At 35.9% G+C, this 52,789-nt stretch carries 42 protein-coding genes and 2 pseudogenes; 22 read left to right on the forward strand and 22 right to left on the reverse strand.

All coding sequences use genetic code 11. The annotated features are described in order from the left end of the window. The 9 genes and pseudogenes from BUA16_RS14400 to BUA16_RS14440 all read left to right on the forward strand — a co-directional run. A partial coding sequence (locus BUA16_RS14400; protein ID WP_143150524.1) for a transposase occupies nucleotides 1–267 on the forward strand: 267 nt, incomplete at its 5' end. A gap of 515 nt (nucleotides 268–782) precedes the next feature. After that, the gene (locus tag BUA16_RS14405) at nucleotides 783–1,178 is read left to right on the forward strand and encodes a hypothetical protein (protein WP_226789943.1); all 396 of its coding nucleotides are present in this window, start codon (nucleotides 783–785) and stop codon (nucleotides 1,176–1,178) included. Between the two features lie 117 nt (nucleotides 1,179–1,295). Beyond that, a complete protein-coding gene (locus tag BUA16_RS14410; protein WP_072765460.1) occupies nucleotides 1,296–5,711 on the forward strand; it encodes a CusA/CzcA family heavy metal efflux RND transporter in 4,416 nt (1,471 codons plus the stop codon). Between the two features lie 16 nt (nucleotides 5,712–5,727). Next, complete coding sequence (locus BUA16_RS14415) at nucleotides 5,728–6,987, forward strand: efflux RND transporter periplasmic adaptor subunit (RefSeq protein WP_072765494.1); 1,260 nt, start codon at nucleotides 5,728–5,730, stop codon at nucleotides 6,985–6,987. Nucleotides 6,988–7,102: 115 nt separating this feature from the next. Further along, complete coding sequence (locus BUA16_RS14420) at nucleotides 7,103–7,441, forward strand: P-II family nitrogen regulator (RefSeq protein WP_072765461.1); 339 nt, start codon at nucleotides 7,103–7,105, stop codon at nucleotides 7,439–7,441. Nucleotides 7,442–7,445: 4 nt separating this feature from the next. Next, nucleotides 7,446–7,862: a Fur family transcriptional regulator gene (locus BUA16_RS14425; RefSeq protein WP_072765462.1), complete on the forward strand. Its 417-nt coding sequence runs from the start codon at nucleotides 7,446–7,448 to the stop codon at nucleotides 7,860–7,862. A 52-nt stretch (nucleotides 7,863–7,914) separates the two neighbouring features. After that, a pseudogene (locus tag BUA16_RS14430) lies at nucleotides 7,915–8,272 on the forward strand (DUF3703 domain-containing protein). A gap of 1 nt (nucleotide 8,273) precedes the next feature. Continuing rightward, entirely contained in the window at nucleotides 8,274–10,232 is a 1,959-nt protein-coding gene (locus BUA16_RS14435) for a heavy metal translocating P-type ATPase (protein ID WP_072765463.1), read from the forward strand. 486 nt (nucleotides 10,233–10,718) lie between these two features. Next, entirely contained in the window at nucleotides 10,719–11,144 is a 426-nt protein-coding gene (locus tag BUA16_RS14440) for a lipocalin-like domain-containing protein (protein WP_084668515.1), read from the forward strand. A gap of 479 nt (nucleotides 11,145–11,623) precedes the next feature. Here the strand turns inward: BUA16_RS14440 and BUA16_RS14445 are convergent, their stop codons facing one another. The 21 genes and pseudogenes from BUA16_RS14445 to BUA16_RS14545 all read right to left on the reverse strand — a co-directional run bounded on the left by BUA16_RS14445 (nucleotide 11,624) and on the right by BUA16_RS14545 (nucleotide 32,342). Beyond that, on the reverse strand, nucleotides 11,624–11,944 hold the full coding sequence (locus BUA16_RS14445) for a hypothetical protein (protein ID WP_143150525.1): 321 nt from the start codon (nucleotides 11,942–11,944) through the stop codon (nucleotides 11,624–11,626). Between the two features lie 128 nt (nucleotides 11,945–12,072). Continuing rightward, a pseudogene (locus tag BUA16_RS14450) lies at nucleotides 12,073–12,332 on the reverse strand (Txe/YoeB family addiction module toxin). Next, nucleotides 12,333–12,581, reverse strand: coding sequence for a type II toxin-antitoxin system Phd/YefM family antitoxin (locus BUA16_RS14455; RefSeq protein WP_072765465.1), 249 nt, complete (start codon nucleotides 12,579–12,581; stop codon nucleotides 12,333–12,335). Nucleotides 12,582–12,775: 194 nt separating this feature from the next. Then, nucleotides 12,776–13,300 carry a YozE family protein gene (locus tag BUA16_RS14460; protein ID WP_072765466.1) on the reverse strand — a complete coding sequence of 175 codons (525 nt, stop codon included), beginning with the start codon at nucleotides 13,298–13,300 and terminating at the stop codon, nucleotides 12,776–12,778. A 292-nt stretch (nucleotides 13,301–13,592) separates the two neighbouring features. Beyond that, nucleotides 13,593–14,354 (reverse strand): phospholipase D family protein, encoded by a 762-nt coding sequence (locus tag BUA16_RS14465; RefSeq protein ID WP_084668516.1) that lies wholly within the window; start codon nucleotides 14,352–14,354, stop codon nucleotides 13,593–13,595. A gap of 96 nt (nucleotides 14,355–14,450) precedes the next feature. Next, the gene (locus BUA16_RS14470) at nucleotides 14,451–16,055 is read right to left on the reverse strand and encodes a type IV secretory system conjugative DNA transfer family protein (RefSeq protein ID WP_072765467.1); all 1,605 of its coding nucleotides are present in this window, start codon (nucleotides 16,053–16,055) and stop codon (nucleotides 14,451–14,453) included. Between the two features lie 46 nt (nucleotides 16,056–16,101). Further along, on the reverse strand, nucleotides 16,102–17,127 hold the full coding sequence (mobB, locus tag BUA16_RS14475) for a MobB family relaxase (RefSeq protein ID WP_072765468.1): 1,026 nt from the start codon (nucleotides 17,125–17,127) through the stop codon (nucleotides 16,102–16,104). Nucleotides 17,128–17,131: 4 nt separating this feature from the next. Beyond that, on the reverse strand, nucleotides 17,132–17,686 hold the full coding sequence (locus BUA16_RS14480) for a BfmA/BtgA family mobilization protein (protein WP_072765469.1): 555 nt from the start codon (nucleotides 17,684–17,686) through the stop codon (nucleotides 17,132–17,134). A gap of 456 nt (nucleotides 17,687–18,142) precedes the next feature. Next, a complete protein-coding gene (locus tag BUA16_RS14490) occupies nucleotides 18,143–18,523 on the reverse strand; it encodes a DUF6876 family protein (RefSeq protein WP_072765471.1) in 381 nt (126 codons plus the stop codon). Nucleotides 18,524–18,622: 99 nt separating this feature from the next. Beyond that, nucleotides 18,623–18,961, reverse strand: a complete 339-nt coding sequence (locus tag BUA16_RS14495) for a single-stranded DNA-binding protein (RefSeq protein WP_072765497.1) — start codon at nucleotides 18,959–18,961, stop codon at nucleotides 18,623–18,625. A gap of 594 nt (nucleotides 18,962–19,555) precedes the next feature. After that, a complete protein-coding gene (locus BUA16_RS14500) occupies nucleotides 19,556–20,668 on the reverse strand; it encodes an exonuclease/endonuclease/phosphatase family protein (RefSeq protein ID WP_072765472.1) in 1,113 nt (370 codons plus the stop codon). A gap of 11 nt (nucleotides 20,669–20,679) precedes the next feature. After that, the gene (locus tag BUA16_RS14505) at nucleotides 20,680–21,342 is read right to left on the reverse strand and encodes a P-loop NTPase family protein (RefSeq protein ID WP_072765473.1); all 663 of its coding nucleotides are present in this window, start codon (nucleotides 21,340–21,342) and stop codon (nucleotides 20,680–20,682) included. 4 nt (nucleotides 21,343–21,346) lie between these two features. After that, nucleotides 21,347–22,021, reverse strand: coding sequence for a hypothetical protein (locus BUA16_RS14510; RefSeq protein WP_072765474.1), 675 nt, complete (start codon nucleotides 22,019–22,021; stop codon nucleotides 21,347–21,349). After that, a complete protein-coding gene (locus tag BUA16_RS14515; RefSeq protein WP_317045400.1) occupies nucleotides 22,018–22,380 on the reverse strand; it encodes a helix-turn-helix domain-containing protein in 363 nt (120 codons plus the stop codon). The genes BUA16_RS14510 and BUA16_RS14515 overlap by 4 nt, the downstream gene beginning before the upstream one ends. A gap of 234 nt (nucleotides 22,381–22,614) precedes the next feature. Next, entirely contained in the window at nucleotides 22,615–23,439 is an 825-nt protein-coding gene (locus BUA16_RS14520; protein ID WP_072765475.1) for an RteC domain-containing protein, read from the reverse strand. A gap of 347 nt (nucleotides 23,440–23,786) precedes the next feature. Beyond that, entirely contained in the window at nucleotides 23,787–25,961 is a 2,175-nt protein-coding gene (locus tag BUA16_RS14525) for a prolyl oligopeptidase family serine peptidase (protein WP_072765476.1), read from the reverse strand. A gap of 22 nt (nucleotides 25,962–25,983) precedes the next feature. Continuing rightward, nucleotides 25,984–26,112, reverse strand: coding sequence for a hypothetical protein (locus tag BUA16_RS19090; protein ID WP_262482964.1), 129 nt, complete (start codon nucleotides 26,110–26,112; stop codon nucleotides 25,984–25,986). Nucleotides 26,113–26,191: 79 nt separating this feature from the next. Then, nucleotides 26,192–27,880 (reverse strand): helix-turn-helix domain-containing protein, encoded by a 1,689-nt coding sequence (locus BUA16_RS14530; protein WP_178338890.1) that lies wholly within the window; start codon nucleotides 27,878–27,880, stop codon nucleotides 26,192–26,194. A 47-nt stretch (nucleotides 27,881–27,927) separates the two neighbouring features. Beyond that, complete coding sequence (locus BUA16_RS14535) at nucleotides 27,928–29,217, reverse strand: HlyD family secretion protein (protein ID WP_072765478.1); 1,290 nt, start codon at nucleotides 29,215–29,217, stop codon at nucleotides 27,928–27,930. Nucleotides 29,218–29,221: 4 nt separating this feature from the next. Beyond that, the gene (locus BUA16_RS14540) at nucleotides 29,222–31,387 is read right to left on the reverse strand and encodes a peptidase domain-containing ABC transporter (protein WP_245795575.1); all 2,166 of its coding nucleotides are present in this window, start codon (nucleotides 31,385–31,387) and stop codon (nucleotides 29,222–29,224) included. A 703-nt stretch (nucleotides 31,388–32,090) separates the two neighbouring features. After that, nucleotides 32,091–32,342, reverse strand: coding sequence for a hypothetical protein (locus BUA16_RS14545; RefSeq protein ID WP_072765480.1), 252 nt, complete (start codon nucleotides 32,340–32,342; stop codon nucleotides 32,091–32,093). Between the two features lie 515 nt (nucleotides 32,343–32,857). Here BUA16_RS14545 and BUA16_RS14550 point away from each other — a divergent pair. The 13 genes from BUA16_RS14550 to BUA16_RS14610 all read left to right on the forward strand — a co-directional run bounded on the left by BUA16_RS14550 (nucleotide 32,858) and on the right by BUA16_RS14610 (nucleotide 51,633). After that, nucleotides 32,858–33,673 (forward strand): WG repeat-containing protein, encoded by an 816-nt coding sequence (locus tag BUA16_RS14550; protein WP_072765481.1) that lies wholly within the window; start codon nucleotides 32,858–32,860, stop codon nucleotides 33,671–33,673. A 224-nt stretch (nucleotides 33,674–33,897) separates the two neighbouring features. Beyond that, nucleotides 33,898–34,434: a DUF4468 domain-containing protein gene (locus BUA16_RS14555; protein WP_072765482.1), complete on the forward strand. Its 537-nt coding sequence runs from the start codon at nucleotides 33,898–33,900 to the stop codon at nucleotides 34,432–34,434. A gap of 257 nt (nucleotides 34,435–34,691) precedes the next feature. Beyond that, nucleotides 34,692–35,651, forward strand: a complete 960-nt coding sequence (locus BUA16_RS14560) for a hypothetical protein (RefSeq protein WP_072765483.1) — start codon at nucleotides 34,692–34,694, stop codon at nucleotides 35,649–35,651. Nucleotides 35,652–36,173: 522 nt separating this feature from the next. Beyond that, nucleotides 36,174–37,175 carry a helix-turn-helix transcriptional regulator gene (locus BUA16_RS14565; RefSeq protein ID WP_072765484.1) on the forward strand — a complete coding sequence of 334 codons (1,002 nt, stop codon included), beginning with the start codon at nucleotides 36,174–36,176 and terminating at the stop codon, nucleotides 37,173–37,175. Nucleotides 37,176–37,235: 60 nt separating this feature from the next. Further along, nucleotides 37,236–39,689, forward strand: coding sequence for an N-6 DNA methylase (locus BUA16_RS14570; RefSeq protein WP_072765485.1), 2,454 nt, complete (start codon nucleotides 37,236–37,238; stop codon nucleotides 39,687–39,689). After that, nucleotides 39,682–40,839 carry a hypothetical protein gene (locus BUA16_RS14575; protein ID WP_072765486.1) on the forward strand — a complete coding sequence of 386 codons (1,158 nt, stop codon included), beginning with the start codon at nucleotides 39,682–39,684 and terminating at the stop codon, nucleotides 40,837–40,839. Before BUA16_RS14570 ends, BUA16_RS14575 begins: the two co-directional genes overlap by 8 nt. Before the next feature lie 64 nt (nucleotides 40,840–40,903). Beyond that, nucleotides 40,904–42,184 carry a DUF2130 domain-containing protein gene (locus tag BUA16_RS14580; RefSeq protein WP_072765487.1) on the forward strand — a complete coding sequence of 427 codons (1,281 nt, stop codon included), beginning with the start codon at nucleotides 40,904–40,906 and terminating at the stop codon, nucleotides 42,182–42,184. 12 nt (nucleotides 42,185–42,196) lie between these two features. Then, nucleotides 42,197–43,678: a type I restriction-modification system subunit M gene (locus BUA16_RS14585; protein ID WP_072765488.1), complete on the forward strand. Its 1,482-nt coding sequence runs from the start codon at nucleotides 42,197–42,199 to the stop codon at nucleotides 43,676–43,678. After that, nucleotides 43,675–44,823 (forward strand): restriction endonuclease subunit S, encoded by a 1,149-nt coding sequence (locus BUA16_RS14590; protein WP_072765489.1) that lies wholly within the window; start codon nucleotides 43,675–43,677, stop codon nucleotides 44,821–44,823. Before BUA16_RS14585 ends, BUA16_RS14590 begins: the two co-directional genes overlap by 4 nt. A 9-nt stretch (nucleotides 44,824–44,832) precedes the next feature. Then, the gene (locus BUA16_RS14595; protein ID WP_072765490.1) at nucleotides 44,833–45,225 is read left to right on the forward strand and encodes a hypothetical protein; all 393 of its coding nucleotides are present in this window, start codon (nucleotides 44,833–44,835) and stop codon (nucleotides 45,223–45,225) included. A 56-nt stretch (nucleotides 45,226–45,281) separates the two neighbouring features. After that, the gene (locus tag BUA16_RS14600; protein ID WP_072765491.1) at nucleotides 45,282–47,078 is read left to right on the forward strand and encodes a GmrSD restriction endonuclease domain-containing protein; all 1,797 of its coding nucleotides are present in this window, start codon (nucleotides 45,282–45,284) and stop codon (nucleotides 47,076–47,078) included. A 97-nt stretch (nucleotides 47,079–47,175) separates the two neighbouring features. Beyond that, nucleotides 47,176–50,616: a DEAD/DEAH box helicase family protein gene (locus tag BUA16_RS14605; protein ID WP_072765492.1), complete on the forward strand. Its 3,441-nt coding sequence runs from the start codon at nucleotides 47,176–47,178 to the stop codon at nucleotides 50,614–50,616. Nucleotides 50,617–50,712: 96 nt separating this feature from the next. Then, nucleotides 50,713–51,633: a hypothetical protein gene (locus tag BUA16_RS14610; RefSeq protein ID WP_072765493.1), complete on the forward strand. Its 921-nt coding sequence runs from the start codon at nucleotides 50,713–50,715 to the stop codon at nucleotides 51,631–51,633. On the opposite strand, the gene BUA16_RS14615 is transcribed toward BUA16_RS14610, so the two are convergent. Beyond that, nucleotides 51,570–52,735, reverse strand: a protein-coding gene (locus tag BUA16_RS14615; protein WP_143150514.1) for an IS3 family transposase whose coding sequence is annotated in 2 segments (ribosomal slippage) — nucleotides 51,570–52,498 and nucleotides 52,498–52,735 — 1,167 coding nt in all. Because the reading frame shifts where the segments join, the coding sequence is not laid out codon by codon here. The genes BUA16_RS14610 and BUA16_RS14615 overlap by 64 nt on opposite strands. Nucleotides 52,736–52,789 lie beyond the last annotated feature (54 nt).

The following is a 52,789-nucleotide window of genomic DNA, read 5'->3' on the forward strand; positions in this document are numbered from 1 at the left end:
GACAACTGGGAAGAGCTCACGGTATTCTTTGAGTTCCCGATAGAGATCAGGAAAATAATCTATACTACCAACCTGATCGAGAACCTGAACGGGAAGATAAGAAAGTATACCAAGAACAAACTTTCCTTCCCTACGGACGATGCGGTGATGAAATCCGTATATTTGGCCGTGAGGGAAGCGACCAAAAAATGGTCCATGCCAGTAAGGAACTGGGGAATCATCCTAAATCAGTTCCTGACGATCTATGAAAAAAGGGTCAGACTTTAGATAAAAGTCCAACCCCTGTTATTTTAAACTTACACAGTTAACGGGATAGTGTCTATAAAAGCCCCATATCTATTAATACTCCTCAAAATGACATTAATTTTCGATCAAAATAATATCATTCTCCCTCAATTCGCCAGTTCCATATACAGTTCCCTGCCCTATTTTGCTAGGCTCTTTTCCTGGTAATCTTCATTATGGAACAGGGTTTTAAAATCATTTTCTTTGGAGTGAAGATTGTATTCCTAAGTCGAGTACTTAAAGGGAAAGCCTAGATTTACATCTCGGCTGTTGTATTTCAGGTACAACAATAAATAAATATTCTTAGAGGGTATTACTTGTACTTTATGATTTGGTACAGGATACTAGATTACAGTAAACTGAGTTTAACCGACTAAATTATATCTTGTAAATATTTTTACATGAGTTCTCAACAGCCACGGTCGTTTTATGGGACTAAGATATTCCTCCTTTTGCAATACAGTTGCACTCATTAATCCGTAAATTTGTCAAACTTTATGAAAATATTCTTTTCCATATCAATGTCAATTTTATTCTTTTTTCAGGGAATTAGCATTGATATGGACTTTTGTGGCCCAATTAAAGAAATTTCAAGCATTATTACCCATTATCAAGACCATAAAGTTTATGGAGACTCTTTCCTTGAATATGTAGTTGAAGATTACATTGACAATGATGCAAAAAATGAAGGGCATCATAATAACCCAGATAAGGAGAATACACCAGTCCATTCCCATCATCAATGTTGTCACCCTTTAGTATTAATTATTGCGAACAACAATTCGGCTTTAACCAATCGACTAAAGTTTGAAGAGAAAAAACAGTTTAACTTACATAAAGTAAACTTCACTTCCAGATATCTGGAATCGCTTTTCCAACCCCCTAAAGTATAATTCAGTTTTTTTAGGATAGCTATATCCTACCGTGATGCTTTTAAAAGTAAGTATCGCATCATAAACGCATTGCATCTCTTTGCATTGCGATGTTTAAACTGAATTAATACATTTTCTATGATTAATAAAATCATTTCATTTTCCATTAATAATAAATTTATTATTGGGCTATTTATAGTGGCACTTGTAGGTACGGGCATTTGGTCTATGGCCACTATAAATTTGGGTTCTGTACCCGATATTACCAACAACCAAGTACAGGTTATAACCGTTGCCCCAAATTTGGGCACTGAAGATATTGAGCAATTTGTAACCTATCCCGTAGAGTTAGCAATGGCAAACCTTCCTGACGTTATCGAGCTGCGTTCCGTATCTCGTTTTGGGCTGTCTGTGGTTACCATTGTCTTTAAGGACGAGGCAGGTACTTATCTTCCCCGGCAATTAGTGCAGGAGAAATTAACGGAAGTTGCTGGCGAAATCCCCGAAGGCTTCGGCACACCATTTATGGCACCAATAACTACGGGTCTGGGCGAAATCTACCAATACACCCTAAAAGTAAAAGAAGGCTACGAAGATAAATACGATGCTATGGAGCTTCGTACCATACAGGATTGGATTGTAAAACGACAAATGGCATTAGTCCCAGGAGTTGTCGAGGTCAATGCTTTTGGAGGCTATGTGAAACAATATGAAGTTGCCATAAATCCTGATAAACTAAAAAGTTTTGGCATTACAATGAATCAGGTTTTTGAAGCCCTTAAAGTGAACAATGCCAATACTGGTGGTGCTTATATTGAAAAAAACCATCAGGCCAATTTTATCCGTGGCGAAGGTTTGGCGCGTAGCATTGAAGATTTGGAAAACACAGTTGTAACCACACAAAACGGAAGCCCTGTTTTAGTGCGGGATGTCGCTGAAAAAGTGGGCTATGGGAATCAGGTGCGATATGGTGCATTTACCCAAGATGGCCACGAATCTGTTGGTGGACAAATACTGATGCTGAAAGGCGAAAGTCCAAGTATCGTTATAGAAAATGTTGAAAAGCGTATAACCGAAATCCAAAAATCTTTACCTGAAGGCGTTTATATCGATACCTTTTTAAGTAGAAGTGAACTTATTGAGGCAACCACAAGTACCGTTAAAACAAATCTAATAGAAGGTGCCCTTATTGTCATATTTGTTTTGGTCTTGCTTTTAGGAAGCTTCCGTGGTGGCTTGATAGCAGCGTCGATAATCCCTTTATGCCTATTATTTGCATTTATTTTGATGAAACAATTTGGCATTTGGGCAAATTTAATGTCCTTGGGTGCGATCGATTTTGGGATTATTGTAGATGGTGCGGTGATTATCGTGGAAGGAGCGGTTTTCCACATTCATCAACGGATGAAAAAATCCACAACCGCCATTATCCAAGCTGAAATGGATGAAATCGTCTATGACTCTTCAAGTAAAATGATGAATTCTGCCTTCTTCGGTCAACTAATTGTTCTTATAGTTTTTACACCTATTCTGTTTTTGACCGGTGTGGAAGGGAAAATGTTCCGGCCAATGGCATTTACCTTCGGATTTGCAGTTTTAGGAGCGATTATACTTTGTCTTACCTATGTCCCAATGATGTCATCATTATTTTTAAAACCTGCTAAAAATCAAAATAGTTGGTTTGCCAAATTTGAAAACAAGATGGATAGGTTCAGTGATAAAATTATGGGGGTTCTGAATCGTATCTATCTGCCTATATTAAATTTTGCACTTCGCTTTCGGGCAGGTGTGGTTATAGGCGCGGTTGCCTTGCTTTTGATTGCAGGATTTGTATTTAGCAATATGGGAGCAGAATTTGTCCCTAAATTTGATGAAGGCGATATTGCATTTCAAGCATTGATAAAACCAGGGAGCAGTCTTACAGAATCCATTGAGGCTTCAAAAAAACTTCAGAATTTAATCAATGAATTTCCAGAAGTAAAAACGGTAGTTTCAAGGATTGGTGTGGCCGAAATACCTACAGACCCAATGCCTATGGATATTGCGGATAGTTACATTATTCTTGAAAAGGACAAGAGTAAATGGACATCCGCAGATAGTAAAGAAGAACTCATAGAAAAGATTCAAGAAAAAATTTCAGTAGTTCCCGGCGTAAATTTTGTGTTTACACAACCTGTAGAACTTCGTTTTAATGAATTGCTTACAGGTGTCCGTGAAGACGTGGCCATCAAATTGTACGGAGAAGATTTGGACGTTTTGGCAGACAAGATACAGGAAATCGCGGCAGTAATTAGGACCGTTCCCGGAGCGGCTGACATTAATGTGGAGGCTACAAGTGGTTTACCACAAATGACGGTGGTATATAACCGTGCGAAAATGGCACAATATGGTGTAACCGTTGACAAGCTGAATGATTATGTGAGTGCATCGTTTTCAGGAGAAGCCGCAGGTGTGATTTTTGAGGGCGAAAAACGCTTTGATGTGGTCATTCGTTTGGCGGAGGACTTTAGACAAGACATAAACAGTCTTAAAAACCTTTATATCGATTTACCAAGTGGTGCTCAAGTGCCTTTAAAGGAAGTTGCAGATATCAGTTACAAACCCGGACCGATGCAGATTTCAAGGGATAATACCTCGCGTCGCATTTCGGTAGGGGTCAATGTTCGTATGCGTGATGTAAAATCGATGGTTGAGGAAATTCAGCAAAAACTGGAAACGGAAGTAAAACTGCCACCAGGTTATTTTGTAACCTACGGAGGTTCGTTCGAAAACTTGCAACGTGCATCAGAACGATTGACGATTGTAGTGCCAATCGTTCTAATCACAATATTTGTTCTGCTTTATTTTGCTTTGAATTCATTTTCACAGGCCTTAATGATCTATATGGCGGTTCCTTTGGCAGCCATTGGCGGGGTTTTCGTTTTGTTGATTCGTGGAATGCCTTTCAGTATTTCGGCTGGAGTCGGGTTTATCGTTCTCTTTGGAGTTGCGGTATTGAACGGACTCATACTCATAAACAAATTCAATGAACTAAAAGACAGTGGAATGGCAGATTTAAAAAAGCGTATATACGAAGCTACGCACGAACGTTTACGTCCAATTTTATTAACAGCCATTACAACAATTATGGGCTTTATCCCAATGGCGATTTCTACCTCTGGTGGTGCAGAAGTACAGCGGCCTTTGGCGACAGTAGTCATTGGAGGAATGCTTACGGCAACATTTCTGACCTTGGTGGTTATTCCTATTCTTTATTATTGGCTTGAATCGAGAAAGGAACGAAACAATAACGATGGAGGTGTAAGCTATGTCAACAAATCAACGAACATTGTAACCGTATTGTTGATGGTTGGCGGTTTGATGGCTTCTGGAACCGCGGTGGCCCAAGATATCAATCAAGATGGAACAATTCCAAAAACCTTGACTGTAGATGAGGCCATTGCTATGGCAAAACAGAATTATCCATCACTTAAGGAAAGTCAGGCATTTATTGAACGGGAAAAGGCACTAAAGGGAACGAGTTTTGACCTTGGTAGCACACAAGTTTTCACGGGCAAAGAAGAATATGGCAATAATCTTCCTGGAGTGCAGACAACAGTTGGCGTGCAACAGGGCAATATTGACTTGCTTTCCGGATTTTCGAAATCCAAGTTTTACAAAGAGCGCATTGCCTTGGGAGAAAAGTTTTATGTGGCCAGTGAACAACAATTGGTGCGCAATGTGATGCAAGCCTATGACCAAATTAATTACTACAAGGCACAGTTGCGTTTTGCAGACCAATTGGACAGTATTTATGCCAATTTTAAGTCCGCTGCCCAACTTCGGTATGACACGGGAGAAACAGGCAAGTTGGAATTTATTTCAGCCTCTTCCGAGTTTCAACAGATTCAAGTGTTAAGACAACAAGCTTTTGATGATATTGAAATTGCCAAACGTGCTTTAAAACAATATTTGGGAACTGATGAAACCATCGAAACAGTTGATGGTTTTTACGAGCCATTGGATTTTATAGCAACGTTGGATTCAACTTCGGTAGCAAATAACCCAATGTTGCAATATGCCTTGCAAAATGCTGAAGTAAGTAAAGCAAATGTGGGCGTTGAAAAATCGCAATTCCTACCGAAATTCAGTTTATCGTTTGGCAGGCAGGTTGTGGATGATGTTTCAGGCTTTAATACCTATCAGGCAGGTATTAGTATTCCGTTATGGTTTTTTCCACAGAAGTCGAGAGTCAAGGCAGCCAAGGCAGATGCAATGGTAGCAGAGAATCAATATTTGGAGCAAAAAGCGGTTACCGAGAGCAAGGTTTCCCAATTGTTAAAATCATTGGAAAAAACAAAAAAAATCCTTGCATACTATGAAGAAGGCGCATTGCTTTTGGCGGAAGAACAAATAACAACCGCAGAACTGGCATCAAAAGAGGGCGAAATAGATTACGTCAATTACATCACGATTCTCAACAGTGCCATCCGCATTAAACAGACCCATTTACAATACATCAATCAGTATAACCAGCAAACCATTGATATGCAATATCAATTGGGCAATTTATAACCTTAAAAAAAGAGAAATGAAAAATATACTATTAGTAAGTACCGTATTATTTACACTTATGTTTATGAGTTGTAACGATGGCCAAAAATCTGAATTTGGGCATAACGAAGCTGAAGGCGTATCAAAAACCGAGGCTGGGGGCGAAGATACACACGGAGAAGAAGGCCACGATGAAGGAGAAGAAGAAGGTGGTCACAGCGAGGAAGAAGGCGTCGTCGAACTTACAAAGCAACAGGCTGAAACCATCGGTTTGGAAACGAAGCCTCTGGAGGAACGGAATTTAGGGAACAACATTAAGGTAACAGGTATGCTGGAACTTTTCCCACAGGATAAGGCGAACATCAGTCCGTTTGTTGGTGGAAATGTGAGTTCCATAAAAGTAATACCTGGAGATAACGTAAGCAAAGGACAGGTGTTGGCATATATAGAACACCCAGATATCATTGCAATGCAACAGGAATATCAGGAAAAAAATGATGAACTGGTCTTTTTGAAACAGGATTTTGAGCGCAAGCAGACCCTTTATGATAAAGGTGTTTCTTCTGGAAAGGAATTTCAGATGGCGCAGTCAAAATTTCGTTCCACAACATCCAGCGTCAATGGTTTGCGGTCCCAATTGAGACTGTTGGGCATCAATCCTGACAAAGTGGCTGAAGGCCAGATATATTCCGCTGTTCCCATTACCACACCCATAAGTGGCTATGTGGATGAAGTAATGATTAGCCTTGGCGATTATGTGGCACCACAATCCAGAATGTTCTCAATAAGCGATAACTCGAAGATTTATGTCAATCTGAAGGTATATGAGAAGGACATAAGGCAAATCGAAAAAGGGCAACAGATACATTTTTCAACCGCTTCCCGTCCAGATGAATTGTTTAAGGCATCCGTTCGCTCTATTGGACAGACCTTTAACACCGAGCCAAAAGCTTTAGAAGTTCTGGCAGATATCCAAAACGAGGATAAAAATCTATTGCCGGGTATGTACGTGCAAGGGCGCATAGTCCAGGGCGAAAAAAAAGGTTTTGCCATACCCGAAGCTGCCATTATAAAAGAAGGCGAGCATTCCTTTATTTTTATTCTCGATGAAGATGAAAAAATGGAAGCAAACAAAATGAGATTCAAAATGATACCCGTAACGGTTGGTATTACTGATTTAGGCTTTGTTGGAGTGAATCTTCCTTCCGAAGTTTCAAAAGATGCTAAAGTAGTTATCAAAGGAGCTTATAACCTATCTTCAGAAATGATTAAAGGGGAATTGGAACACGACCATTAATTCAATAATTAGCAAAGATTTTGATTCCAAGTTTGTTTATCGTCTTAATTAGTTAGTTAAAAATTAAAGAACAGGCTCGGTTCAAAATCGATTAACATTTTAAAGATTCATAATTATGAAAGAAATAAAAGCATTTGTAAAACCAAACAGGATACAAAAAATTATTGAGGCCCTAACAGATAATGGGTTTAAAAGTATGACCCTTTCACAAGCAGAAGGCACTGGGGCTTTTAAGGCTAAAGGAGCAAGACCATCCTTAGATTTTTATATTACCAATAGTCCAGTAATAAAAATTGAGTTGGTATGTCAAAATGAAGAAGCCCAATCGGCAATTGATATTATTGTAACAAATGGCAATACCGAAGAACCTGCTGACGGCATTATTTATTTGTCGGATATTGAAGACGCCTTTCAGATTAAAACGGGAGATTCTTTAAAACCCTTTGATTTATAACAAAATGTCTGATTTAGAGCAAATACTGGAGAATAATAACGTAAGACCCACTGCAATGCGTTTGTTGGTCCTACAATATCTCCTAAGCAAAAAAGTAACGGTCAGTTTGATCGATATTGAAGCGAACTTTCATAATTCGGATAGGACAACATTGTACCGCACCCTAAAAACCTTTGTTGAAAATGGTGTCGCCCATCAAATAGATGATGGTACCGGTAGTACCAAATATGCTATTTGTGAAGAGAATTGCAATTGTGAAGTGGATACTGATCTACACCTGCATTTTCATTGTGCAAATTGTAATGAAACAGTTTGTTTAACAGAGCATAAAATACCACATATCAATTTGCCCGAAGGTTTTAAGGCAGAGAATGTGAATTTGGTGGTAAAGGGCATTTGCGATAAATGCAATGGACGATAAATGCACTTCCATTGCACTAACTATTAAACTATTTTCTCCAAAATTAATGGATATGAAGTTTTATATAAAAACACCTAAACATCTTAAACAGGCATATAGTAAAGAATTGGGGCACTACCGCTATTATTTAAGTAAAAAGCAGTATAGCGATGCTTGGTATCATTTAGAAAGAAGCCAAATTATAGGTCAATCTTACCCAATCAAGCACACCTGTTCGCATTGGTTAATGCTAAAGTTTGGTTTAATGCAAAAAGACAACAAAGAGGTATTTGGACTAATAATAAGGTTAGTTGATGGTGGTTGGAAATCTTTTTATAAATCACGTCCCGCTTGGCAATACTGGAGGTGCAAATGTACCACCATTAAAAGCGATACCTATTCCAATTGATATTAAAAATTTATTCAAGTAAAATGAAAAAAAAGAAAGTCAATTTAAGGGATCTAAAACCAAATTCCAAAGAGCAACAGAGTCAGGATGGTGCTCAAGATCATAGTGGCAATTCAAGTCAAATCAAAGCCTATATTCCAGCAATCATAAGTTTTACAATGCTAATTATTGGTATTGGGTTAGACTATTTTGATGTTACCTTTTTCAAGGATTGGATTCGCATTACTTGGTATGGAATTGCTTATTTGCCAGTTGGTCTTCCAGTAGTAAAAGCAGGATGGGAAAGCATCAAAAAAGGAGATGTGTTTACTGAGTTTTTATTGATGTCCATTGCCACCTTAGGTGCATTCGCCATTGGCGAATATCCTGAAGGTGTGGCAGTAATGCTTTTTTATGCGGTTGGCGAGCTCTTCCAAAATGCCGCGGTCAATCGTGCCAAAGGCAATATAAAAGCATTGCTCGATGTACGACCCAATGAAGCTCGGGTATATCGGAATAACGACTATATTTCAGTAAGTCCGGAGACCGTTGCTATTGGCGAAAAAGTACAGGTACGCGTTGGCGAAAAAATCCCTTTGGACGGTATTTTACTATCTGAAAAAGGTTCATTTAATACTGCAGCATTAACAGGGGAAAGCAAACCCGATACGATTGTGAAGGGCGAAAAAGTATTTTCAGGAACCATCAACCTGGATGGCGTAATTGAAATCGAGACCACCAAAGAATTTAAGGATAGTTCGATTGCCCGAATTCTGGATATGGTCCAAAACGCCACCGCGCGTAAATCAAAAACCGAATTGTTTATCAGAAAGTTTGCAAGGATCTATACCCCCATCGTAGTATTCTTGGCAATTGCATTGACTATTTTGTCCTACTTTTTTGTATCCGATTATGTTTTTCGCGAATGGTTGTACAGAGCATTGATCTTCTTGGTCATTTCCTGTCCCTGTGCTCTAGTAATCTCAATCCCGTTGGGCTATTTTGGCGGTTTGGGGGCAGCTTCAAAAAATGGGATCCTTTTTAAAGGGGCGTCCTTTTTAGATGAAATGACAAGGGTAACCACCGTAGTGATGGACAAGACCGGCACCGTGACCAAAGGTGTTTTTAAAATTAAAAATGTCGTTATAAGCAGTGGGTCATTGAGCGAACCCGAAATGATGAAATACTTAATGGCTATGGAAGAACAATCCACCCATCCCATTGCCAGGGCCATTATGGAATATAAAGCCGATGGCGACAGTTTTCAAGCTTCCGAAGTAAGTGAAATAGCAGGAAAAGGATTGAAAGGAACAGTAAACGGCAAAACAGTTTTGGTCGGGAATAAGGCATTGATGACCTCAAACAATTTGGAAGTGCCAGTTGAGACCGACAACATCGTAGAGTCGATCGTAATGATTTCCATTGAAGGGAAATTGGCCGGATATGTAACCATTGCGGACGAGTTGAAGGACGATGCGCAACAGGCCATTAAGCAAATTAGAGAGTCGGGAATTTCAAAAATCATAATGCTTTCAGGGGACAAGGATCCCATTACCCAACAAGTTGCCAAAGAATTGGGCATGGATTGGGCGAAAGGTGGTCTGCTTCCGGAAGATAAATTGAACGAAGTCGAAAAATTGATGTCTGCAAAAAACAATAAGTTGGCCTTTATGGGTGATGGTATAAATGATGCGCCGGTGTTAGCTGTAAGTGATGTAGGTGTTGCAATGGGCGGATTGGGCAGCGATGTAGCTATTGAAACAGCAGACGTTATTATTCAAACGGACCAACCCAGTAAATTTGCAAAAGCTGTTAAAATTGGCCGTTCCACACGGCGCATCGTTTGGCAAAACATTGGTTTGGCATTTGGGGTGAAAGCAGTAGTTCTGATTTTGGGTGCTGGCGGTGTTGCAACAATGTGGGAGGCAGTTTTTGCGGATGTGGGAGTGGCTCTATTGGCAATTTTGAATGCTGTTAGGCTACAGAATATGAAGTGGAAATAAAAATGATGTCGCAAAATCGTAGAAATAGAAGAATAAACATGGAAAACTGCTGAAAATACCAACTCTAAAAAAAAGATAAAATAGTAGGTATTCTACCTATTGTAACGATCTTCATCGCTGTTCTTGCTACATTCTTTTTGAGGCTGTTTTTTTTATTTTTTTACCTTCTTTTCAAGTAATAAAACACTGTATAGTAAAGATTACGTAGACCCTGCTTTTTTTTAGACTTCATAAAATTCCAATGGTTTACTTCATGGGATTTTTAAACGTACTTGTCGATTCATTCCTTTAGTCGTCTTTTTTCTCCTTATAATTGTAATAATATTGGATCTAACATTTATATGCAGATGACCATATAGTCTTAGTAAAGTAGTTGCCCAAAATGCAGTTTGTGTTATTTGGATATAACTAGCCATCGTTCTATTAAGATCAATCAAAATAATTTAGCTGTTAAAACTATATAAACATTAACATCGTCACAAAACAATGAAAAATTTAGTAATCAAGACAAGGGCAATTCCAATCCTATTGCTAATTGGAATACACTTATTGGGTTCTTGTAGAAACGAAAGAAAAAATACCCCCGAAAGCGAAATCACCTTTGAAATACAAAACGAAGACAAACAGAGTTCTACTATAGATAAAGATCTTCTTGTCGGATCTTGGAAAGACTATTCTGAATTTGCATTACATTTCACGCTTTTTAAAGATGGCTCCGCTAGTTCTGACAATATGAAAACTTTACTCTATAAAACTTGGGAAGTACAAGGAAACCAAATCACCTTCACTGTTGAAAGTATTGGAAATGGTACATCCTTTATTGATGATGAAACCTACATTATTGATAAACTAACTAAAGATAGTTTGATTTTGAAAAATGGGGAATATCGATTTGAATACACCAAAGAATAAAAAAAGTAGCGCCAATAACTAAGGTTGGCCCTCCGACAAGCTAGGGTTGAGTTATCTGGTTGACAGATCCGGTTTTTTTCTATGGGGAATGTTTTGAATAGGTATAAGAATGCCTCTTTCTTACACAGTCCACAGAAAAATGAATTTCCCTGGAAAACGGACCGCCTGAAGAAGTTAAAAGAAAATCCGTATTTTTTCCTTCGAAAAAAGCAAACGCAAGTTTGAATCGAAAAGCGGAATTACTGTAAGGGTATTTCCGCTTTTTTATAGGATCTTTGTGTTAGGTTCGATCTTTTCCCCTTTGAAAACTATTCAAAAGTACCCCCAACTCACTTTTTTATATTCATTAATATTGAACCATATGCAGTTTGGAAATGCCCTGGTGGTAAACTGGCCCGGCAAAGGTCAAAAGTATTTTACGTTTTGATATTTCTCTGGGGTTTGTAATGGATTGTTTCCATTTCTAAATTTGCCAAGGTTTAGTCCTCTTGAGTGTCCTCCCATATCAAATATTCCCGGTACCATTCCCAGGCTCGGTCCAAAACCTCCATTTCGTTTTGACCAGAAGCAGCGGTATTGTTGGTCTGATAGAATAAGGTAAAATCCTCCCCGAAATAGGAATATTGCTTGCCCGTTTTATCGTCAAAAACTACATTGGTAAATTCATCCTGCGCTAGTACCTCGATAAGGGATGTTCCCTTATGGATAATAAACTGGCGCTGATCGTTAAAGCTGTCGTCCTTTATGGGGAACTCTCCGAAAATAAATTCTGGCAAGATAAGATCTTCTATTGTCATCATGGTTTTTTTAAAAATTCGAAAATAAGGGGTTTATTTCTGATAATACCCATACTTGACCAACTCTTTCACAGTGATGGGTACAATTTTTCCTAAAGCCTCCTGCGCTTGTTTAATAAGTGTCCTGGGGGTTATTTGCCATAATGATAACGACAAGCCGCTATCAATAATTGTTCATTTTCATATTTGTAGACCAATGATGTTCTGTGGTAATTCGCCAGGACCAATATCCTTGTAAATCTCCCTTCAAGGCTTCGGGTTTCCCTATCCCTTCAAAAGGTGTCCGCATACAACTTTTAATAAGTTCGTTGATTCGTTTTACTATTTTCTTACCGACTTTTTGCCAAATCAAATAATCTTCCCAAGAAGAACTAGACCAAGTTAATTTCATCTATTCGATCAAGTCTTTTTCCATTCCTTTACCTGTTTCCAGTTCTTTGATAGAATTTAATAAAACATCCCTGTTTTTCCCAGTCAAAAGATAGGTAGTCTCCTTTAATGAATTGTATTCATCCAATGAAATCAAAACAAGGTCCTTACCGTTTTTACGCTTGATAATGACATCGCTTACATCATTGATTACTTTATCGAACCAATACTTCAGGTTAGAACGAAAGTCTGAGTAATTTACCGTTTCCATACTATAAAGATAATTAATGTACATAAATCCATAGGTATAAAATAATCGGCAAAAAAAAGGGCTTATAAAACCCCTTGGTCCGGGAAGGAATAATATCCCTCCCTAGATATTATGATACTGTCAAAAGTCGCCATGTCCACCAAATTCGAGACTTCGCTCAACTGAATAGAAATTTACCCGTCAATTCTTAAGTATTAGTTATTATGAAAAGTCAGGGTTAAGCTATTCACAGAATCATTTTTACGCAGATAACTCAAACAGGGTTTAAGAAATTCTATTTCTTTATACTGCTGGTAGTCATTAAATATTCTCAAAACCTCAGTCAATTGTTCGGCACCAACTGTTTTTATGTGGGTTACGATTCTATTTCTTTGAGTATTCAAAGTAATATCAAATAGCTCGTGTAAAAACCCAGCTAGCGGATCATTAAAATCTCTATTAGTAATACTAACTACAGTATTGCATTCAGTGGCAATTATGCTATGAGACCAACCGGATAGATTTTTTCTTTTTTCATCCTTGATCTTTTGGTATTCCTTCCAAAACTCCAAAAAAATGTCATTGGTCCCTCCTAACAAGGTTTTAGAATCTAAATATTTCCAAATCTCATTTTCGTGTTTTTTAAATGGGAAGTCGTTGTCCCTTAAAATATCATTAGCTAAATCTCCGATATGGCTATCTTTCTTAGAACATTCTTGTATGTATTTCCTTAAAGTCATAATATAGTGTTTATTAGATTGTTTTTATAAAAAAAATATTCATTATGCTACTTCTCCTCTTTTGCGGATGATAATTCACCAACCGATTCACCTAGAGTCTTAAAAGATTTATCAAATTTTTCTATATAAAATGAAACAGAAAGCAGGATTTATTAAATCCTAGAAATATTGTTGAGCTACTCATGGGTTTCTAAAATAAAAGATCAGACAGAGTTTAATTTACAGGCCCAATTATAATATTTCTGTTTAAACGCATGTATAGGAAGCCTCTATGGGTAACCTCCCTATCCCCTCAATTCGCCGGCTCCAAATACAGTTCCCTTCCCCATTCGGTTAGGCACTTTTCCTGGTAATCTTCATTGTAGAACAGGGTTTTAAATTCAGTGACCAGTTCCTTGATTGCTTTCCCATCGGCAATCCGGATTCGGGTTTCATAATTTTTTTGGGTTCCACCTCCCGTAAAATTCAAGGATCCCAAATAGGCGATTTCATCATCTATCAGATACATTTTTCCATGGATAAAACGATGGGGATAAGAGTTACTGGTAGGCGTTGTGAATACCTTGAACGGAAATAACTGCCGATAGGTATACTGATAGATTTTGGCATTCTTTATTTTCGAAGTGTAACTCCGCACCAATGTCCATACTGGGACCAATGGCATAATCCCCAATAAAATTAATCGGTCTTGATACATAAATGCTATGGCACATGTCACAAGGATCCCTACGATTACCAAATAGAGCAACAGTCGTTTTCTTTTCCTCCACTTTAAACGCAGCTCTTCTGCCTCTTTATCTATTGTCCTGTCCTGAATAATAAGTTGGTGAATGTTCCTTTGTCTGTCACCATAAAAATCCTCTATCGTATCCATGGTAATCAACTGCACATTGATATTATTGTAGTGGAGGTTGATCAACTTTTTTACTAAAAAAGGAGATAGAAAAGGAGATACTACTTTAACGGATCGTTTAGCATTCTCGATTTCTTCCATCAGTTTTTTTCCGGCTCCGGTACCGATATACACATCACAAATTGCCTTATTATAATACATGATTTTCAGATTTATGGATAGCTAATAATTTACAAAATTCGCGGCAGAATTCAAAGCGTATTTCGCTTACAACCAATTAGTTATTAACCAATTATTTTATTTATTTTGAAGCCGAAGAAACTGCCTCACCTCCAAATGAATTCGATCAAAGTTTTCCTTTATCGCACCATCCCCATGTTGAAACTTGGGCATGGGCAGGGCTTTAGCAATGGAAGGTTTCGGGAAACGAACTTTTTTATCCTTACCGTCGGCAAAAGCAATGAACTCGCCTTCCTTCAACTTAAAAAATTCCTCTGCCCGGATTTTACTGACCTCCCTCTCCCCTTTTGTTATCCTAGTGTCAAACCCTAGCGTATTCTCTCCCGTACTAACACTTTTGGTAGGCCGTTTCACGATTTCAAAAAAACGTTCGTAATATCTAGCCGTATCCGGATCGTTCGCCTTGCCAAAGAACTGATAGGAAAGGTTACTAAGGATTGCTCTACTGGCCTTGTCTCCATACATCATATCGTTTTGGATTTTATCTTGTAACACATATATGGTGGCAATATCATAACTTCTCAAGGTTGCCGGAATCCTGTGCATATTCAGCAACCGAATAGTTGGCGCCTCTTCCATGAGCACAAAGGAGGGCCGACGTCCACGGGTACTCAATTGTTTTGTGATGGTATGTATTAGCGTTGCTATCACAGGAGAATATGCCGTCTCAAATTTTGGATTGTTAATTATAGAAACTACGGAGGGATGTTCGGGATTATTGAGATCCAATGGCACCTCGTCCGCAGAAAGGGTCATAAATATGCGTTGGGTACTAATTTTCTTAAGGGCATTGGCCAACGTACTCATTACCCCCGCCGTTTGACGTTCGGAATCCTTGCCAGAAATAAATGCATTTGCCATGGCCTTGGAGGTATAATCAGAGCTCAAAAACTCTATCAGATTATCGGTATCCAAGTATTGAAAGGTGGCTATCAAATGTGGCAGGGTACAATATTCCTCATGGCTCGTCTTAAGCTTCCAGATAAGCCCCCCAAGGAGCCCTTCCACAGCGTCGTTAAAGAACTTTGACGAACCCATGGCAATAGATTCCCGCTGCTCCAAAAGGTTCTCTAAAAGCACCCGGGAAACCTCGTTGACGCTTTCCTCGTCTTCCATATATCTAGGCGCTATGGGGTTTACCCTGCAATGGATATCATCAAAGGAAATAATATGAAATGGAATTTTGGAATCGATAAACAATGGGTAGGCCATCTCGGTGATCTCAAAATTTTTATAGTCATGGATTACACCCGAGAACTGTTGTTGACTAAAGTGTTTTAGAAAATTGTAGACCACACTTTCTGTTTTACCACTTCCTGCCGATCCTATAATGGAAGCCCCTCTCCGAATATTCTTTAGCACCAGGCTACCGTTTAATAAACTGAACTTTACACGATATGTTTTAGATGCCTTAGGAGCTTTCAGATCATAATTGAAGTATATAAAAAGCCCCAAATTTATTACTTGGAAGGGCAATAACCAGACTAACATCATCGAGGCAAAAACCTGCCAACCATGCATCGATTGCAAAACAATCCCTAGCAGTGATATAATCAGCAGATTAACAGCAAACGGCTGCTCATAGCATTTGAAAGACAGGTATTCCAAAGCTATGGCAAAGCCATAGATACTTACAGGTATTAAAATTGAAATTGTCATCATCCTATCTTAGATTTATTTTATTGAAAACACAGGCTTCATGTATTCGCTAGATACCGATGGAGCTCGAGGATTTGGCTATATCTACAGCCTTTTTAAACTGCTTGATTACCTTAAGTGCGGCCTCAACTTTGTTGGTGGGAATGTTTATTTTGGGAACCGGTAAGCCAGCCGATCCCATCATTTTAAAAGCGGCACTCCGTTCGTTGGTCGGTAGCCCAAGAAGATGAGCGAAATAGAATTTTGGATCTTGAATAAAGGCCTTATAGGCCGCATAGCTTTCCACATAATTACGATTGTAATTAAAGGTGGCGTCGAACTTTTTCTCGGCCCGTTCAATGAAGTAATCACGTTTAAATCCGCGCTTCACCACTTGCCCATTAAGCACCGCTTCTGACTCCTTATATTTGCTGCCCGGAGAAAGACTGTATTTGTTGGTGACATCCTTTCTACTGACGATGATATGGATATGGGTCTGTAGCCCTGGCTTTTTCATCCCCTGGGTAATTACTTTTCCATTCAAGCGATGGGGAATTTGTGCCGAAAGCTTTTTAATCTGCTTTTTCAAAGTTTTGACATTTCCTTTAAGCTCCCCTTTTAATACCATGCGGATATCATTTTCCAATTTGACGATCTTAGCCTTGTACACCTGATTCTCCTTTATCTGTTTATCATACCCTTTAAAGGTGCGTTCATATTCCAACTTTGCATAATATTTAATACTGTCTACGGATACTAGTTTTTCCCGATAAAACGACGCAGCATAATCCTTCATCACCTCTCGGACATATTGTTTCAACAACTTGGGATCATTGTTGATATGCCTTAATTCTCGCCTGCTTGGATTGATGGTAAGGGAATAAAACTTAGGTTCCCTTTTTTTCAATTTGGCAGTATTTTTATCTATTTCCTTGACCACTTGTTCCGGAGCAATCCGATCGTTGTTCTGATCAAAGAAATGCTCCTGAAGTTCTGGTTCTTTTCCTTCATTTTCCTTTTCCAGGTAGGCCACATAATCCGCGGAACTCTGGGAAAATGTTTCCGTTAAATGTTGTTTGGTTATGCTGATATACATATCGTTATTGCTTTTTGGTGCGCTGTTTCAATTGTTCAAAATCTTCAGGGGTCATATCCAATTGTAGTCTTGGTTTTCCAAAGCCACTTTTTACCAATTGTACTTTGTCGAGCAGTGCAACAAACTCCGTTTTCTGTTGGTTTAAGGCTCGCTTCAGATTGGTATGTTCTCTTTCCAGAACGATCGCTTCTTCTATCTTTTGAAAAAAGGCATCCCCTTCCGGATCGTTCTTTGGAGTATCGATTTGTAAGGGGGCCTGCCGAGATTTCTTTTGTGGCGAGTGTTCAAAAAGAAGCTCGAGCATTGCCGTTGTGGGTCGAGTCTGACTCTTCTCAATATCACGGATAATGGAGATCAGGGCTTCCGTCCGTTTTCTGTTCTTGAAAATTTCCTTGCCCACACTTTTTTCAAATTTTTCCGACGGCAAAAAACCATGCCATTCAAAAAAATTTAAAATCATCTCCATGGAATCTGAATAGGTACTGCTAATTTTCTTTGAAAACTGTTTGAACCGCTGGGCGGTATTTCGTCTAAACCGTATCGTAAAAAAATTATCCATGCTGAAATTTTACTATTGGGTCAAATATTATCAATGTTTTAGGGGGCTGACAAGGGATTTGACCCATTTGACCGAATCTACCCAAACACCAAAACCTCTCCGACCCCCTATAAACAAAGGCTTTGCGCAGCAAAATAGAATCGTAACACCGCAACGCGTGTTACCCTCTTGCTATCCCTTTTTTTTCGCCCTCAGCGAAAAATTTTCATCCAATACCTGAAAATAGCCCCAACGCCCAGGGATCTATCATTGAAAGAAAAAATTAAGATTTCCAAAGGGTCATTTTTAGTGAATTCACAACGAATTCTAAAAAGCAATGCGAATACTGAAATTTGGTTTGGGATAATTCTTAGAGCTAAAAACTATAAATTTTACTACGATCCCAGGAGAACCATCCGGGAAGATCTAAAGGTTTTTCCCGGTCAATTCTCCATCCTGGTTCGCCCTCTCTATCGCTTAATATTCCCCGGGCAACATCAAGGTATTTTCAACAAAGAACAGTCGGAGTCGGTCTAATGGAAAATCGGTTGAGTGGTAACTATGGGTTTCAAAAATAATCCCATTGCCATCGCTGTAATCAATGGTAGCTTCGTACCCCAATGCTTCCTTCTCCTCCCCTGAATATTTTCTAAAATCGATGGTAATAAATCGGCTTCTGTTCATCAGGCTATTAGCGATTACGGAAACATCCGTCACCAGCCAATAACATTCTCCGGCCTTGGCAAGGTATTTTATGCCCTCCGTAAATTTTGTTTTTAAAAGTGGGATTTGATACAACATTTCAGAACCCGAAAATTGTGCTAAACCCTCCTTTAATCCTTTCATATCTGTGTCCATTTTTGATAAATTTTAAGTAGTTAATGATAAAATATAGAGGGTGCTACATTTTGGGCAACGCCCTCTTTTTCTTTTCTGGTACCATTGGTTGCTGTTCTTTTAGGGCTTGCTTCCAAGCAGAAGGATCTCCTCTGCAATCACTTCAGTTATATAGCGGGCATTGCCATCGGCAGCCTCATAACTTCGAGTCTTTAACTTCCCTACTACTCCAACCTCCCTGCCCTTTCTAGCATAATTTTCTACGACCTCGGCGGTTTTACCCCAAGCAATAACAGTGTGCCAATCAGTGTTCTTGACCTTCTCGCCGTTCGAGTTTTTGTAATAGTCATTAGTGGCTAAATGAAAACGGGCTACTTTTTTACCGCTTTCAAGGTTCGTAATCGAGGGAACATCCCCGATGTTCCCGATCAACTGTACATGATTTCTTAATCTGCTCATAATTGAAAAATTTATATCCGCATCCATGCAGACGGTTCATACTGTATTGAAAATGATTTACTTATTATATCTCGAGCGTTTTCCCTTTTTTGATTTTTTTGTGGCGTTTTATTCTTAGGATTTGGATACGCTTTCATGATTTCTTGTTTTTGATTTACTTCCTATAGCGCTTTCGCTGTTACCTTTTTTGATGCACTAGCCTTTACAATATTCGAGCTTGGAAAGACGTATAAATAAGAGCGGGGCTTAGCCTGGTTTATGCCGTCGCTCTAGGTCGAATATTGTTATTTCGACATCGAAAAAAGGTCATAGCGGATATCCAGCAGTAGCACTAAAACAATCTATGAAAGGATCCCAACACCGATGGAACGGCACAAAATGCACCAATGGAAATCCTTTAAAGTTTTACTGTTGAATTTTTATTAAGATTAATTTAGGAGTACGAAAGGCAAAGCGGACTTGAGCAGTGGGTTTAAGGGCACCCGGTACGGTGCTCTTACACCCATTGTTCGTGTCCAAGACTTTGTTCCGAGGCTTATTGCCCGAAATGGAATGTAGTGGCAATATGCCGCAGGGAACACACCTTAGGTGGTATTACTCCATATCCAGTTTCGCCCAGATCAAGGGATGGGAACTGGCCGCATGCCCTCTAGTTTTCACTGTTGGATATACTTCCCATTTCATGTTACGCTCTGGCCACATCGCTTTACGGTTGAGTCCACAAGAGATGACTCTCCGGTTCATTTCATAGGAAAGCAGCATATAATCCTTCTGTTTGATATTTACCCCCATCCGATAGCCTCCCAAACTAAAATATCCGGCTCCTCTGCCCTTGTCCTTGTCGATCTTACATTTTACATGTTTGGAGACATCTTCAAGATCGGTTTCCCGAAGTATTGGGTAAAGGCAGTTGCTATAGGATAGATCGTTTAAAGTGCCACAGATCAAGATCAATTCTTTTCCTTCGATCAACATTTTATCATAAATAGCAGCAACTTTCCTAGCCTGTAGCCTTCTCTTAGATTCGTCCTCTGGGGAAAAATGGTTGCAAAGGATATAGACCCTTTCGCCTTTTGGGGTTACAACAACATATTCCTGACAGTCGATATCAAATAGATAATCAGGCAGGGCGGTATTGTTTATGGCATGGCTTTTTACGGTATCCAAGCGGAATCCGTTTTTCGTCATTACCCCCATACTCAGGCCACGGCCATCGTTCCCTTCCATGACCATGACCTGGTCAAAAGGAGTTATCTTAAACTCTTGAAACAATTCCCGATTAAACTCCATTAACGAAGCCTTGTCCTCTACCTCTTGCAGAATTAATATATCCGGATCTATTTCCGAAATAAGGCGTGCTTTATTCAATGTGGATTTATGGTCTATGGCTATAGTATGAAGGGCTATCCAGCCGTTCCAATCCGTAAGTTTAGAGGCTTTCATTTCCTGGGCAAAGCCCCGTTGTTTTAGAAACAATTCCCCTTGTCTTTTTCTAAGCACCCCGTACGGATGGATGTTGATTTTCTCAAAACCCAACAAAAAAGTAAGTTCTCGGATTCTGCTAATTTCATTTTCGCTTTTTTGCATTCTTGGCAATAGGCTGTCCAATTCCACGATCCAATCGGATACGCATTTGCTCAATGTAGCCCTAATCAGGCCCTTGTCCCTGTGATAGAGGTTTTCAATGTTCCATGTTGCTATTTTCATCTTTTTGTTTTTTAAGTTCGTTTATCCCTGGTGCTTTTATCAAAGCCTATGAGGTTGAATATTTGACGCATCCGGCTACGGACTCTTTTTCCGTAACGTTCCTCCAATTCCTCTGCGTTCAGATTGGTAGTGCCATGGGTGATTATTTTGGTTTGCTGGTACAGTTCGTGTCTTGAAATCAACACCTCTCCCATGACATTGCAGTCCATTCCAAAGTGCCTTCCCAGGGGTTCTACCCCTAGATCATCAAAGCAATAGAAGCGTCCATTGCCGTACTCTTCGATGATCTTGTAGCCGATATGGTTAAAGGCAAAAGTGATGTTCCGCGCCGGTATGATTTCATAGGGTCTTTGGTGTGGGACGATGTGGCGTATCAACCGCATCAGACTGGTTTTTCCGCAGCCGACAGGACCTGATAGCAATATCCCCTTATCGGGGTCGATATCGAACTTTTTGCAGTTGTCGAAATCCCGAACCATGTAATTGCACAGCTTCAGTAAAATCTCCTTGTCCTCGTCATAGATTTGAAAATTTCTACCAAAAAGCAACTTGCCTTTGGCTTCGAGATAGACGAGTACCTTTGAAAAATCATAAGCGATATGCTTGCCGTCAAAATCCCCCAAGGAATATTCCGTGGCTCCTTCAATGATGATATGTGGGCGTGATTTTTCCATTAGTTCAAAGGGGTTCCCCGTAGTTTTTTTTAGTGGTGGTCTGGAGGTAATCTACCTTGCCTTTTTTTCGGGGTTTTCTAGCAGGTTCTTTGTTCGCATTTATTTCATTTGCCTTGAGCATCCATTTCTTTGCAAAAGCCCTCCAATCTTCTATTGAGCTTTTCCCACCAACCTTCCATCCTATCCCCTGGTAATGGTTATAAAACCTTGTTGCTTCCACTGCTGCCCAATGGTTCTTTTTAAAAAAATTTAAAACAACTTGTTCATTTTTGGGTATGCTCTTTCTAGAGAGTTTAATATTTGTTTTAATTTGTTTATTAATGTTTATATATGATACCACCGCTAGTCCACCGCTAGTTTCATGCTTGTCCACCACTGGTCCAGGACTTATCTCAAAAATGGGCATCTTGATTCTGCTCCCCTTAAAGCGGTTTCGGGAGGGTTCATAAACGATATATCCCCATTGGTGCAGATTGGAAATACAGCGATGATAAGTTGTTCTCGAACCTATCTTGGAAAGTATCATTGTTGCTTCCCTATCCACTAAAAAACTGTTAGAAAAACGATTCTTGTTCCACATTTGAAAGAGGGCAATATACAGACTGATATGGGTAGGATTTAGCCTCTCATCCGACGCAAAAACTTCAAATATTGCATTGAGGTGTTTTATATAGTTCATCTCCTTTTTTTTGAAGTTTTCACAGTATTCTCAATAAGGACTTTCTCTATCTCTTCTGCGTCATAAAAAATAAGCCCTCCTATTTTAACAAAGGGTATGGTTCCATTCATCCGTAGGCTTAACAGGGTAGTTGGACTAATCTGAAGCATTTCCAAGACCTGGGTGCTTTTCAACCATTCCTTTTTTGATTGCTCTGGCCGTTTTTGTTTCAATAAATCTTTGATCTCCAGGATAACATCCATTTTAAGCTCTCGCAGATCGTCCGTAGTAATAATTGTTTCCGACAATTCTTTGATCTCCTGGAGAAGTTCCATCTTGAACTCTCCAAGATCCTCCGTTGTAATAATTTTTACTGCCATAACTTTGTATTTTTTATAAGACCAATACAATTGATTAGTCTTTGTTCTTTACAAAGTTGAAGAGGTCTTATGGAATAATTCGTCAATTGACACCCTACTGACAAAACGATTTATCAAGTGGTTTTATAAGAAATAACTAGGAAAACACCCCTAAACAAGGGTGTTTTAAGGAAGAGTATTCTTAGTTTTTACTGAAATTCAAAAACAGTCAATTGACAGTGACCTGACATTTTATCAATCATCCATTTCAACCGTCCAGTTCTGTAAAGTTTTTCTAAGTTTATCCATGAATTTTGTGGGATTGGAGCGATTTCTTATTCGGATGGAAGTATGGTGGTAATCGCCAAGATCCATACCGGTTACCCTTTCCAAGAACTCCATAACTGATTTTAAGCTAGTGTTCCCATGATCAATGGCACCGCTATAAAATAGGGCGAACCCTAATTCTGTAAGCGCGATTTTCGCCTCGGTCCATTTAATTTTAGCTATCGGTGTTTTTAATTCTGACGCTAAAGTATTAGGAGTACAGAGTTTATTGTGAAGAAATTCCAAGTAGCCTTTTAAGCCTTTTATGTGGGCAAGTAGGCCGTCATGGGAAGAACTGAACTCAGGGTCAAAACTCACCCCTATGGGACTGGGCCAAGCATATAACTGCCTGTTTTTACGCAAAAAATACTGTGCATCCATTCTTTGGTTTTCCAGTTCCACATACAATATCATGTCCTTGTGGTTGGATAGGAAAGTGTTTACTTCCAGCATTTTTGCTTTAATAATATCTTTTTGCAAATCACCCGAAATATTGGCAAATTCAAGCTCAAAAGATAGCAGGTGTCTACATCGAAAAAGGTGGCCTAAAAGAAAAGGTTTGTGATTCTTAAAAAACCGGATTTCCGACGCTTCATCCGGGAAACCCTGAGAGATTACCGCGACACGGTATCCCTCTAAAATAGTTTGGCAATAAGTAATGGATTTGTCATACGACACTAGGGTATTGCTATTCGATTGCCTTATTTGCTGTAATTCAGCTTCAATTTCTTTTTGAGAGCGTATCCATTCCATATTCCTTTCCTTTTGTAGTCCTTAAGTTTTTAATTTCCTAGTGGTCATTGAAGTATTTTCAAACAAGGTCTATTATTGTTGAACACTTAAATTTCATTATAAAACCAAGAAATAAAAAGTCGGATTAAAGGCGGTTTATAAAGGGAAGGGAGGCATTTATAAATCAAGAGAAATTTTGGTGGAAAAATTCAATTCTAGGCTAGATGAGATACCCTAATGTTAAAGCAAATAACCTTATTTGAAAATCAAAGAAGGTATGTTAAGAACAGCTTAGATTATCCATTCCTCAATCTAGAGACAAGATAGTATTGAAAATGAAAAAAAGGTAGAAATTTAAGAGGATAACTCTAATGATTCATATGCGTTTTGGCAAAGCTAAAAATACGCGCATAGAGTTCTATATAGGCGTCTTGCCCCCCTGTATTCTCATGTCCTGAAGTATAATCGATATCCATTAATACAGGAGCCTTAGAGGAGTTATATTTTTGAAGTTGAGCAATATATTTACCACTATCCCATAAGGGAATGCGGTCATCATTACTACTTGGCATGAGTAAGGTTGCTGGATAATTCGTTTCTGGTTTAAGATTTAAATAGGGATCCATTTTAATAAGTCCTAGAAATTCCAGGCTATCTTTTACAGTCCCATATTCTAAATAACTAGTACTACTGGTCGTAGTTGCAGATTCGAGCCCGAAGGGATGCATTCTAGGCACTTCCGCTATAAAGGATGAAAATAAGTCGGGAGAATCATTGACAGCCATACCTGCTGTAATTCCTCCAGCACTACTAGTGTACAAAGAAACTAATCCTTTTCGTGAATATCCGTTATCGAACAAAAATTCTGTACATGCAATTAAATCTTTCCATGAATTCGATTTTAGGTTTTTCATGCCTTGAATGTGCCATTCTTTGCCTTTTTCGCCACCTCCTCGAACATGGGGAAAAGCTAATATTCCTCCTTGCCTTGCCCAATCGAGATAAATAGGAGAGAAAAAAGGACTCATACTCTCACCATTTGCTCCATAAACGTATACAAACACTTCATTGTTGTTGTCTTGTTTCATATCTTTTCGATAAACGAGAGAGAAAGGAACTTCTACTCCATCGTGAGAAACGACCATAACTTGTTTGGTAACAAGGTCTTTAAATTCTGGAAATAAAGTACTTTCTACTAATCCTTCGTCAGTAAATTCCCCCTCTCGATCAATACGGTATCTGACGTAGTTAGACGTCCAACCATCCATTCCTATTCCAATGTTATTATGAACAACAGATTCGCCAAAAAAGGAGACGTAACCTGGAACAAAGGGTGTCGCAATTTGAATCTCATTACCTTGACCATCTATTTTAAATAATGAAACTTCGACCCCAAATTTTTCTCGGATAAAATAAATGTGATCCTTCGTAACCTCAAACTTAGTAATAGGATTTTCTTGGCTTCCTCTCGCAAGGATTAAAGGATCATCAAAACTTGGATTCTCAATTATTACCTGACAAATTTCATTCCCATTAGAAGTTGCTCTTCGATAGATAAAATACTGTCCTCTTATTTCTCCTTGATTATAATATATCCCATCCCCCGTTTTAAAGAAAGGTTTCCATTTTGGAGTTCCAGTAATTACATCCTTTGTGTTAGCGATAAAACTGTCATAGTAATCTCCTGATTTTGCAGCATAGGCAACTATATATGAATCCTTACTAGAACCTATTTTCACTTTGGGATAATAATCTGAAGGTATTTTTAAAGACTTTTCTTTTCCAAAGATTGGGGTTCTTTTCCCTGGATCTTCCCCTAGAAAATGGATTACGGAATAAGACTCTTTTTTATATTTCTTTTTAGATAATTCCACCTCTGGAAAATAGAGATAAATAAACCCCGAACTATCGGGTAACCACTCAATACCTCCGAAGTCAGGATTGATTTGCGTAATTTTTTCTTTTAGGATTCTTTTGTTTACCAGATCATAAATAATCACAGTAGACGAAAAATCTTCCATGGGATCAAAACCTATAGCAACTTTGGTCCCGTCATGAGAAGGCTTTAGGTAATTTATGTTAGTGTTTTTATTGTTATAAGCACTAGCATTAAAAACTTCCGTTTCAAAATCTGACAATTTTTCTCGGTAATACAGGTTTTCAATATCATTTTGGTAATCATAACGCGAATACAGGTAACTTCCTTTTTCAGTGATGCTTATTTTCCCTATATCTCCCAAAGATTTATTTTCTAAAGTGTGAAATCTATCTTTTAATTCACCTAAAAATCTATTAGTAGAAAAATAGTTTTCCGCTAAGGAGTCCTGACTTTTAAACCAGTTTTGGGTGCTAGTATCCTGTAAATTAGACAGACCATGATAGTTATCCAATACCTTTGTTCTAAAAAACTGTTCAGTTTTAGGACTGGGTTTAAGTTCTGGATAATCCAAAACAATACCAATCTTATCTCCATTACATGAATAAAAAGCAATGAAAAACAATAAAAGATATTTCACAGTTCTTTTAAAATAAATCTTAACCATATTAGGTGTGTTTAAGAATCAATTATAGTTTAGTCCCATTTCTTGGTTTTCTAATTTTATCCCTATCAATCGGTCCGTCTTCTCCTCCTCCTTTTATTTTTGTGAGGTTTCTCAATGCTCTCTTTTTGTAATCTTCCAATTTTTTCTTCATGATTTAAAGTTGTTATAAATTAATTAATAGAACAATTTAGTTTGATTCCTTAAAATCTCCTAGATACACCAACCGTCATTTATAAACGACGATCAATCCCCCTGACTTTTAGTTCCTTCAAGAACTTGGAAGGGTATACTCCAGTTTTTTTATAAAATGCTTTTGAAAAGGACTCCCCTGTTTTAAACCCGAAGGTTTCCGCCAATCCTTGATAGTTATATTTTAATAGTTCCGGTTTTGTTGTAAGCTCCTCTATAGCAGTCGAAATTTTAAGCCCATTTATATATCTCGGGAAACTCATTTGTTTGTAATGATTGATGATTATTGACAAATAAGAGGTGTTTGTGTCCATTTCTTGAGCCAATTGGGCCATATCAAGATCTTTTCTCAAATAAAGGTCGGACTCTTCAAAAGCTTCCAATTTCTCCAAAAGTCCATTCCTTATTTCTTCTGGTACAGATGTCGGATGTTCCCCTACTTTCCGAGGAGGAGATTTTAACTGCTTTGAGCCTTCCATCAACATTAGTACCTTTTGTTTTGTCCTTCGTGCTCTGATATAATAGTAAGGCCCTACCAGCATACCAAGTACGGCCATAGATCCTAAAATTAGGATCCAATTACTTTTTACCTTTAGTAGTTCCTCCGCTTTCCTTTTCTGTATTTTCAAATATGGTATATCATAAGCCATAGTAGCCTGCTGAATAACCCCTTTTTGTTCAATAGCCATCAAACTATCGTGAAAAATCAATTTTTCGAGAGACTCAATTTCCCGTTCCTGGTCATCTTGTAAACTATAATGTATTGCCAATTGCTGATATACTTCCTTGACTTTCTCAAAAGGCTCCTTGGTTTCTTCAATTATGGAATCAATTTGTTTATAATAGGAAATAGCCAATAAATCATCACCTGACTTTTGGGCAATCTTTCCAAGGTAATACAACTTCATAGCCTTGCCTGTCCCTTCCAATTGATTGCTATATTTTATAAGTGTGTCCTTGGCCTTTTCATAATTATGTTCATAATAATCTAATTGTGCCCCCACTAAAACCAAATCGCGATGTTCCATGGTGTCATTAACTAAAATTGCCCTTTGGATACCTTCGTTTAAATAAAGTCGGGAAGAGTCTAATTGGGACAACTTTAGATGTGCTAGGGATAGGTTGTACATCAATATCATATAATCCTCATAATACCTATTTTTATAATCTTCCTCTCTCTTTAGTTCATGCAAGGTCCTAGTGTATATGTCAGCTGCGGCGTGTGATTGTCCGTTTAGATTTCTTATAGCAGCTATGGCCATGGAACTTAATAGTTGGTGGTCAAGGTTGTTTTTTTCTAAAGCAAGATCGTAAGCTAATATGTAATTATGTAAGGCTAATCGATAATCGCCTTTTTCATACCAAATCATAGCCTTAAGAATATAACCCAAAGTAGGGTATTCCGGATTCTTGCTGTCTGCAGTCACTAAAACAATTGAGTCAGCGTAACTTATCGCTAATTTCGGTTCTTCTATCATCGAGCGATAATAATACGCAAAGGCCATTTCCAAAGCATTGGACTCACTTTTAGCTTTTTGCACATGGATATCTGTCAATTTCCGAAGACGATTTAGTTCGTTTTTCTCATATGCCTCATCCTCTAGTTCCATGAATTGCTCATAGGTCAGATGAATTAAAGAGTCGGTACTTAGATCAACAGTTACCATAGGTGACGCCTTATCTTGAGAAATGCCACCTATCCCAAAAAAACAAGAAAACACTAATCCCATTAGAAGATTTAAGTCACGCCTACGATATGTAATAATTTTCATCATTACTAATTTGACCAAAGATTTCTGAATTGATAAAAAACACGTTGTAGCAGGGTAACTTCCGCCAAAATAATTTCGGCGGCACCTGTCATTTCTTGCTTAAATTCCAAGGTTTTACCATAGGATGTATTAAGATTGTTGAGCTCAACATAAACTACATACTCCTGATTACCGCCTGTTTTGGGAACTTCAGAAATTGTTTTTATTTTTCCATCAAGGGTTCCCCATTCTCGATAGGGATAATTTTCAAGTTTGATAATGACCCGTTGTCCCTTCTTAATTTTTCCCGAATTACGAATGGGTACTTGGCATCTGGCAACCAGTTCTTGTTTACCAATGGGAACGATAGTAAAAACAACTTGCCCCTCCTGTATATTTTGATATTTCCCCCAAACATCAAAAAACGATAGTCTTCCAGAAATAGGGCTTCTTAATAGATTCTTATCTTCCCAATCAATGAGCGCAGCTAAAAGCTCTTGCTTCGAAAACTCTAGATTTGAAACATAAACATCTCTATTTTTGATCAATGAATTTTTAAACAGCATTTTGCTGATTTTAATCCGAGATTGCTCTAATTGCAAATGATTTAATTCTTGTTTTAGATTATTATATTGACGTTTTACCTTTAAATAGCCTCTTTCATTTTTCTCAAATTCTTGCAACGATATCACCCCCTTTTCGAATAATATCCGATAACGTTCATAGTTAATTTTCGAAATTTCCAAATCGCGTCCCAACACAAGTATTTCTTCTCCCTTATTCCGGATAGTCCCATTGTTTGTAATAGCTTGCTGTTCTAATTCTATGGTTTTCAATTCCTCGTTATTGAGATTTTGATACAACAATAAGTTTCGATACGCATCAAGAAAGCTGTTATAAAAAGGACGAATTTGATGACCAAGCTTTAACTCGCTAGAAAATTGATTAGCTAAGTTTCCTAAATCTGAATTCAAAAGATTCTTAGAAGAAAGTTGTTCCTTAAGCTCGGTAATTTCATTTACATTTCCTGGGCTTTCCAATACACCTAAAATATCTCCTTTGGAAACAATATCATTAGGACTTTTATAAATCTCAACTATTCTGCCGGTGTGTTTAGCTATTATATGAGCTGGAGGTTCAAGGGAGGTTAACACTAATGATGCATTAATTTGCTCATTAAAGGAAAAAACGGATGCAAACGCAATAACTATAACAAAAAAAACAAATATCAAAACTATACCCCAACGAATCATCCAAATAGGCTTCCTTTTTATATAGGAGGATTCATCATAAAAATGAATGTTTTGCTCTTCCATAGCCCTACAGTTGATTTTGGATTAGATTATAATACTTCCCTTTACCTTCAATTAATTCCTGATGGTTTCCTTGTTCTACGATCTTCCCTTTATCCATCACTAAAATCTGATCGGCATTACGGATCGTAGACAACCGATGGGCAACAATAATTACTGTTTTCCCTTTATAAAACGATTTTAAATTCTCTGTAATAACCGACTCATTTTTAGCATCCAACGCACTTGTTGCCTCATCAAATAAAAGGACGTCCGGGTTTTTATAGATAATTCTTGCAATTAATAATCGTTGTTTTTCACCACCACTTAGGATACTGCCATTCTCACCTATTTTTGTATCTAAACCTAAAGGAAGGTTCTCGATTAGATCGTTGAGATTGGCCTTACTCACGGCTTCTTGCAACCGCCTTCTGTTTGTTGGCTCATTAGCTTTTGATTCTGTAATATTTCTCTCTAAGGTATCATTGAATAACATACTATCTTGAAGAACCGCACCACAATTCTCCCGCCACCTTTTCGTGTTTATGTATTTTAAATTCTCCTTACCTATAGTTACTTTTCCATTTTTAGGCTCGTAAAGTTTTAGAAGAATTTTAAAAAGAGTAGTTTTCCCAGAACCGCTGGCACCAACAATTGCAGTTACCTTATCTATTGGAATAGTTGCGTTGATATTATCTAACACCCTATGGGTGTCTTTTTCTCCATATCCAAAAGCTAAGCCTGTAAAAACAATATCCCCTCTTACTAGAACATTCTCTTTATTTATTGGAATGCTCCCCAATTCCTGAGAATGAATCTCAGATAGGCGTTTCAATGAAAGAGTTGCTCTTTGTAATCCGATTATAAAATCCAAGGTATTTGATATGGGTATTGAAAGACTCCCTACGATGAATTGAATAGCTAACATGGTCCCTAATGTAATTTCCCCAAACACCACTGCCTTTGCCGACCAAAAAATTATAAATATACTGGTCATTTCATTAAGGAATAAACCTCCTTTTAACTGTACTTGATCTACTTTTAAAAAATTGGTTTTTAATCTATATAACCTTATTTGCACATTTTTCCATTCCAATTTCCGGCGTCTTTCAGATCCATTGAGCTTTATTTCTCGTACAGCTGTTATCAATTGAATCAATAAGGATTGTTCCTTCATGTTCAAGTTAAATAGCTTATGATCCAATAGAGCTTTATGTTTTAAAAAAAGAAAGGTCCACCCCATAAAGAGTAAGTTTCCCATCAGGAAAATTATCAATATTTCCATATTGAAATAACCCAATACCATAGCAAAAACAAGGATACTAAATAAATCGAAAGCAATGGACAGAGAACGTCCGCCCAAAAACTCCTCTATTCGATGATGGTCATTGATTCGCTGCATAAAATCCCCAGTAGATTTGGAGTCAAAATATGCTATAGGCATTAGCATCAATTTATCCAAAAAATCCGAAATCATCGATATGTTAATCTGGGTTGACATATGATGTAAAAGCCAGTCTCTTATGACCTCAGATATTAGCCGGGTTATAAAAAGAAATACTTGAGCGATAACAATCAATTGTATAAAGCTGATGTTTTCAAAGTCAATACCATAATCTACAAGACTCTGCGTTAATAAAGGAAGTGACAATTGAATTATTGCGGCTAGGAAAAGACCAAGACATAGTTGTCCGATGTAATCTTTAAAAGGCAATAAATACTGGTACAAGAAGCTTAGACTATTATCGGACTTAGCTTCATCTTGAAAATGGTTAAACTTAAGCTTAGGTTCCGCTAATAAAAGGATGCCCTTTCCATTTTTCTTGGCCGCCCACCTTTCCGAAAATTCAGAATGACTATACTTGGAAAGACCAATAGCTGGATCCGAAACATAAATGGTCTTTTTTGTTGTCTTATAAACCACTAAAAAGTGATTATTCTCCCAGTGTGCAACAGCAGGTAATGGAATGTCATTCACTAACTCTTTAATATCCGATCGTATCCCTATGGCTTCCATACCGATCATATCTAAGGCTTCAGATAGCCCTGCCATGGACACTCCCCCATTTTGTAAGCTAGATATTCTTCTGAGATAATCTAGGTTAAAATCTTTACCGTAATGTTTGGCTATGATTTTTAAGCATGTAGGACCGCAATCCATTTGATCGAGTTGACGATAATTGGGAAATATCACGGTTCCAAGCATTTTTGTATTTCAGTTATACTATCCTAAAGTAATTTAAATACTCCTTTTAAATTACTGATTATCATGATGGTTTATAAATGAAGGCCAATTGATAGTGAACAAAATATATTCTCAAATCCCTTGCGAGAGAATATTAGCTCTAAACCGCTAAATTTTGTTTTTGGCTACTTTAAACTTTAAAGAAAATGTAGAAAAAGCTTTGATAAACCCTTGAAAAGCACATGCTAATTTGACAAAGTCTCATTAAAAATGTAAGACGAAATTAAAAGCTGTAAACTTTAATTAAAATCCTGACAGTTAATTTAAAATAATTTTAACCATATTTTTCTTTGTAAAAAGATATAGTATTATAAATAACTTATTCTGATAAATAAGTTAGTCTGCACAAAATACTCGTTGTAAATCAAATTGTTTTATAAAACAATTTGAAAAATTGTAATCTTCTTAGTAGATAAAAGATTGTAGGGTGGGTTTATTTAATTCCTAGCAATACGAGACTGATACCTTACATGGGAATGCTTATGTATGTGTTTTCTTAGGAGACGACACCCGTCCCCTTTTCCCAGCGGTAATTGTTTTGAATGTTCCCACCTTCCCCGGGTAATAGCCCTATTATAACCTAATTTTTTTGAAGTAAAAAAGTATTAATGAAGAGCACATTATGGATACAATCCCTTGTAAAAATCAGTTTTTAAAATAATTCTAAGGTTTCTATCCAATGTTTTCCTTCAGGAGTAATGATCAGTTGTGGGGGTGATATAAAGGATATATGTCCGTTGCCTCCCATAAACCTACGTTGTTTATAATCTATCAGGCCTTCCTCCTTCATTTTCTTGGCAATACGGGTGGCTTCATTTGGGTCTAAGCAAATATGGGTTATTCGTACAAAGCCTCTTTCCTGGTTTTTGTAAAGAAATTCTAGTATGGAACGATATAGATTCATAACTGAATAATTTTATAATCCTGTAGGTAATACCTATTTAGCAAAGAAAGCAATTTAACCTACAAAAGGACTAAAATATTAGTTAAAATTCCTACATCATCAAATAGCAAGCTCTTACTTCTTAATATTTTTAGGTATCCATAGATTGCTATTCATATCATTTCTGAATATTTCTGACCAAAACTACAAGGAAGGCAGTGTATTAAGTAGTACCCCAGAAGAACACGGCTAATTCTTAAGTCATAATCATATATACTTATAAGTTTTTAAGTCTTAATTAATCAATATTTACTTACATATTTAAAAATTCACGATATTAGCGAATTCATTTATAGAATATAAAAACCTTTATTGGAATTTCCCTCTTATAATGAAAAGTATAATTGAATAACGGTCTTGTTCTATAACTGTTATTCAATTTAATAAAAAGCTCAAATATTCCATTTTTGACATAAAAATGGGTGGTTGTGTTTAAGTGTGGTAAAAAAACATAACTGAATATTAAATATTAAATAATGATAACTCTTGCTGTAATACTTAACTTGATAGTTTCACTTTGGATAATACCTGAATATTTAGGTAGAAAAAGAAAAATTGGTTTTAATTGGTCATTGGTCGCCTGTTTATTTCTTTCGCCAATTATAGGTATAATAATAACTCTAAACAGCCCTCTTCTTGACGAGTTCAAGGAGAAAATCATAATCAATTCTGACAATGACAAAAAAAGCAGTTTGAGTGAAAACAATCCCAAAAGTGTATTAGAAAAACTTCTCAAAAATGACCTGCTTACTAAAGAAGAGTATGACAATAAAATAAATATTTTAGGAGAAATAAAATTTTATAATCTGATACAGAACAGCGAGGAGTTTGCTAATCTCAAGGAACTTTTAGATAAAGACCTTTTAACTAAGGAAGAGTATTTTAATAAGGTTGAATTATTAAAAACAAAAATGAAAAGTAAGGTGAATTCAAAGAACCTTCTTGAAGACGGATTTCGTATAAGTTCTGAATTCATAGACGGTTTGGCCGTTGTTGTTGATGATGATTTAAACTATGGCTTCGTAAATGAAGAAGGTGAAATCATAATTGATACAAAATATGAATTTGCAGACGTGTTTAATGAAGATTTAGCTTTAGTAAGAAGTGATAGGCTTTTCGGATATATTGATAGAAACGGAGATAATATTATTGCTTTTCAATATAATTTAGCAGAGCCTTTTAACAACGGGATAGCTAAGGTCGCTATTGATAATGAGTTTTTCAATATAGACAAAAAAGGAAATAAGGTATCGGAATACACAAACAACAGTAACCATTCCATCCCCCTATAATATTGAAAATGGCTTTAAAAACCATTTTATTTTTCAAATGACACTATCATATAAACTGTGTATATTTAAAATAACAGGGGTTAGCCTTTTTATCATAAATCGTCAGGAACTGATTTAGTGTGATTCTTTATGTACTGATTTATGGCCTATACAAGAAGGGGTTATTTATAGGCTTATTACACCCTTTATTTTATAGTAAAAATGAATTTTTAAATTAAATTGTTATGAAAAGAAAGTTTTTAGTTCTCCTTGTAGGGATGTTCACTTGTATAATAAACAGCCAAGAGGTCCTTACTTTTAGTGATGTCGTTGAAGTAGAAAATGTATTGTCCACTAATTTATATAATCGAGCTAAATTATGGTTTGCATCAGCTTATAAAAGTTCTAATGATGTTCTGCAAGTAGAAAATAAAGAAGAGGGAATGCTAATAGGCAAAGGATCTATTAGCTATGAACAACCATTCTTATCAGGAATGAATACAACAGTAGGAAATGTAAATTACTTGATAAAAATATTTGTAAAAGATGGACGGTACAAATATGAGATTACAAATTTTATCCATCATGGAGCTTCAGAAAGTTTCGGTTTAATAACGACGGATGATAATTACCCTAGAAACACCAAAAAATCGGCATTAAAGTGGGAAAATAGAGTTTGGAATGATATTAAAAATCAAGTGGATTTAGAAGTGCGTTCATTGATTCCAAGTATTAAAGAAGGAATGAGAGAATCCATTGCTTCTGAAAATGAAAATTGGTAATTATTCATTTTGGAACAACAACATAAACCCTAAAGAGGAGTTCTCGGAAATAGAGGGCTCAGCTAGTTTACGGCTCGGTTAGCCCTCTATTTCTTAGCTTGTAGCCACAAGCTGTTTAAAAAAAACAGCTTGTTTTATTACCTGTAAATATCATTGCGGTAACCAGAAAGAAACTTACTAGCCTTATACGAGAATGTTATGTGCAAGCTAGAGCAACATCAGTAATAGAGATAAAAGCTATTCTTTGAAGTAAATAAATGGAAAAACTTGAACTACATTATTACTTATCCGACAAAAGCCATTCAATGGATGCTTTTGTTAAGAATAAAGCTGAAGCAGAACTATTAAAGGTTTTTAAAGAAATTTCAGATATTTTGGAACTCGATTTGAGTTTCGAAATTGAAGCCTTAAAAGAAGGTGGAATCAAGGAATTTATCAAATTTCTTAAAAAGAAAAAGAATAGAAAACAAATAGTCAAAATACTAGCTTTTATTGGAGTTATCTTTTCTGGAGTTTTAACGAACAAAATTTCCGACAACTTTAACAAAAATTCAGAACTTGAAAAATCACAATTAGAGGAATCTCAACTTAACATTAAAAAATTAAAAAGAGATTTAGAAAAAGAAGACATTAGCGAAAAAGAGAGCACCTTTATTATTGAGAATTTAACAATGATAATATCAAATACAGATAAAATTAAATTTCATCGTTCCAACTTTTATTCTCACTTACTCAAAGAAAATAAAATAGAACAAATTTCAACAACTGAACTAGATGAAAATAATAAACCTATATCGAAAGAGAAGAAAGTTTTGAGAGAGGATTTTAATAAATTTATCGTACATAAAATCAAAATTGATTCGGAATTTATTGAAGACGCAAATATCGAAATCATCTCGCCAGTTCTGAGAAGCGGAAAAATGAAATGGAGAGGGTATTATGATAGTAAACCAATTAGTTTTAATTTATTGGATTTAGGCTTTAAAAATTCAGTTTTAAATCGAGAAGTAAGTTTTCAAAATGGGACTTCAATAAAATGTCTTTTGGAATTTGAAAAGGAAATGGACGATGAAGGCAATATAAAGACAACCGAAATAAACGTATTTGACGTTACTAATATTTTTGAAGGAGAAACAACAATACTGACAAAAAGAGGAAAAGAAATCAAAGCAGAAAAAAAGCAGATAAAACTAGATTTTGGAACAAATGAAGAGTAAAAGCCTTCGCATAACAAAGAACTGAGGTAAAAAAACAACACTTTTCTTCATTATTTGAATAAAATAAGAAAATCAGGGGTACCGAAAACCCCCAACTTTCTTCTTCTGATCCCGATAGCCTGTAGGTTTGCCTAAAAAGGGGAAGCTTACACCACCCCTGATCAAACATGAAATTTAAAAATTTTGACTAGAGATTCTCATTGAACACATTGGTAAACGCTGTTTTCAATACTTCTAAATACTCTGTAACGGTCTCCTTGATATCCTTATAATTATTTGATTTTTATCCCCTTCACAATCTCTATAAATATTGTATTTTAACATATAATTAAGGATTTAATTCACTTATAATTGGCATTTTTATGGATTGAACTTCTCCCCCACTAAATCGCTTAAAAACTGCACAATATGATTTTTTAAGATTACCAAATAACCCAGTATTTAAGGATTGGTGTCGAAAACCATTATGAATAAAGGTGGGGATACCTTTAAATTATAACCCCTTTTTGAACACAATAATCAATGGCAAACAGCAAACACGCACATTTAAGATATAATATTCTAGACTATTGCTTTCGTTATAGATCACTCAGTTTTGAAGAATTATTAGAGGTTGTTAATGAAGGTATTGCCGAACTTTATCCAGGAGAAGGAATATCTGAGCGATCTCTGAGAAAAGATTTAAGAGTTTTCCGAGATGATAAAAAAGGTTTTAATGCGCCATTACCAGAAAAAATAAGAATTTTAAAATATTCAGATCCAAAATTTTCTATTGCTCAGCGCCCTTTATTAGAATATGAACAGTATTTAATTGATGCCGCGCAGCAGTTATTAAGTCGTTTTGAAAATCATCCGAAGTATGATAGACTCGCGGAAGCTTTGATCAAGTTTCAGGATGAAGAAGATCCAGAAACTGACATCTCCAAAATTCTATATTACGACCTAAACGAAGAATATAAAGGTATTCAACATCTGAAACCCCTTTATTTAGCTATTAAGAAAAAGGAGGTTCTTCAGATAACATATAAAGGGTTCAAAGATCAGGAATCGAGAGTTTTTATATTTCATCCACATTTACTAAAACAATATAACAGAAGGTGGTTTGTATTTGGGCTAAATAGTTCGAAAGGGATTAAAGAATGGAGTATTCCTTTAGATGAAAGACTTATTGGTTTTAAAGTTATTGAAGATATGGAATATCTCGAGTCAGATACGGACTGGGATAATTTTTTTAGAACGATGGTAGGCGTTGTAAGACTAGTTGATGCAGAGGTTGAGAAAGTTGTCTTACGTTTCCATAATGGCAGAGAAAACTATTTTAAAACAAAACCATTTCAACCGGATTACGAGGAGTTTTTTGAGGAAGATAAACAAAATCAAGTTTGGTTTGAAACAATTATAAATAATGAATTGATACAGCAAATATTATCTTATGGTCAAGATGTTGAGGTTTTGCTACCAGAACATTTAAAAACGAAAATGAGCGAACATGTAAAGACTATGCAGGAGTTTTACAACACGTAACTGTGCAATTACTTTGCGCAATTAAATTGTTTATTTGTAGAGTTGAATTTATAGAAGTTTATGCGAGAAGAAAATTATATAGAAAATGAAGAGGTAAAAAGGATCACCGAATCCCTTTGGCAATTAATAAGTAGTCTGCGTGGGGTTTTACCAGTTGAACAACATCACGTGGTTCTTTTTCTAATGTCAGCGTATTATGATGGTATAATTGGTGAAGAACTTATAAAGGGAGAGGTTGATTATGAAGATTTTTTCTATGCTTTAGAAGATGATTATAGATACTGTGACTTGTTAAAAGTTTATAAGCCTATAATAAATGCCATACCGGAATGGCCTTTGGAAGTTATAATTAGACGGCTTTCGATAATAGATAGTGACCTTTCTGAATCTGTATTTAATCGAATTTTCGATAATCTTTTGTTCAAAATAGCAAGTAATCAGGGTAAACATTCAGGAGAATTTCTACTTCCTACTGAGGTCAGTAAATTAGTTATGGAATTAGTAAATATTCCAACTAGAGCTAAGGTCTTTAATCCGTTTGCTGGACTAGCTTCTTTTGCCACATATCTTGATTATGCAGAAAGTTATTACGGACAAGAAATTAGTGATTCTACTTGGGCATTAGGTAAATTGAGACTACTTAGGTTAGAAAAATCCAGAACTTTTAATATCGATTACAGGATTGAGGATTCTATAAATAACTGGCCGGAATTCAAGGCTTTTGACTTAATAGTATCTAATCCGCCATTTAATTATAAAATTGATTCTTTTATCGCAGATCAATTTGGCTGGAAGAGAATGAATGTTGAAACCTATGTAATTAAAAAAGGATTAGAGTCTATAAATTTTGATGGGAAAGTCGCTTGTGTGATTTCTCAAGGACTACTTTTCAGAGGTGGTGAAGAGCAAAAATTTAGAAAATATTTAGTTGAGGAAGGATTGATAGAAACCATTGTTTCATTACCTGGTGGAATTTTAAAGCATACGGGAGTCCCTGTATGTATACTGATCTTAACTCGAAAGAGAAATTCTAATCGATTAATTAAAATGATTGAAACTTCCTCTTTTATAAATAATGAAAATAACCGAGAGAAACATCTTGACGTAGTCAGATTACTTGATTATTCAAATGAATTTAATCGTTCTAAAGCAGTTATAGAGGTATCAATCGATCAAGTAAGGCAACACCACTATAATTTAAATATTAAAAGATATTTTGTAGAAGATTTTAATGGTATTCCACTTATCGAACTAGTAAAGACAATAAGAGGACAAAGAGTAGGTAATGAAAGTAGAACTACGGGAAAATTTGTTCGTACTAGTAACCTTAAAGATAATGATGTTTCCTATCAATTAGAGCTAGATGAAATAAAGGAAATAGAGCTTCCTTCCTATTCTAGTAGGATAGAAAGTGATTGTATTCTTGTTTCTACGAGATGGAAATCTCTTAAACCTACCTTATTTGAATATAAAGGTGCGCCAATCTACATTGGAATGGACTTGCTTGCTATTAAAGTAGATTCGAATAATTTTGAAGTTGACCCTCATTATTTAATAAGCGAATTAAGATCGACAAAAGTTCTTAAGCAAGTAGCAGCATTCCAAAACCCTGGCGCTATAACGTTCTTAAATAGGAACGATTTTTTTGAAATTAAGATTGATTTACCAACTATTGAGGAGCAAAGAGCTAAGGTCAAGGGTATATTAGATCTTTCTGAAAAATTTAAAGCACTTCAAATGGAGAGAAATGCGCTAGCCCACGGACAGCAAGTTGCAAATTTCGACGAATTTGCTTCTTTAAAACACTCTTTAGGAGCCCCTAGACAAAACATTTTGTCTAATGCTAAAAGTTTAATCCGTTTTTTTGAGAATAATCATTCTGATGCATTTAAGGAAGTTTCGGAATTATACAATAAGCGTTACAACACTAATTTAGTCGATGATTTGATTCAAATAAAAGATGATGTTAATCACATCTCTACAATTCTTGAAAAGGGTGAGAATGGATTGACTTTAGACAATTTTGATCTAAAGTCAATATCAATACAAGAAATTGATAAGGCACTAAAAGCAACAAGAAAAGTTAGAGAGAAATATAAACCTCAATATAAAGAACCCCTTATTTCTGAAATTTCGGGAAAGGCTATAAAAGCAAATATCACTTTGTTCAAGATATTAATTAATAATATTTTATCAAACGCTGATAAGTATGCATTCAATTCAAAAGATAACGCAAATCAGTTAATTATTGAATTAAAAGCTACAGAGGATGTTTTAGAATTAGAAATTAGAAACAATGGCACACCATTTCCAAACAACTTTAGTAAAGATAAATTTATATCAAAATTTACTACCATCAGCCTAGATAACGGTTCAGGTCTAGGTGGATATGACATTAATAGAATTGCCAAATATTTTGAAAACCCAGATTGGGAATTAGTATTAAATAATAACGATGTTTTTCCTGTTGTGTTTAGATTCACGTTCCCTATAATCCCAATGATAAATGAGTAAAAAATATAATGTGCTGTGGATTGATGACCAGCATAAAGATCTATCTGCCGTTCATAAAACAGCTACGGATTTTGATATTCAACTATGGCCATTCAAATCAATGAATGGCGGTTGTGGAGAACTTGAAGCTAATCTTTCAAAGTATGACGCTATTTTGTTAGATGCAAAATTTTTTGAAAATGAAGATGATAAACCAGGTTCTGAAGATACCCAATGGATATATGATACAAAGGACAGAATACGCGATCTTGATAAATCTCTACAATACTTTGTTTTAACTGGTCAAGCCAAAACATATGCTTCAGAAGAATTTAATAAAGCGTTTAAAAATGTATTTGAAAAAGGAAAAGACGAAGACGAAGATACGTTGTTTAAAATGCTTGTACAAGCTTGTCAAAATAGGGAATTAACAAGACTAAAGCATAAATACAAGAAACAGTTTGAAATTTGTACCGATGCATATATTGGGTCAAAACATTTTGATAGAGTTATAGACATTATAAAAGATGTAGAGAATCCAGAAAAAATTAAGGTAGCCCAAGATATGCTAAATCCTATGAGGAAAATTCTTGAAGCTCTTTTTGATAAGCTAAACGAAATAGGATTAATACCTGACGAGATTAGAAAAAAACAAGGGAGCTTAAATGGATCAAGTTATTTTCTTTCTGGAAATAATCATAATTATGAGTACCATAGCGAATTGATTCATCCCATGGTTGCCGAGAATATTTATCGACTGTTAAATATAACTCAGGACGGTTCTCATGATAACGGAAAAAAACTAAGAGCGGATGAGTATCTATCTTTAAGCAAAAATCATAAGCTTTATAAGAGCACTATTTATCTGCTACTGGATATTCTCGAATACATGAAAGATTTCTTAGATGAGAATACAGATAAGAATCTTAATCAAGAGAAATGGGAAGTAAGAAAGTTTACTGCGACAATAGATTCTATTTCCGGGAAAGTGATAGAAATTCAAGATAGTGGCTGGGGTGTTTTTGAATCAGATGATAAAACTAAGACAATTAAAATTCCTGATTATATGATGGAAAAACACAAATTAAAGCTTGATCAAATTATAAAAGCAACAACGAAACCAAGTCCGGACGGAACAAGAACATACATTGACGAAATTTTCATCGAATAAACTCTGCAATCACCCTGCACACTTCAATCTTACATTTGCTTCATAATCATAAATAATAAAAGCTATGAGTAAGAATACAAATGTAAAATGCCCTAATTGTAAAGAGGTTTTTAAAGTAGATGATAGTGTCTACACAGACATCGTTAGGCAGGTAAGAGACCAGCAATTTCAAGAAGAGTTGAACAATCGATTAGAGTCTGTTAATATAGAAAAGCAGACTGCATTACAATTAAAAGAGTCTGAATTAAAAATTGCTTTCCAGCAACAGTTGGCAGAAAAACAGCGTGAAATAGAAGCATTGAAACACAAAAGTAGATCAGAGCTAGTTGATGAGGTTTCAAAAAAAGAAAATACTATTAAAGATTTAGAGTCCAAATTACAGCAGGCTGAAAATGAAAAAAAACTAGCATTACAAACAGCGGTAAATGAACTTGAAAAAGAGAAGAATCAATTACAAAATGACTTAAAACTCAAGGAGTCTGAAAAAGAAAATTTAGAAAAGTCCTTACAACAAAATTTTAGAAGAGAGTTAGATCATAAAGCAAAGGAATTACAATTAAAAGACGAAGAAATAGAACGTCTAAAGGACTATAAGCAAAAGCTTTCAACTAAAATGCTAGGAGAGACTTTGGAGCAACATTGTGAAACCGAGTTTAACAAACTAAGAGCCACGGCATTTCAAAAAGCATATTTCGAAAAAGACAACGATGCTTCTCAGGGCACTAAAGGTGATTATATCTTCAGAGAGAAAGATGAAAATGATAATGAAATCGTTTCAATTATGTTTGAAATGAAGAATGAAAACGACCTAACAGCTTCCAAAAAGAAAAATGAAGATTTTTTCGCCAAGTTAGATAAAGATCGTAGAGATAAAGGCTGTGAATATGCCGTATTGGTTTCTTTATTAGAAACAGATAATGAATTGTATAACACCGGAATTGTAGATGTATCCTACAAGTATGAGAAAATGTATGTGGTGCGTCCTCAGTTTTTTATTCCTATTATTACACTTTTAAGAAATGCTGGGATGAAGTCTTTACAGTACAAGGCCGAACTAAAACTAGTTAGAAACCAGAATGTTGACATTACTAATTTTGAGGAAAAAATCAACGAATTTAAAACTGGCTTTGCAAGAAACTACGATTTAGCTAGTCGACAATTTAAAACCGCTATAGATGAGATTGACAAAACCATGAATCATCTACAAAAAACCAAGGATGCTTTATTATCATCTGTAAATAATCTACGTTTGGCGAACAACAAAGCAGATGATTTAACCATTAAGAAGTTAACCCATGGTAATCCAACCATGAAACTAAAATTTAACAATTTAAACAGCAATTAGTAAGCAAACAATATGATCACTGGAGAAACAAAAAGTAAAATAGATAAAATTTGGAATGACTTCTGGACAGGAGGAATATCCAACCCATTAACTGTAGTGGAGCAGTTTACCTATCTAATCTTTATAAAGCAATTAGATGATAAGCAGATTCTAATGGAAAAGCAGGCCAACCTTTTAGGGGTGCCTATCGATAAACCAATCTATACTAAAGAACAAAGCCCGTTGCGCTGGAGCAACTTTAAAAATAAGGATCCAGAAACAATGTTCGACTTGTTTACAAAGCAACAGCGCGAGCTTAACGATATAACGGCTTTCGACTTCATGAAAACTATCGGAGCTGAAGGTGGTGAGTTTGCGCGGTTTATGAAAGGGGCAATTTTCATGATTCAATCTCCGAGGTTATTGGATAAGGTGGTGCAACAAATAGACCAACTGCCTTTAGACAACAGAGATACTAAAGGGGATCTTTACGAGTATATGCTGTCTAAAATTGCCGAAGCAGGTACCAACGGACAGTTCCGTACGCCACGCCATATTATTAGTATGATGGTGGAAATGACACAGCCTAAAAAGGATGATATTATTTGCGACCCCGCCTGTGGTACGGCGGGCTTCTTAGTGAGTGCTGGAGAGTATATTTATCATAACCACAACGACTGGTTTCAAGACAAAACCTTTAGAGAACATTTTAATACCAAGATGTTTAACGGTATTGAGTTCGACCCGTCTATGTTGCGTATTGCTGCTATGAATATGCAATTGCACGGTATGGAAACGCCAGTGCTTATTGGTAAAGATGCTTTGAGCGAAGCGAATGCTGATATAGAAAACGAATACACGCTTATTTTAGCAAACCCGCCGTTTAAAGGAAGTTTGGACTATGATGAGGTAGAGAGTAGTTTATTGCAAACTACCAAAACGAAGAAAACAGAACTATTGTTTTTAAGTTTAATGTTACGCACCCTAAAAGTTGGAGGACGTGCAGCGGTAATTGTACCAGATGGAGTTTTGTTTGGTAGTTCTAGAGCACATAAGAGCATACGAGAAGAGTTGGTAAATAACCAAAAACTTGAAGCGGTAATATCTATGCCTTCTGGGGTATTTAAACCGTATGCAGGGGTAAGTACAGCGGTATTGTTTTTTACCAAAACCAACTCTGGGGGTACGGATAAGGTATGGTTTTATGATATGAAAGCCGATGGGTATAGTTTAGACGATAAGCGTTCTGAGATTAAAGACAATGATATTCCTGATATTATTGAACGTTTTAAAAATTTAGAAGCGGAAACGGATAGAGTACGTACAGATCAAAGTTTTATGGTACCTTCTAAGGAGATTAAAGAGAACGATTGGGATTTATCTATTAACCGTTATAAGGAAATTGTTTATGAGGAAATTGAATATGATGAACCACAGGTGATAATTGATTCAATAAAAGATATAGATAATGTAAGAACCAATGCTATACTAAATTTAGAAGAGTTGTTAAAATGATAGAGGAAGTTGAATTAGGTAAAATAGCATCGTTTAGTCAAGGACAACAAGTTTCAATCCCAGATCAAAGAAAAGAAATGTTTGATGGATGTGATACTTTTATTAGAATAATAAATTATACTCAAGGGTCTTCTGACTTCAGATATATTCCAAAACAAAATCCAAAATATCACATAACAAAACATGATATTATTATGGTGAGGTATGGTGCTGTTGGATTTGTTGGTAAAGGCATTGAAGGGGTATTGGCTAATAATATGTTTAAGATTGATTACGATAAACAAGTATTGTTTGGTGATTATTTATTTCGTGCTCTAAGGAGTGGGAAAGTTCAATCTCAACTAATTAGTGCTTCTCAAAGCACTTCGATGGCAGCTTTAAATTTTAAAACTGTTTCAAGGGTTAAAATCCCCCTTCCCCCTCTAGAAACCCAAAAGAAAATAGCGGCCATTCTAGACGAAGCAGATAAACTTCGCCAACTAGACAAACGACTCATTGAAAAATATGACGCCCTTACACAAAGTCTATTTTTGGATATGTTTGGGGATTTAGTTGGAGAAAAAGAAAGTTTAAGTAGTCTTTGTGAAATTAATCCCAAGAAGTCTGAAATATCTAATTTAGATAAATCAACTTTAGTATCTTTTATTCCGATGAGTAATGTTTCAGAAAAAGGAGAAGTTGATTTATCAATTGAAAAAACAATAGATGAGGTTTGGAGTGGATTCACATATTTTGCAGAGCGGGATGTTGTATTTGCTAAGATTACACCTTGTATGGAAAATGGTAAAGGGGCTATTATGAGGTCTTTGACTAATGGTATTGGTTTTGGAACCACTGAATTTCACGTTTTAAGACCTAAAGAAAATAAATCATCATCAGAATGGATTTACCATTTAACCACATCTTATCACTTTAGGAAATTAGCTGAGAATAACATGAAAGGAAGTGCTGGTCAAAAGCGTGTACCAACAGATTTTTTTAAAAGATTTAAAATAGTTTGTCCTCCAATCGAGCTCCAGAACCAATTCGCAGAACGTGTTGAAGCAATAGAAGCCCAAAAAGCATTAGCTCAAAAAAGCTTAGAAAAAAGCGAAGAATTGTTTAATAGCTTATTGCAAAAGGCGTTTAAAGGAGAGTTGGTTTAAGATAAGCATATGGATAGCAAAGATTGGTTATTAGAGCAGCTAAAAGTTGCCTACCAAAAATCAGATATAAGTCAGACAGGTGCATTTATAGATCTAGTAGATATACCCTATAAAGGTATTAGTATTAAGCATAGTAATGGCTTATACATTAGTTTCAAACATTTTGACCTGGTTGAATTTTATGCTTTGTCAATCTATTTAGAATCTCGTATAAAACAAGAGGATATTAGAGTGTATTGCAAAGAGTATGACAAAAGTATTTGGGTTTACTTTGATAAGAAATTTACTGAAGGGAGTAAAGGAGATTTTGAAAAAGCCATGTGGACTTTTAAAATAATAGATAATCTAATTAAAGATATCACCAATGTGGTAATCAAGGTAGGAAGTGATGAAGTTAAATAGAGAGTTGTAATCACGTTAACAACATGGTTCTGGAACATGTAAATCATATATAGCAAATGGATATTCAAAAATATAACGTCAATCAGCATCTTATAGAAACCCTTTTATCTTGGATTAAAAGCGGTGAAATTGCTATCCCAGAAATTCAACGTCCATTTGTTTGGGATGGTGCTAAAGTAAGGGACTTAATGGATAGCTTATACCAGGGATACCCAATAGGTTATATTATTACCTGGCGCAATCCTAACATTAGGCTTAAAGATGGATCTACATCAGAAGGCAAAAAAATCCTAATAGACGGGCAACAACGCGTTACCGCCTTAACGGCTGCTATTCTCGGAGATTATGTAATTAACAAAAATTATAAGCGCGTTAGAATTAAAATAGCTTTTAATCCTATACAAGAAAAGTTTGCCGTACAAACACCGGTTATTGTTAAGGATAAGCAATGGATTCCAGATATTTCAAAAGTCCTGAGTGGACAAATAAATTCATTTAATTTTACCAATGACTTTATAAATAACAACCCAGATCTTAATCAAGATGATATAGTGCGCGCTATTAACAAATTATTCAATTTGGCTAAAAAACAAATTGGGCTTATTGATTTAGCAGCAGATCTGGATATAGAAACGGTAACAGAGATCTTTATTCGTATTAATTCACAAGGCGTTATTTTAAGTCAGGCAGATTTTGTTATGAGTAAAATTGCTGCTAATGAAACTTTTGGCGGGCAGGAACTTAGGAAGGCTATAGATTACTTTAGTCATTTGGCAGTTGCTCCCGAGTTTTATCAATTCATTGCAGAACATGATACCGATTTCGCCAAGACAGACTATTTCCAAAAAATGTCGTGGTTAAAAAATGAAAGTGAAGATCTTTATGACCCTAAATATACAGACGTTTTAAGGGTAGCTTTTACTACACAGTTCAATAGAGGTAAACTGTCTGACTTAGTTAGCCTACTTTCTGGAAGAAATTTTGAAACTAGAACCTATGAAGAGGAAATAGCTGAAGCTTCTTTTAAGAAACTTTCTAATGGTATTCATCATTTCATTAATGAGACCAATTTTAAACGGTTTTTGATGATCATAAAATCTGCCGGATTCATTACTTCTAAAATGATACGGTCTCAAAATGCTATAAACTTTGCATACATTGTTTATCTCAAATTAAAAGCACAAGGGGAAAACCCAGCCAATATCGAAACCTATGTACGTAGGTGGTATGTGTATTCCGTATTAACGGGTCGTTATTCTGGTTCACCTGAATCTATGTTTGATTTTGATATTAGACAGATTGAACTAAAATCATTTAAGGATTATTTGCAAGAAAAAGAAGACGGAGAATTATCACAAGCTTTTTGGAATGCTTCTTTAGTCCAAAGTTTAAACACCTCCGTTACGAGTAGTCCTTATTTTCATGTGTATTTAGCAAGTCAAGTTAGAGCTAATGATAAAGGGTTCTTATCTAAAGAAATCACGGTGGGAGATTTACTTACTTACAGGGGTGACATACACCATATCTTTCCAAGAAACTATCTTAAAAAAGCAGGGTTACCAAGAGGAAAATACAATCAGATTGCTAATTATGTGTATATGCAGCAAGAGGTAAACATTAAAGTAGGTGCCAAAGCTCCTTCAGTTTACTTTGGTGAGATATTAGACCAGTGCAATGGGAGTCTATTAAAATATGGTGGTATAAATGAATTGGATGAACTAAAAATAAATTTAATCCAAAACTGTATTCCTGAGTCAATATTTACTATGAATATTGACCATTACGACGAGTTTCTTCTATTAAGAAGAAAGTTAATGGCGAATAAGATGAGGGAGTATTATTTTAGTCTTTAATTAAATGCATTATGGATTCCTTGAGTATTTTATAGTTAAAGGAATAGATATAGAATGTCAGGACAATTGAAAGATTTATTTACTTTAATTTAAGGTTATGCAAAGTAATTTCGATTTTATTAAGGATGATTTTCACGAACTATATATCCAATCTGCGGAGGCAGAAAAATACGTGTTTAAAGCGCCTAAATATGCAGCACTTCAATGTAGAATTGTATTAGAGCTGACTTTAAACTGGTTATACGACAACGACCCAGATTACGAAAGACCTTATGATACTACTTTAGCGGCTTTAATGTACCATGATGACTTTAAAAATGATATAAAAGGAACATTACTAAACGAGCTAACCTTAGTTAGAAGAATCGGTAATAACGCGGCGCACGGTAAAAGAGTTAATAACAAAGAAGCGCTAATCTGTCTTAGAAGTATCTTTAGACTTCTCTCCTTTATTGGGATTAATTATAACGAGGAAAGCCCAGATATTCCACTATTCAATGAGGCATTAATACCTACAGGGGAACTTAACGATAAAACTGTAAAAGAGCTTCAAGAGAAATCTGAAGCTATTGAGAAACTATTAGCAGAGAAAAACAAACAACTGGAAAGAACACTTGAACTTCAAAAGGAAAACGAACTTCTAAGGCTGCAAGTACAACAACATCAAAAACAACTTAAGGAGCGTAAAGAAGAACGCCAAATTGATGTAGATTTTGAAGAGAAAATCCCAGAGCTAACCTCAGAAATTGAAACCCGTAAATTGTTCATAGATGTGTTGCTTAAAGAAGCAGGTTGGGATAATCTTAAGCAGCATAAAGATTTAGAGTATAAAGTGACAGGAATGCCCAAAACCGTTAATCCTTCTGGTGTTGGTTATGTAGATTATGTGCTTTGGGATGATAATGGAATGCCCTTGGCCGTTGTAGAGGCTAAAAAAACACTACACAGTCCTAAAAATGGGAAGCACCAAGCATTCTTGTATGCTAACTGTTTAGAGGCGATGACAGGGCAAAGACCTATTATCTTTTATACTAACGGATTTGAAACGCATGTATGGGATGATACTTTTTATCCTGAACGGGAAGTTAGCGGATTTTATACCAAGGATGAACTTCAGTATTTAATAGAGCGCAGAAGTACTAGAAAAGATTTAAGAGAGTTTCAAGTCAATAGAGATATTGCTGGCCGCCCCTATCAGCTAGAAGCCATTAAAAGAGTTGCTGAAGCCTTGGTAACAACAAGCCAAAATGAGCTTAAAGGGAAAGGCAGAAAAGCTTTATTAGTAATGGCTACAGGTAGTGGTAAGACAAGAGTGTCCGCGGCTATTGTAGATATGTTAACCAAAAGCAATTGGGCCAAACGTGTATTGTTTTTGGCAGATAGAAATGCTTTGGTTACACAAGCAAAGAATGCTTTTAAAGAACATGTTCCGCATTTAAGTGCTATAGACCTTACAAAAGAAAAAGAGGATAACGGAACTAGATTAGTGTTCTCCACATATCCAACCATAATGAACCGTATAGATAGTCTTAAAAATGAGGATGGTCGGTTTTATGGTCCAGGACATTTTGATGTAATTATTATTGATGAAGCCCATAGGTCTGTTTATCAAAAATACCGAGCAATTTTTGAGTATTTCGATGCTATTTTAATTGGGTTAACGGCTACGCCAAAAAAGGAAATAGATCATAATACCTATTCCTTATTTAATATTGAAGATGATAACCCAACGTATGCGTATGAGCTTAATCAAGCTGTGCAAGATAAGTTTTTAGTGCCACCAAAGGCTATTAATGTGCCTGTTAAATTTGTCCATGAAGGTATAAAGTACAGTGAACTTTCAGAAGAAGATAAACTAAAGTTTGAAGAAACTTTTACGGATGAGGTTTCAGAAGATGATGAAGATATAGAAATTAGTAAATCTGCTATCAATTCATTTTTGTTTAATAACAAAACCATTGATGATGTCCTAGATTATCTAATGAATAACGGGATTAAGGTAGAAGGCGGAGATAAGTTAGGGAAAACGATCATTTTCGCTAAAAATCATAAACATGCTGTTTTTATTGAAAAGCGCTTTAATAAAAACTATCCTGAGTATTCTGGAAAGTTTTTACGTGTTATAGATAATTATGAATCTAAAGCACAGGATTTACTTGAAAAATTCTGTGAAGACAAAGTAGAATTAGAACCGCAAATAGCTGTGTCTGTAGATATGATGGACACCGGTGTAGATGCACCAAGAGTGGTTAATTTAGTGTTTTTTAAACAGGTAAAGTCCTATGCCAAGTTTTGGCAAATGATTGGTAGAGGAACACGTTTAAGGCCAGATTTGTTTGGTCCTAGCATAGACAAAGAGCACTTTATGATATTTGACATTTGTGACAACTTCAGCTTTTTTAATGAGTTTCCAGACGGAATTAAAGGAACCGCAACCAAAACGTTATCTCAAAAAGTATTTGAAGCCAAATTAAATATAATAATAGCTGTTAGAGATAATACTGAGTCAACACCCGAAGAGGATGAACTAGCGGAAAACTACACCAACCAACTTCATGAAATAATTAATAGTCTAGACCAGGAAAGATTTGAGGTTAGAAAGCATTGGTCTCATGTAACCGAATTTAGCAGTCGAGAGCGATGGAATAATTTAAGTGTTGGCGATGTGCTTGATTTAAGTACTAACCTATCTGGATTGGCACCTTACAATGAAGATGATGATGAGTTAGCTAAAAGATTTGATCTTTTGGCGCTCAACTTACAATTAATGATTCTCTCTGGAAATAAAAAAGGAGAAGAGGTTTACGTAAAACAAATTTATGGTATAGCTAATAGCCTAGAGAAGAAAAGGAATATTCCAAAGGTTAAAGAAAAACTACCATTAATTAGGCAGATTCAGGAAGTAGAGTTTTGGAAGAATACCAATGTAAATGTGGTAGAACATATTAGAATAGAGTTAAGAGAATTACTGAAATTTATAGAAAAGCAAGAAGTTAAAACAGTCTATACCGATTTTGCAGATGAAATTCAGCTTAATAAAGTGGAAGAGGTAGATATAATGCCAACGTATTCAAGATTAAAAAGTTATAAGGACAGGGTAGAGGCATTTATAAGGAAAAATAAATCTCATTTGGTGATAGATAAACTTCATAAAAATATTCCTATCACTCCTAAAGAATTAGAGTTGTTAGAATCATTCTTATTCAATTACGAATTAGGTACTAAAGAAGAATATGAAAAAGAATACGGTACGCAACCTTTAGGTAAATTCATCCGAGGCATCGTTGGATTGGATATTGAAGTAGTTAATAACTTATTTGCAAACTTCATTGAAGATGAAAATTTAAATCCGGTACAAATTACCTTCATACAGACCCTCATTAATTATCTCAACAATAATGGGACACTCGATAAAAAACTATTGACACAGCCACCATTTAATGAAGCCAGTGATAATGGCATAATTGGTTTGTTTGAAGACAATAAGGTACGAGAAATAGTATCTATTATAGACCAAGTCAATAATAATATTAGTTAACTTTTCATAATAAGCTCATTTAGAATACACAACTGTGCAATTATCTTGCATAGTGCTGTTGTATTATTGCAGTATTAATCTTAAATACTGTTCGTTATGACTGCATATCAAAATTTTTGGGACAATGAAATTGAAACACTTCTTCAGCAATTAAATGCACCTCAGTCTCTCGAGGATAATATTATTGATACTCTTAGGAGTTCTAAAAGAACAGGAATTTTTCCTAACCAAATAATAAATGCGTTAAGAATTGGACTTTCAGCAAAAGAAGGTAATCAAAACATGGCATTTGTTGCGTCTATGCAGAGCTGGAAATCTGGAACAATCTATTTTTTATGTAATTATGTTTTACCGGCAATAGGGTTAATCAAGGAGTATGAGTCGATACTTTTTGTAACTAGTATGAGAGATACAGATTTGTATGATCAAAATTGCCGAGTGCTAGAGCGGGAATATTTTGATTGCGTAACTGGTGATATGAAGCCTTCGGTATTAAAGGTCATGAAAATGAGCGACTTTTTCAATCACCCTAACCCACATAAAGTAGTTAATGAATATGATGTGCAGTTGATTGTTCGCGATGAAGATCAATATGGTTCCGGAATAGAATCTTCTTTTGAATTAGCCTTTTTTTCAGAATTGAGATGTCGTATTCCGGATATAAAACTTTTAGCTGTAAGTGCAACTCCATATGATATTTTAGATGCTCAATTTACCGGTGCGTCTGATGTAGATGTAATTGTAGGTGTTAGACCACCAGAATATTACGGTATTTCCGAAATGTTAGAGGATGATGTAATTGAAGACATAGCTGAAGGGTTTAGGCCAATACAAGCTCAAGATGTTGATGGCGAAAAAATCTACACTATTCATCCTAAAACGGTAGAATATGTAAACTTTTTAAACACTTTTGACAGTGGGTTTGGACTACCTAATAAATTTGGTACTATTTTTTATGCTACATTATGCATGTTTTTGATTTTTAGTTCGAATTCTTTTTCAGTCGGTGTTTTATAGTCCAAGGCAGAATGTATTCTAACATTATTATACCAATTAATGTAGTTTTCAATAATTTGGTAAGCTTGAAAATAGGTTTTAAAGTTGTGCCTATGGATACATTCATATTTTATGGTCTTAAAGAAACTTTCAGCTACGGCATTATCCCAACAGTTCCCTTTCCGGCTCATACTTTGAGTTGTTTTGCAACTTAAGCTTAACAGGCTTGTTATTTTATTTGAAGCATACTGGCTCCCTCGGTCGGAATGGAAAATATGATTATCCGATATTTCTCTTCTTTTTCTGGCTAAGATCCAAGCCTTGTATACTGTGTTTTCAGTGCTCATATCTTCACTTAAAACCCAAGATAACACCTTCCTATCTGCTAAATCCAAAATTGTTGTTAGGTAATTCCAATGGCTTCCAATTTTGATATAAGTGATATCAGATACCCATTTTTCACCTAGATAATCACTGGTAAAGTCTCTTGCCAATAGATTTGCTGCAACTGGGAACGAATGTTGTGAGTCAGTTGTAGTTCCCCTGAATTTTCTGCTTAAAATACTTTTTAATCCCATTTGTTTCATCAAATAAGCTATATAGGACCTACTATAAAACATTCCTTGTCTTTCCAATACTTTTTGGATTCTTAAACTGCCATATATCTGGTTACTGTCGTGATATATTTCTTGTATGCTTTGTTTTAAAATTTCTAGGCTGGAATTAGTGGTATTGGTGTTCCTCGTTCTTAGCCATGTATAGTAAGCATTTTTACTGACTCGCATGATTTTACACATCTTTTCAACAGGAAATTTGTCCTTATGATCCTTTATGAATCTATATCTCATCTGTCGCTCTTGGAAAAGATGCTCACCGCCTTTTTTAAAATATCACGCTCTAATTTTGTTTCCTTTAACTCTTTTTCTAGAGCCTTGATTCTTAGTGCCTCTTTGGTCTCCTCAATAGCTTGTGGGTTACCATTTGTGATTGCCATCCTTTTCCACCTGTTAATTGAGGCCTGGCTAACTCCATATTCTTCTGACAAGGACTTAACAGGCCGCCCTGCATTTACTAACTCTACAATAGTGGTTTTGAATTCCCGGTCGTAACTTCTTTTATCCATATTACAAATTTAAGTTTATCACATAAATCCGTACCAACTAAATTAGACATTCCA

Source organism: Arenibacter nanhaiticus, assembly GCF_900141935.1.
Lineage (GTDB): Bacteria > Bacteroidota > Bacteroidia > Flavobacteriales > Flavobacteriaceae > Arenibacter > Arenibacter nanhaiticus.

Coding starts and splice junctions, on each gene's coding strand:
- BUA16_RS14405 (WP_226789943.1), top strand. CDS start 783: ATGAAAATATTCTTTTCCATATCAATGTCAATTTTATTCTTTTTTCAG.
- BUA16_RS14410 (WP_072765460.1), top strand. CDS start 1,296: ATGATTAATAAAATCATTTCATTTTCCATTAATAATAAATTTATTATT.
- BUA16_RS14415 (WP_072765494.1), top strand. CDS start 5,728: ATGAAAAATATACTATTAGTAAGTACCGTATTATTTACACTTATGTTT.
- BUA16_RS14420 (WP_072765461.1), top strand. CDS start 7,103: ATGAAAGAAATAAAAGCATTTGTAAAACCAAACAGGATACAAAAAATT.
- BUA16_RS14425 (WP_072765462.1), top strand. CDS start 7,446: ATGTCTGATTTAGAGCAAATACTGGAGAATAATAACGTAAGACCCACT.
- BUA16_RS14435 (WP_072765463.1), top strand. CDS start 8,274: ATGAAAAAAAAGAAAGTCAATTTAAGGGATCTAAAACCAAATTCCAAA.
- BUA16_RS14440 (WP_084668515.1), top strand. CDS start 10,719: ATGAAAAATTTAGTAATCAAGACAAGGGCAATTCCAATCCTATTGCTA.
- BUA16_RS14445 (WP_143150525.1), bottom strand. CDS start 11,944: ATGATGACAATAGAAGATCTTATCTTGCCAGAATTTATTTTCGGAGAG.
- BUA16_RS14455 (WP_072765465.1), bottom strand. CDS start 12,581: ATGGAAACGGTAAATTACTCAGACTTTCGTTCTAACCTGAAGTATTGG.
- BUA16_RS14460 (WP_072765466.1), bottom strand. CDS start 13,300: ATGACTTTAAGGAAATACATACAAGAATGTTCTAAGAAAGATAGCCAT.
- BUA16_RS14465 (WP_084668516.1), bottom strand. CDS start 14,354: ATGTATTATAATAAGGCAATTTGTGATGTGTATATCGGTACCGGAGCC.
- BUA16_RS14470 (WP_072765467.1), bottom strand. CDS start 16,055: ATGATGACAATTTCAATTTTAATACCTGTAAGTATCTATGGCTTTGCC.
- mobB (WP_072765468.1), bottom strand. CDS start 17,127: ATGTATATCAGCATAACCAAACAACATTTAACGGAAACATTTTCCCAG.
- BUA16_RS14480 (WP_072765469.1), bottom strand. CDS start 17,686: ATGGATAATTTTTTTACGATACGGTTTAGACGAAATACCGCCCAGCGG.
- BUA16_RS14490 (WP_072765471.1), bottom strand. CDS start 18,523: ATGGACACAGATATGAAAGGATTAAAGGAGGGTTTAGCACAATTTTCG.
- BUA16_RS14495 (WP_072765497.1), bottom strand. CDS start 18,961: ATGAGCAGATTAAGAAATCATGTACAGTTGATCGGGAACATCGGGGAT.
- BUA16_RS14500 (WP_072765472.1), bottom strand. CDS start 20,668: ATGAAAATAGCAACATGGAACATTGAAAACCTCTATCACAGGGACAAG.
- BUA16_RS14505 (WP_072765473.1), bottom strand. CDS start 21,342: ATGGAAAAATCACGCCCACATATCATCATTGAAGGAGCCACGGAATAT.
- BUA16_RS14510 (WP_072765474.1), bottom strand. CDS start 22,021: ATGAACTATATAAAACACCTCAATGCAATATTTGAAGTTTTTGCGTCG.
- BUA16_RS14515 (WP_317045400.1), bottom strand. CDS start 22,380: ATGGCAGTAAAAATTATTACAACGGAGGATCTTGGAGAGTTCAAGATG.
- BUA16_RS14520 (WP_072765475.1), bottom strand. CDS start 23,439: ATGGAATGGATACGCTCTCAAAAAGAAATTGAAGCTGAATTACAGCAA.
- BUA16_RS14525 (WP_072765476.1), bottom strand. CDS start 25,961: ATGGTTAAGATTTATTTTAAAAGAACTGTGAAATATCTTTTATTGTTT.
- BUA16_RS19090 (WP_262482964.1), bottom strand. CDS start 26,112: ATGAAGAAAAAATTGGAAGATTACAAAAAGAGAGCATTGAGAAACCTC.
- BUA16_RS14530 (WP_178338890.1), bottom strand. CDS start 27,880: ATGGGATTAGTGTTTTCTTGTTTTTTTGGGATAGGTGGCATTTCTCAA.
- BUA16_RS14535 (WP_072765478.1), bottom strand. CDS start 29,217: ATGGAAGAGCAAAACATTCATTTTTATGATGAATCCTCCTATATAAAA.
- BUA16_RS14545 (WP_072765480.1), bottom strand. CDS start 32,342: ATGAATCTATATCGTTCCATACTAGAATTTCTTTACAAAAACCAGGAA.
- BUA16_RS14550 (WP_072765481.1), top strand. CDS start 32,858: ATGATAACTCTTGCTGTAATACTTAACTTGATAGTTTCACTTTGGATA.
- BUA16_RS14555 (WP_072765482.1), top strand. CDS start 33,898: ATGAAAAGAAAGTTTTTAGTTCTCCTTGTAGGGATGTTCACTTGTATA.
- BUA16_RS14560 (WP_072765483.1), top strand. CDS start 34,692: ATGGAAAAACTTGAACTACATTATTACTTATCCGACAAAAGCCATTCA.
- BUA16_RS14565 (WP_072765484.1), top strand. CDS start 36,174: ATGGCAAACAGCAAACACGCACATTTAAGATATAATATTCTAGACTAT.
- BUA16_RS14570 (WP_072765485.1), top strand. CDS start 37,236: ATGCGAGAAGAAAATTATATAGAAAATGAAGAGGTAAAAAGGATCACC.
- BUA16_RS14575 (WP_072765486.1), top strand. CDS start 39,682: ATGAGTAAAAAATATAATGTGCTGTGGATTGATGACCAGCATAAAGAT.
- BUA16_RS14580 (WP_072765487.1), top strand. CDS start 40,904: ATGAGTAAGAATACAAATGTAAAATGCCCTAATTGTAAAGAGGTTTTT.
- BUA16_RS14585 (WP_072765488.1), top strand. CDS start 42,197: ATGATCACTGGAGAAACAAAAAGTAAAATAGATAAAATTTGGAATGAC.
- BUA16_RS14590 (WP_072765489.1), top strand. CDS start 43,675: ATGATAGAGGAAGTTGAATTAGGTAAAATAGCATCGTTTAGTCAAGGA.
- BUA16_RS14595 (WP_072765490.1), top strand. CDS start 44,833: ATGGATAGCAAAGATTGGTTATTAGAGCAGCTAAAAGTTGCCTACCAA.
- BUA16_RS14600 (WP_072765491.1), top strand. CDS start 45,282: ATGGATATTCAAAAATATAACGTCAATCAGCATCTTATAGAAACCCTT.
- BUA16_RS14605 (WP_072765492.1), top strand. CDS start 47,176: ATGCAAAGTAATTTCGATTTTATTAAGGATGATTTTCACGAACTATAT.
- BUA16_RS14610 (WP_072765493.1), top strand. CDS start 50,713: ATGACTGCATATCAAAATTTTTGGGACAATGAAATTGAAACACTTCTT.